At 56.7% G+C, this 57671-nt stretch carries 47 protein-coding genes and 1 tRNA gene; 36 read left to right on the top strand and 12 right to left on the bottom strand.

Annotation, left to right across the window (positions count from 1 at the left end):
• Window positions 1-49: 49 nt before the first annotated feature.
• The 4 genes from LAO21_14315 to LAO21_14300 form a co-directional block, all read right to left on the bottom strand.
• Window positions 50-2146: a hypothetical protein gene (locus LAO21_14315; GenBank protein MBZ5553893.1), complete on the bottom strand. Its 2097-nt coding sequence runs from the start codon at window positions 2144-2146 to the stop codon at window positions 50-52.
• A gap of 17 nt (window positions 2147-2163) precedes the next feature.
• Entirely contained in the window at window positions 2164-3276 is a 1113-nt protein-coding gene (locus LAO21_14310) for a prepilin-type N-terminal cleavage/methylation domain-containing protein (protein ID MBZ5553892.1), read from the bottom strand.
• A gap of 67 nt (window positions 3277-3343) precedes the next feature.
• Window positions 3344-3991 (bottom strand): hypothetical protein, encoded by a 648-nt coding sequence (locus tag LAO21_14305; protein MBZ5553891.1) that lies wholly within the window; start codon window positions 3989-3991, stop codon window positions 3344-3346.
• 14 nt (window positions 3992-4005) lie between these two features.
• A complete protein-coding gene (locus LAO21_14300) occupies window positions 4006-4593 on the bottom strand; it encodes a type II secretion system GspH family protein (GenBank protein ID MBZ5553890.1) in 588 nt (195 codons plus the stop codon).
• A 642-nt stretch (window positions 4594-5235) separates the two neighbouring features.
• On the opposite strand from LAO21_14300, the gene LAO21_14295 reads away from it, so the two are divergent.
• Window positions 5236-7248: a glycogen debranching enzyme N-terminal domain-containing protein gene (locus LAO21_14295; GenBank protein ID MBZ5553889.1), complete on the top strand. Its 2013-nt coding sequence runs from the start codon at window positions 5236-5238 to the stop codon at window positions 7246-7248.
• A 70-nt stretch (window positions 7249-7318) separates the two neighbouring features.
• On the opposite strand, the gene LAO21_14290 is transcribed toward LAO21_14295, so the two are convergent.
• Window positions 7319-7489, bottom strand: coding sequence for a hypothetical protein (locus LAO21_14290; protein MBZ5553888.1), 171 nt, complete (start codon window positions 7487-7489; stop codon window positions 7319-7321).
• A gap of 240 nt (window positions 7490-7729) precedes the next feature.
• On the opposite strand from LAO21_14290, the gene LAO21_14285 reads away from it, so the two are divergent.
• Window positions 7730-8458 carry a hemerythrin domain-containing protein gene (locus LAO21_14285; GenBank protein ID MBZ5553887.1) on the top strand — a complete coding sequence of 243 codons (729 nt, stop codon included), beginning with the start codon at window positions 7730-7732 and terminating at the stop codon, window positions 8456-8458.
• Between the two features lie 118 nt (window positions 8459-8576).
• Here LAO21_14285 and LAO21_14280 read toward each other — a convergent pair whose 3' ends face one another.
• The 5 genes from LAO21_14280 to add all read right to left on the bottom strand — a co-directional run bounded on the left by LAO21_14280 (window position 8577) and on the right by add (window position 11736).
• Window positions 8577-9251, bottom strand: a complete 675-nt coding sequence (locus LAO21_14280) for a CPBP family intramembrane metalloprotease (protein MBZ5553886.1) — start codon at window positions 9249-9251, stop codon at window positions 8577-8579.
• A gap of 185 nt (window positions 9252-9436) precedes the next feature.
• Window positions 9437-9530 (bottom strand) — tRNA-Ser (locus LAO21_14275).
• Between the two features lie 260 nt (window positions 9531-9790).
• Entirely contained in the window at window positions 9791-10126 is a 336-nt protein-coding gene (locus tag LAO21_14270; protein ID MBZ5553885.1) for a DUF190 domain-containing protein, read from the bottom strand.
• Between the two features lie 15 nt (window positions 10127-10141).
• The gene (gene crcB / locus LAO21_14265) at window positions 10142-10516 is read right to left on the bottom strand and encodes a fluoride efflux transporter CrcB (GenBank protein MBZ5553884.1); all 375 of its coding nucleotides are present in this window, start codon (window positions 10514-10516) and stop codon (window positions 10142-10144) included.
• Between the two features lie 188 nt (window positions 10517-10704).
• A complete protein-coding gene (add, locus tag LAO21_14260; protein ID MBZ5553883.1) occupies window positions 10705-11736 on the bottom strand; it encodes an adenosine deaminase in 1032 nt (343 codons plus the stop codon).
• Between the two features lie 86 nt (window positions 11737-11822).
• On the opposite strand from add, the gene LAO21_14255 reads away from it, so the two are divergent.
• The 33 genes from LAO21_14255 to LAO21_14095 all read left to right on the top strand — a co-directional run bounded on the left by LAO21_14255 (window position 11823) and on the right by LAO21_14095 (window position 49990).
• Entirely contained in the window at window positions 11823-12482 is a 660-nt protein-coding gene (locus tag LAO21_14255; protein ID MBZ5553882.1) for a redox-sensing transcriptional repressor Rex, read from the top strand.
• A 109-nt stretch (window positions 12483-12591) separates the two neighbouring features.
• On the top strand, window positions 12592-14025 hold the full coding sequence (locus tag LAO21_14250) for an NAD-dependent malic enzyme (GenBank protein MBZ5553881.1): 1434 nt from the start codon (window positions 12592-12594) through the stop codon (window positions 14023-14025).
• Between the two features lie 135 nt (window positions 14026-14160).
• Window positions 14161-14964, top strand: a complete 804-nt coding sequence (locus tag LAO21_14245; GenBank protein ID MBZ5553880.1) for a class II aldolase/adducin family protein — start codon at window positions 14161-14163, stop codon at window positions 14962-14964.
• Between the two features lie 62 nt (window positions 14965-15026).
• A complete protein-coding gene (eutM, locus tag LAO21_14240) occupies window positions 15027-15311 on the top strand; it encodes an ethanolamine utilization microcompartment protein EutM (GenBank protein ID MBZ5553879.1) in 285 nt (94 codons plus the stop codon).
• A gap of 143 nt (window positions 15312-15454) precedes the next feature.
• Window positions 15455-15724: a EutN/CcmL family microcompartment protein gene (locus LAO21_14235; GenBank protein MBZ5553878.1), complete on the top strand. Its 270-nt coding sequence runs from the start codon at window positions 15455-15457 to the stop codon at window positions 15722-15724.
• Window positions 15725-15875: 151 nt separating this feature from the next.
• Window positions 15876-16160, top strand: a complete 285-nt coding sequence (locus LAO21_14230; protein ID MBZ5553877.1) for a EutN/CcmL family microcompartment protein — start codon at window positions 15876-15878, stop codon at window positions 16158-16160.
• Between the two features lie 52 nt (window positions 16161-16212).
• Window positions 16213-16485 carry a EutN/CcmL family microcompartment protein gene (locus LAO21_14225; protein MBZ5553876.1) on the top strand — a complete coding sequence of 91 codons (273 nt, stop codon included), beginning with the start codon at window positions 16213-16215 and terminating at the stop codon, window positions 16483-16485.
• Between the two features lie 145 nt (window positions 16486-16630).
• Window positions 16631-17236, top strand: coding sequence for a Holliday junction branch migration protein RuvA (gene ruvA / locus LAO21_14220; GenBank protein MBZ5553875.1), 606 nt, complete (start codon window positions 16631-16633; stop codon window positions 17234-17236).
• Window positions 17237-17452: 216 nt separating this feature from the next.
• On the top strand, window positions 17453-19099 hold the full coding sequence (locus LAO21_14215; protein MBZ5553874.1) for a hypothetical protein: 1647 nt from the start codon (window positions 17453-17455) through the stop codon (window positions 19097-19099).
• Between the two features lie 117 nt (window positions 19100-19216).
• Window positions 19217-20848 (top strand): hypothetical protein, encoded by a 1632-nt coding sequence (locus LAO21_14210; protein MBZ5553873.1) that lies wholly within the window; start codon window positions 19217-19219, stop codon window positions 20846-20848.
• A 124-nt stretch (window positions 20849-20972) separates the two neighbouring features.
• Window positions 20973-22601, top strand: a complete 1629-nt coding sequence (locus tag LAO21_14205; GenBank protein MBZ5553872.1) for a hypothetical protein — start codon at window positions 20973-20975, stop codon at window positions 22599-22601.
• Window positions 22602-22723: 122 nt separating this feature from the next.
• On the top strand, window positions 22724-24388 hold the full coding sequence (locus LAO21_14200; GenBank protein ID MBZ5553871.1) for a hypothetical protein: 1665 nt from the start codon (window positions 22724-22726) through the stop codon (window positions 24386-24388).
• The gene (locus LAO21_14195; GenBank protein MBZ5553870.1) at window positions 24366-24644 is read left to right on the top strand and encodes a hypothetical protein; all 279 of its coding nucleotides are present in this window, start codon (window positions 24366-24368) and stop codon (window positions 24642-24644) included. Before LAO21_14200 ends, LAO21_14195 begins: the two co-directional genes overlap by 23 nt.
• Before the next feature lie 35 nt (window positions 24645-24679).
• On the top strand, window positions 24680-24865 hold the full coding sequence (locus LAO21_14190; GenBank protein MBZ5553869.1) for a hypothetical protein: 186 nt from the start codon (window positions 24680-24682) through the stop codon (window positions 24863-24865).
• A gap of 221 nt (window positions 24866-25086) precedes the next feature.
• A complete protein-coding gene (locus LAO21_14185; GenBank protein MBZ5553868.1) occupies window positions 25087-25350 on the top strand; it encodes a hypothetical protein in 264 nt (87 codons plus the stop codon).
• 196 nt (window positions 25351-25546) lie between these two features.
• Window positions 25547-26074 carry a hypothetical protein gene (locus LAO21_14180; protein ID MBZ5553867.1) on the top strand — a complete coding sequence of 176 codons (528 nt, stop codon included), beginning with the start codon at window positions 25547-25549 and terminating at the stop codon, window positions 26072-26074.
• A 67-nt stretch (window positions 26075-26141) separates the two neighbouring features.
• Complete coding sequence (locus tag LAO21_14175) at window positions 26142-27086, top strand: Tad domain-containing protein (protein ID MBZ5553866.1); 945 nt, start codon at window positions 26142-26144, stop codon at window positions 27084-27086.
• Between the two features lie 336 nt (window positions 27087-27422).
• Complete coding sequence (locus LAO21_14170) at window positions 27423-28040, top strand: hypothetical protein (protein MBZ5553865.1); 618 nt, start codon at window positions 27423-27425, stop codon at window positions 28038-28040.
• Between the two features lie 113 nt (window positions 28041-28153).
• Complete coding sequence (gene cpaB / locus LAO21_14165; GenBank protein MBZ5553864.1) at window positions 28154-29032, top strand: Flp pilus assembly protein CpaB; 879 nt, start codon at window positions 28154-28156, stop codon at window positions 29030-29032.
• An 89-nt stretch (window positions 29033-29121) separates the two neighbouring features.
• Window positions 29122-30468, top strand: a complete 1347-nt coding sequence (locus LAO21_14160) for a pilus assembly protein N-terminal domain-containing protein (GenBank protein MBZ5553863.1) — start codon at window positions 29122-29124, stop codon at window positions 30466-30468.
• A gap of 675 nt (window positions 30469-31143) precedes the next feature.
• Window positions 31144-32733, top strand: coding sequence for a CpaF family protein (locus LAO21_14155; GenBank protein MBZ5553862.1), 1590 nt, complete (start codon window positions 31144-31146; stop codon window positions 32731-32733).
• A 39-nt stretch (window positions 32734-32772) separates the two neighbouring features.
• Window positions 32773-33642, top strand: coding sequence for a type II secretion system F family protein (locus LAO21_14150; GenBank protein ID MBZ5553861.1), 870 nt, complete (start codon window positions 32773-32775; stop codon window positions 33640-33642).
• Window positions 33643-33690: 48 nt separating this feature from the next.
• A complete protein-coding gene (locus tag LAO21_14145) occupies window positions 33691-33888 on the top strand; it encodes a hypothetical protein (protein ID MBZ5553860.1) in 198 nt (65 codons plus the stop codon).
• 46 nt (window positions 33889-33934) lie between these two features.
• Window positions 33935-34837: a type II secretion system F family protein gene (locus LAO21_14140; protein MBZ5553859.1), complete on the top strand. Its 903-nt coding sequence runs from the start codon at window positions 33935-33937 to the stop codon at window positions 34835-34837.
• Window positions 34824-35201: a DUF192 domain-containing protein gene (locus LAO21_14135; GenBank protein ID MBZ5553858.1), complete on the top strand. Its 378-nt coding sequence runs from the start codon at window positions 34824-34826 to the stop codon at window positions 35199-35201. Before LAO21_14140 ends, LAO21_14135 begins: the two co-directional genes overlap by 14 nt.
• Window positions 35180-37309: an FHA domain-containing protein gene (locus LAO21_14130; protein ID MBZ5553857.1), complete on the top strand. Its 2130-nt coding sequence runs from the start codon at window positions 35180-35182 to the stop codon at window positions 37307-37309. The genes LAO21_14135 and LAO21_14130 overlap by 22 nt, the downstream gene beginning before the upstream one ends.
• A gap of 59 nt (window positions 37310-37368) precedes the next feature.
• Window positions 37369-38463 carry an FHA domain-containing protein gene (locus tag LAO21_14125; GenBank protein ID MBZ5553856.1) on the top strand — a complete coding sequence of 365 codons (1095 nt, stop codon included), beginning with the start codon at window positions 37369-37371 and terminating at the stop codon, window positions 38461-38463.
• A gap of 253 nt (window positions 38464-38716) precedes the next feature.
• Window positions 38717-40561, top strand: coding sequence for an FHA domain-containing protein (locus LAO21_14120; GenBank protein ID MBZ5553855.1), 1845 nt, complete (start codon window positions 38717-38719; stop codon window positions 40559-40561).
• Between the two features lie 60 nt (window positions 40562-40621).
• The gene (tadA, locus tag LAO21_14115; GenBank protein MBZ5553854.1) at window positions 40622-42433 is read left to right on the top strand and encodes a Flp pilus assembly complex ATPase component TadA; all 1812 of its coding nucleotides are present in this window, start codon (window positions 40622-40624) and stop codon (window positions 42431-42433) included.
• The gene (locus tag LAO21_14110; protein ID MBZ5553853.1) at window positions 42430-44109 is read left to right on the top strand and encodes a tetratricopeptide repeat protein; all 1680 of its coding nucleotides are present in this window, start codon (window positions 42430-42432) and stop codon (window positions 44107-44109) included. Before tadA ends, LAO21_14110 begins: the two co-directional genes overlap by 4 nt.
• Window positions 44110-44210: 101 nt before the next feature.
• Window positions 44211-46316 (top strand): protein kinase, encoded by a 2106-nt coding sequence (locus tag LAO21_14105; GenBank protein MBZ5553852.1) that lies wholly within the window; start codon window positions 44211-44213, stop codon window positions 46314-46316.
• 129 nt (window positions 46317-46445) lie between these two features.
• Window positions 46446-47678 carry a hypothetical protein gene (locus LAO21_14100; protein ID MBZ5553851.1) on the top strand — a complete coding sequence of 411 codons (1233 nt, stop codon included), beginning with the start codon at window positions 46446-46448 and terminating at the stop codon, window positions 47676-47678.
• Between the two features lie 5 nt (window positions 47679-47683).
• On the top strand, window positions 47684-49990 hold the full coding sequence (locus tag LAO21_14095; protein MBZ5553850.1) for a PEGA domain-containing protein: 2307 nt from the start codon (window positions 47684-47686) through the stop codon (window positions 49988-49990).
• Between the two features lie 20 nt (window positions 49991-50010).
• Here LAO21_14095 and LAO21_14090 read toward each other — a convergent pair whose 3' ends face one another.
• Both LAO21_14090 and LAO21_14085 read right to left on the bottom strand, forming a co-directional pair.
• Window positions 50011-51282, bottom strand: a complete 1272-nt coding sequence (locus LAO21_14090; GenBank protein MBZ5553849.1) for an ABC transporter permease — start codon at window positions 51280-51282, stop codon at window positions 50011-50013.
• A gap of 219 nt (window positions 51283-51501) precedes the next feature.
• Window positions 51502-52470, bottom strand: a complete 969-nt coding sequence (locus tag LAO21_14085; protein ID MBZ5553848.1) for an ATP-binding cassette domain-containing protein — start codon at window positions 52468-52470, stop codon at window positions 51502-51504.
• Between the two features lie 948 nt (window positions 52471-53418).
• On the opposite strand from LAO21_14085, the gene LAO21_14080 reads away from it, so the two are divergent.
• Window positions 53419-57171, top strand: a complete 3753-nt coding sequence (locus LAO21_14080; GenBank protein MBZ5553847.1) for a carboxypeptidase-like regulatory domain-containing protein — start codon at window positions 53419-53421, stop codon at window positions 57169-57171.
• Window positions 57172-57671 lie beyond the last annotated feature (500 nt).

The raw sequence follows: 57671 nt of genomic DNA, 5'->3' as shown, positions 1-57671 counted from the left end.
TTTAAAAAGCATTCCCGGTGCCCCAAACTCTACTGCGGGCGAATTCCCCTCAATGGCCGGTTGGGCTAGCATTCGCGGCGGTAACTAGTCGCGAGGGAACGATGTAGCTCGTTGCTATGGCCTTAAAAGGATTGGGACTTACAGTAAACGCATAGGAATGGTTCGTTCCGTTTACTACGGCCCCACTGGTACTCGGGAAGAAGGGTGGGGCATAGGCGCTGCCCGCGTACCGTCGGTCAAACAAAACGTTGCGGACCGTGCCCGAATTTCCTAACGTCATGATGTTGTTCTGGATGCGTCCCCCTATGATATTGATGTTGTTGGCGTACGGACCATTATTCGGAACGGTGATTCCCCCGTTGCCGCCGTTACTCAGAGTCGCCATAGAAGCATCTACTTCGATATTGTGCGAGGGAATGCCACTGACGTCCAGAATGATGTTGCCGGTGGAAGTGTAAATTCCGAGGGCCTGGCCGTTGTCATTGCCAGGAATGAGGGTTCCGGGAGGGCTGTTGGGCGGCACGCCGTTTGCCACTTGGCCCTGCGTCGTTGTTACTGGCCGCGTGCTGTAAATCAGATCCCCCGTAATGGTGACATTCCCCGTGGCGGTGATGGTCATAGCGGCGTGGTCCGCCACTGCGGCCAGTCCGGGGCCTGGGCCGTGCAGACTGCTGATTACCCCGTTGACGTACAAGGATACCGATGCTGCAGGCTGGATCGCTGCAGGCCGACTCGGATTGACAGGATAGATATTGGTCGGCAACCCTCGAGACGTGATTGACCGGGTGCCGCTCGCAATCGTGCTGGAGAGGGGGGGATATCCGTTGATGGTGTTCGAAGTCAGGTTATAGGTCACCGTCGTGAGGGTCCCATTCTGATTAATCGTGTAAGACTGCAACCCGGGGGTCGTCGCATTCAAACTCATGTCGGTGACGTTTCCATTCACATAAATGCCGGCGCCCGTTGAATTGTAGGTAATGTGACCACGGCCATCGTCACTCGCCACTTGGACTGGAACATACACCCCATTTCCTCCACTATAGGCCGTACCGTTCGCATTCCTCAGGCTGCCACCGAGTTCTGCAGTCGTTGGAGCGGGAGGCGCCTGCAAAGGATTGTTGATGTCGATGCCGGCGCCATCAATCACCGCGCGTGACTGACTGTTGGAGTTTGCAGGTAATGGAACCGGCGCGACCCCGCGGGTGAAGCCGGACATAAACACCGGCGCAATCGTCTGTCCCCCGGAGGTCGCGGAATTCGCGTTGCGCTCCGCGCAGGAGCTGAAGTAATAGCATGCGTTCCTGCTGACACTGCTGACCTGATCGGTAAAAACGTAGTTCGGGTTCCCAGTTGAAAATCCCCATTCCTGATTCGTGTGGACGCGCCCGGTAATCGTGCCGTGCAGAAGTGTGGAACCACCGCTCGGATCGTATCTGTCAATAAACATCCCGTATCCCGCAAAGGAAAACAGAAGGTTGAAATACTCGGTGGCAGTGTCGATGACAACAACATTCAACTTGTAAACGATCGTTCCGGTTTCAATGACCGTGGTTGAAGCGGGTCCCCCTGCCGTTCCATTGGATGTGATCTGATAAGCAAGTGTGTAAGTGTCCTCAAAACTCGTAGGGGTAGCGGGAGGCGGTGGTGGCGGCATGTTTGTTTGCACACCGACACAATTGAGTGAGGTACGGGGTCGCACTCCATCGCTTCCTGTGTCAATTGCAAAGGCGGCTGTCGAATCACCATAACTTGAATACGCACCCAAAGGACTTGACGAGCCCCCTCCTGCACTTCCAAGCGCGGTATTCTTAATGCCTGACCAGAAATCAGCATTGCCGCAGTCGAAGGGGTGAGTCGAACCATCTGGCACGCTTGCCGGCGTCGCGTTCTTCAAGGCGTTTACCAAGGCCGTCCGCATCACGCTGACCCCCGCATCCGCGGCGTAGAAAGCGTTCTTGGAATTGCGCATGGTGCCACTGATGAACACGTCGCTGGAAGTGGTCAGCATGATGGAAAGTCCCAGAAGCATCGTCACACCCAGGAAGATGAGCGCCGTAATCAAGGCAACACCCCTTTTGTCCCTGCCCTTGGAATGCACACGACGCCTCAGGTTTCGAAGTCGGCGGGAGATCGTTTCCTGCTTCATAATGACACCTCAATTCGTCAGTTGACCTTGTTGCGGAGCGCAACCAAAGTGGTTAAGGAATTCAGCCGATACGTCTTGGTCGGATCAATGTCGCTTTGATACCGGTCGATCCGATCGCTTGCCGTTCTTCCAGCGATAGTCACTTCCAACGCCTCAATCAATGAAAAATCTCTATGGACAGGAACGGGATTGGGGGTCCCCGGTATAGTATAAGTATCCGGATTACTCTGCATCAGCGTCCCCACCTTGGCCCTCTGCGAGAAACTAAGAATATTCGATACTAATTGGAGGGTCGAGTCCCCCGCCGAGGTCCTTGTAGTCCTTTGCAGCACAGGACGGAGCGGATCCGTCGTATCCACCGAATAAATCACCGGAGGCGCCAGCTTCACAACCATGGCGCCGCATCGAAACTGGGTGCCCAAATGAGAAAACACGGTCAATCCGGAATCTATGGTCCGCTGATCGTTAGTCCCGACCTTGGTAAATTGGACCCTCGCCCCAGCTCCCGCCGTGACAGCATTATCAGTCAGGGTGACCGGTGCGATCTGCCCATAGTTGACCAGGTCGTTGGTATCGGTGTTCACGATGACAACATAAGTGCCGGATGGAAGCAGAGCGGCGGTCTCAGCCGCGGTCTTCCCCGGCGCTGGATTGAGGTACAAGGTGCCGATGTTGTCGATGCGGAATGGCGCGCCCGGATCGCTTCCATCCGAGGTAGTCAGAGTGAGGGGGGGAAGATAATTATTGACGTCGGTCTCCTTGTAACCTTGATAAATGGTGATGGAATCGAAATTGCCATTATCGTTCTTCTTGACAATCACGGGAGTCGGGAACCTTTGGGAGCCTCCCAGGGAGAGATTGGCGCCGGCGTTCATCAGATCGGCAGTAACCATCTCCAGCCCGGAGCGCAGCCCCAGGTTCAACTCGGTGACCTCCTGCTGCAACTTGTAAACGACCGCGTGTTTGTTGAAGAGCGAGAACACCATTCCGCCCAGGACCACCATGAGGATGATCCCGATCAACATTTCTAAAAGGGTAAAGCCGGCGCCACCGCGCCTTCGCTTCTTGCATGGGAAGGGCACCTGGTGGTTGGATTGAACGCTTGAGGCCATCAAATCATTAAGCATCATGACTCACTCACTTTTCATGAAAGACATGAACCGGGCGATGCATCCGCCACAAACCAGCGCTGTCGTTCTAATGGATGCTTGTCATCTGGATCACTTGACGAAAATTGTTCAGCGTCCCTGGAGGATCAGCCTCCGACAATTTGTTGGTCTTGACGGCAACCTCGACGGTGATCTTCGTCGCCCCGACGATGGGGTGATCGGTCTCAATCAGCCATCGTCGCCGATAGCTCACCTGATCAGGCTCGTTCCCTTGGACGGGCCCGGTCGTTGTCCCGTCGAGCGAAGTAGTCACCGAGGAATAGGTGCCCGCATCTTCGGGTCCAGCCGTCCGGGTAATGGATCCATCCCGCTGGTCGACATAAACAGCGTCAAAATATGCAACCTGGTGGGTACCGGTTCCATCGTCGACATTGGCGGTCGTGTCTTCAGTCAGCGATCCCCCTGACTGCGCGTGCACATCATTGACGTCATACGCGCGAAGCTCTTCCAGCTTTTCAGATGCCAGCTGCGTGAGCGTGGTCAGCCGATTGGAGGACCGGTTCACCACGATGCTGGTGGCTATGAGATTGATCATCGCGATGAAACCAAAAAGCAGCACGAACAGCGCAATCATCAACTCAAGAATAGAGAAGCCGCGCTCTGCTCGGCCCCGGACAGACCCCCGGTTATCCGCGCGGGCATCGGGAGAAGCACCATTTGACAAATATGAGTTCATAGGGATGTCCCAATCTATTGGTTCTGCACGATACGCACGCGCCCCAGCAGGGAGACGAAAACCGTGTAGTTTTTCCCCGTCTTGGCGTTCGACATCGTCAGGGAAGGCTCACCTTGTGGGCTGAGATCAAACCCCGTGCTGTTCACAGTGCCACTGAAGTCGCACAGCAGTTCCCCTGCCTTATCAAGCGTCACGCCTCTCGACAAAACGACAGGACCGCCGCGATTTTGAAAAACGGCCGCGTGAGTGGGATTTTGAGGATCGACCGCTTCATCCCTCTGAATCTGCATCTGAGGGATCGGATCCGCTGTGGGGACATTGTTCTTGAATATGATTTTATACTGCCGGCCATGCGCAATGGCGTTGTACCGGGCCGTCTGAATGGTGGTTTGGACAACCCGAATGTCACCCTGTAGGTTGAAATTCTCACGCATTTGAATCAATCGCGGAAATGCAACGGAAACCACCGTGAGTATTAAGGAAGCGACGATGACCATTTCCAGCATCGTAAATCCGTGATTCGCGTGCCTTCGGCGGAGACCCCGCCGTGCCCCGGAACGCCCGCCAGCCCTGGCATTGATCCCCCCGACCGAATGTTTCATGGGAAAACCGCCTCCGTTCTTCATTTCTTTGCCCGCCTCTCCTTGCAGACAGAATCCGACTAAACCGGCAAGATATAGTTTCGAATACGAATGTCACAAAAACGTGTCACACCGAATCAAACCTGTGCTGCTGTCTGTGCGTTTTTTGTTCATTCCAGATCTGCGAAGAAGACAAAGGGGCCATAATCGTTCACCGTGGCACTTATAACAGTAGCGCAGTCCACGGCGAAGACTGTGACGTCGATCACAAATCTGTTTGAAACCGGACCGCCGGAAATTACGAACCCCCCGCGGTGTTGTTGCGAAGTGAAGACGCCCCTCCCACTCTCGAAGGTCTCAGGCTCGAATCCTTGAACTGCGGGGACGGAAGCAGGTCAACCGAGGGATTCAACCGTTACTGAACCGAGTGAATCCTGAATTCATGGACGGGTTCGCGGGTTTAAAGTAGAATGAGCTCTTTCCAGGACAGCGTCCTTTCGCCTCCATGACCAGGACGAGAAAAGCTTCGCCAGTCTACCATAAAGGATGAACAATTCATCCTGAAATCTCCCGAAACCGGAGGTGGCGGACCTGCGCCTGCCGCGTGCTTCACCACCGGCATTTTCACGGACTCATAAACGCTCTTTTACTTGGATGGAAATCATGATCGAATTCGACCAAAACTCATGCTCCAATCTGGCCCGGTCGCAACGCCGCGAATGGCTGGAGACCAATGGCTTGGGCGGATTTGCCTGCTCCACCCTGTGCGGCATGAATACCCGGCGCTATCATGGGCTGCTCGTGACCCCCCTGGAACCGCCCGTCAAACGGTTTGTCCTGCTCTCTAAGTTCGAAGAGACGTTGGTGCTCGACGGCGCCCGGATCGATTTGAGTTCCAACCAGTTTCCGGGAGCCGTCCATCCCCAGGGCTATCAATTCCTGGTCCGTTTTGAAAAGCAGTTCTTCCCCGTTTCCACCTTCCGCGTGGGCGACTGGCAGATCCAGAAGACTGTTTTCATGGTTCACGGACACAATGCCACCTGTCTCGAATACGTCTTCAAGGGGCCTCCGGAAGCAGAGGCCCACATTGACATTCGCCCGCTTCTCGCTTATCGGGACTATCATTCTCTGACCCGCGAAAACAGTGACCTCCGTCGGGACACGGATATCGGCGAGCATCATGCGAAATTCTCGCCCTACCCCGGGCTTCCTCCTCTGGTGATACGCCATACCGCGGATTTCTTTTTTCGGGACGGCTACTGGTACAAGAACTTCGAGTACCTCCGGGAACAGGAGCGCGGCCTCGACTTTTCCGAGGATCTATTCAGCCCCGGATACTTCCGGGCCATCGCGAAGAATGGGACGTATCTCTGGGTTTTCGCCAGCGCGGAAGAATGGACTGACCTGACCCGGGACGCCGAACTTCAACGCTTCGCGGTGATTAAACAGCGTGAATTGGAAAGGCGTCAGGCGCTGGTGAAGGGAATCAAGTCGACGGAGCCGACGTCTTTTTACTTGCGTCTGGCTGCGGATCAATTTCTGGTACGGCGGGGAAAGGACTCCCAAACCGTCATCGCCGGCTATCCCTGGTTTACGGATTGGGGACGAGACACCATGATTTCAATCCCGGGCCTTCTCTTTGTGGCGAACAATTATCCTGCGGCCCGGGAGATTCTAGACACCTTCGTTCGTTCCATGCGAGACGGATTGATCCCCAACCGGTTTGTGGATCATCCCAAGGCGGGGGAAGAAACCGAATACAACACGGCAGATGCGACGCTCTGGCTCTTCCATCTGGTGTATGAACTGGCCCGGCGGACCGATGATGTGAAAATCGTCAAACAGAATTTCTATGAGCCGCTGATCGAGAGCTTCGAGTGTCATCGTCGGGGAACGCGCTTCGGCATCCACATGTCGGACGACGCCCTGCTTTCGGCGGGAAGGGAATCCGTTCAACTCACCTGGATGGACGCCCGGATTGGAGATCAAGCCGTTACTCCGCGGCACGGGAAGGCCGTGGAAATCTGCGCGCTGTGGTGTAACGCCCTGAAGGTGCTTGAATTTTTCGCGAAGAAATTGGGCGATCGTGCACGGGCCAAGGAATTCACCTCCCTCGCCCGCCAAGCCCAGGAAAGCTTCAACAGGGTCTTTTGGAATCGTCCCGCGGGATATCTGAATGACGTCGTCAATGATGGCGGCGTCGATACTTCCCTCCGGCCCAATCAGTTATTCGCCCTGACACTTCCCTTCTCCCCCCTGGAGAGGAAGTATCGCAAACCCGTCGTGGCGGTTGTCACAGAGCATCTGTTAACTCCGTTCGGCCTTCGCACCCTGGCAAAAAGTGACCCGCACTATCGCGGGCTGTACCAGGGGAATGCTTACGATCGCGATGGTTCCTACCACCAGGGCACAGTCTGGCCTTGGCTGCTGGGGCCTTACGCCACAGCCTATTTAAACGCTCATACGCGCACGGCCCGGAATAAGAAGCACGTGCGAAGCCTTCTTGAATCTCTGATTCAATATATGCTGAATGACGGGGTCGGTCAGCTTCCAGAACTTTTTGACGGCGATGTCCCCAAGAATGAAGAGGGCTCCCCGCAGCCCCCGGGGAAGGGGTGCTTTGCCCAAGCCTGGAGCGTGGCCGAGGTCCATCGCGTCTTGATGGAAGAAGTGTAGCGTGGGGCAGACGTCCTCGTCTGCCCTGAAGTTCCCCTCAACAAAGAGAGTTGGGGACAGACATCTTCTCCTAAGAAATTTCGCAGGACGGATCCAAAACAGGTGTCTGTCCCCTCGTGTCCAACTCGGCCTTGGGACGCAGGATGCGGCCTTTGAGTGGCTGGATCGCGCCGGTGGCGCAGTCAGCTTCGGCGTTCACTGGCTGAAAATCGATCCTATCCGGGATTCTCTGAGACCACATGTCCGCTTCTCCCATCTCTTAAAAAAAATCAACCTCCAGGATTGACCCCGAACCACGAGGCATCATCTAATGATGGTGATGAATCGAGCGATCACCGCAAAACCTCTGTGGGAAGTCAACGACGAAACCCTTCTCCCACGAAAATTCGTATGGATGGCGCGAAGGCAGGCGTCTGTCCCTCTTGTCCGGGCGTGTGCTGGCTTTAGCGGATGCTCACGTCCTTGAAAAGGAGAAAACGCAATGAAACGACCTCATGAACGGCGGGAATTCTTGTTGGATGCCGGGCTGCTCGTCGCCGGAACAGCGATCTTGCCGGCTTATGTGTCAACTGCACAACAGGTGCCGGCGGAAAAGGATCCCAAGAAACCTCCTGAGGACCCGGCCGAGGACGTGTCCCCGCCCGAGGATTTGATGAGGGAGCACGGCGTCCTAAATCGAGTTCTCTTAATCTACGGGGAGATTCTCCAGCGCTTGAACAACGGAAGAGACTTCCCGGTGGAAGTTCTCACAGGCGCCGCGGGGATCATCCGGAATTTTATCGAAGATTATCACGAGAAGCTGGAGGAGGATCATCTCTTCCCCCGGTTTGAAAAGGCCGGAAAGCTGGTGGACCTGGTCCATGTGCTACGCCGGCAGCATCAGGCGGGGCGGCGCCTGACCTCCTCAATTCAAGCTCGTGCCAGCGCTTCAACCCTCAGCAACGCTGCGGAACGAAAGGCGTTGGCGGCGGATCTGAATCTTTTCGTCCGCATGTACCGGCCTCACGAAGCACGGGAAGACACCATCCTGTTCCCGGCCATTCGATCCATCGTCTCCGCACAGGAATTCGACGTGATGGGAGACCAGTTCGAGGACAAGGAACATGCGCTCTTTGGGAAGGCTGGATTCGAGGGCGTCGTCGAACGTGTGGCCGGGCTTGAAAAGACCCTGGGTATTTACGAGCTGGCTCAATTCACTCCCAAGGTGTGAAGAGGGACTGCGATCAACGTAATGCGGGTGATTGAAAGATACTGGAAACTATTCCGCTGAGGGTGCATACCCTCCTGAATGGATGTCCCCGATTGTCCGACGGGAGGATCCGCCCGCCCTATGCATTGAAGAAGTTGTTCAAGAAGTGCGTCCAGGTACTGCCGGCGACCGACTTGCTTTTGTGGGCTACAAACCCAAATACCCAGCCCAGAAAAAGGATTCCGAGTCCTCCACCGACGGGGCGAGTGAGCATGTGAAGCAATCGGCCCTGAAAATACCAGCCGGGAAGGTGTGAGCCGAGAAACAGGAAAGCCGTGACGGAATTCGCGATCGCAAAACGGTGTCGTCGCATCAAATTTCCCAGGATCGCCCCGCGAAAGGTGATTTCTTCAATAATCGGCGCCACGCACACCCCGCTGAGGAACGGCCAGTTCAAGACAGGATGGAACAATGGCTGGTGAGTGACCGATCTTTGTATCCATACGACCGCTCCCAGGCAAAGTCCAACCCCCGTGCCCCACAGGAGAGCTGATTGGAGTCGCCGAAGTCCCACGACCTCGCCTAACGGGCGGCCTGACAGCCGAATCAGGATGAGGGCGGGAAATATCCACAGCAGCAACTTCATTACAAACCAGTAGCCGAATTGCCCCCCGCTGGTGGTTATCCAGCCGGAACGACGCTCCAGGGCCCGTTCCAGCAGCCATGCCAAAACCCAGGCCACATACAAGAAGACGACATACAAGTACGTCCACGCAATAACGGCAGGTGAGTGACGGAGTCGGTCCGGTTGCATTGATCTGTCCTGATTGCCGCGGGATCGGGATGGACTTTGTCCCACCGGGCTTAGTTACATTCCGGGCACAGGTCCCATCCGCCACCACTCCCAGGCTTTGGCTGGCACCGAATATCGAATAGAGGTGTTCTTTTCAGAATGGAAGAACGCGTGGCAACGGGTCCAAATGCAACGTGGCATGCAAATGGCGGAGAGGGAGGGATTCGAACCCTCGTAGGAGGTTTTAGCCCCCTAAACTGCTTAGCAGGCAGCCCCAATCGGCCTCTCTGGCACCTCTCCGGCGCAAGCAAATAGGTGACGTCGCCGCAGGCCCTGCACGACGCCACAGGGGATAGAATTATAATACGGATTCTACGCCGCGGGAAGAAAATCGAGAGAAAGGCCAAGCTCTGCCCTTGGAGCACACGCTTCAACAGCACCCCGATGAATCGGGGTGCTGCTAAGATTGCGATGGCCCACGATTGGGCTGAAGAAAGCAGAGAGCCACAACGGGATCGGTCATTCAATGCAAAGGTCCCGGCCAATGACCACAAGCCTCTTTAAACATTGTGCCGGTAAGCGATGACACGAACCTTTTCCAGCGTGACCAATCCCTCACCAATCATCGGGTCCAGAGCAGCCAACAGGTCAGTTATCTTCGCGGACTCATCCACGATTTCGATGACCACGGGAAGATCCTCGGACAGCCGCAGTATTTTGGCTGTGTGGAGGCGACTATTGGCTCCAAAACCCAGAACCCCTCGCAGGACGGTGGCACCGGCCATTTTTCTCTTTTTCGCCTCTTCGACGATGACCTCGTAGAGCGGCCGACCCCCAAACTTGTCGCTCTCACCAATGAAGACTCTGAGTAACTCTGCTTCTGCCGGCAATTTCATGCCCAGCCACCCCCTCTAAAAGATTCTTCCCAAGAACAACCCCAGGAAGAACAAAACCAATCCCAAGACGTTTTGCCCCACCAGATTGAGAATGGCCATTTGCCACTGGGTATCCCTGAAAAGTTCAGCGGTTTCGAAAACGAAACTCGAGAAGGTGGTGAACGCGCCAAGAAATCCGATCAGCAGAACGGCCCGCCACTCCGGTCTCATTAAGAACCGCTCCTCGGCAATTGCCCAAATCAGCCCAAACGCAAAACAACCCACCGAATTTACGACCAGAGTTCCCCAGGGGAACTCACCTCCGAAGACGCGTTGAGCCCAACCTTGAAGGATGTATCGAGCCAGGGTTCCGCAAGCACCCGCACACGCCAGGAAAGCAATCTTGTGCATCGGCGTAAACACCTTTCTACAATGTTCAGGAGTCATCAGCCGGAGAGGCGGTTATGGGGGAACTCCATCCCCTTTCAAATGCTCCAAACATCCTATTTCCAAGGATGGGAGATGTCAATTTCTTCCTTCCTGCTGATTCCAGCTGATTCCAGGTCGGCCCGGGATGCGGGAGGTTGGCCTTCTCTGCCCTATGGAGCATCCTCCAGTCCGCGAAGTTGTTCCTCGAACAGGCGTTGGACCTCTGCCTTCTCGGACGGATTCGCAAAGCATCCCTCGAGGGCGTTGCGGTTCAACTGGATGAAGTCCCGGCGAGCCAGCTGGAAATGAGCGGCCGCTTGGCGGTATTCGCGCAGGAGATCGGTGTGAAACAGCGCAGGGTCATCCGTGTTCAAAGTGACCCGCAGACCGCGGTCATAGAACATCCGCAGGGGGTGATCCGCGATCCTTTGGATCGCGCCCGTGCACAGATTCGAGGTGGGGGCACACTCCAGGGGAATGGATTGTTCCTTCAATTGATTCATCAGGCGCTCATCCAGCCGGGCGGCGATGCCATGGCCGATTCTCTCCGCGCCCAACACCTCGATCGCCTCCCAAATCGATTGCGGGCCGCCCACTTCACCCGCATGAATGGTGACATGTAAACCTTGACGCCGCGCTTCATCAAAAACATGCTTGAATTCCTGGGCCGGAACAGAATTCTCGTCTCCTCCCATGCCGACCCCGACAATACTCTCAAGCCCTCTCTTCCGGCTACGGGCCGCCGCTTCGACCACGCGCTCGGCGAACTCAACGCCGAACTGTCGTGTGACATCGAGGATCCAGTTCACATGCATGCCCGACTGCTCCCCCTCTTCTCTTGAAGCGGCAGTGATGGCGTTGACCACCGCATCCAGATCCTTCTTCTGCTTAAGCACGACCCCCGCCGAAAGGAAGATCTCGGCATAGATCACCTGCATGCGGTACAGCCGTTCGACGAGTTGCGAGGCGATCCACCCATAATCCGCCGGCGTGGTCAAATGTTCGGTTATGAATTTAAATGACCCCAGGAAGCCCGCAAAATCTCCATAGCGATACTTCTCCTCAAAGGCATTGAGGGGCCACGATTCATCCGGCAGATGGTTTCTCCGCGCCAATGTCTGCATATCGGAGGGTTCCACCGAGCCTTCCAGATGCAGATGAATTTCCAATTTGGGCAGCTGGTCGAGCCCTGAAATTCCCATGAAAAGACCTGTCCGCACTTTTTATTGACACCAAATTCCCCTATGCTAAACTACTTGGGAAAATAATTACAACCGAACCGTCATCCATGAAATCCGAAAAGATCTCCGAACTCACCACCAAACGCCTTTCCGTCTACCTGCGGTGTTTGCAGTCTCTCGACCGGAGCGGGGTCCAGACCATCTCCTCGCGGGCGCTGGCGGAACAATTCCACCTGAACTCGGCTCAAATTCGAAAGGACCTCGCCTATTTCGGTGAATTCGGGGTCCGGGGTGTGGGATACCAGGTGGGTCACCTGGCGCAACACCTGACCAAAATACTCGGCTTGAACCAGGAGCATCGCGTCATCATCTGCGGAGCGGGAAATCTGGGCCGCGCCCTGTGTGACTATGCCGGATTCAACACCGAGGGCTTCAGGATCGTGGCACTGTTTGACCAGGACCCCAAGAAGATCGGGACGACCTCGAGGTCCGGCGTGCCGGTTTATGACATCAAGAGACTCAAGCAGATTGTCCGGCGGGAGGGGGTCGACATCGTCGTGGTCACGGTGCCCGCCGATGCCGCTCAAAAAGTGGTCGACCTCGTGTGCGATACGGGTGTGAAGGCGATCTTGAATTTCGCCCCCGTCCGGCTGCGCGTCAGCACCAGCGTGAAGTTGAAGACGGTGGACCTGAAGGTGTCCCTTGAAAGCTTGTCGTATTACTTGAGCAATCCCTCGCTTCCTGCCGCCGTGAATCCTACCGAATGATTCTTAAATTGCGCCAGCGCGGGTCGTGAGATGATTTCACAACGCCCGGGAGATTGGTTGTCCGATCATTTTTTCCAAAGTGAAAGAATCCATCGGTGAAAGGGTTCTCATGCACACCGTACCGACTGCCAGCAACAGCATCACCCTCCGCGTGAACATCAACAACCGCCCGGGCATGTTGGGTCGCGTGACTTCGGTCATCGGCCGCACGGGAGGCGACATCGGGGCCATCGATTTAGTGGAAGTGACCTCGGAATTCACCGTCCGCGACATAACGGTGAACGTGCGTGATGAAAAGCATGGCGAACAGATCGTGAAGGGACTGGCGCATCTCAAGGATGTGGAGCTTGTCAATGTCAGCGATTTGACCTTCCTGATGCACCTCGGGGGCAAGATCGAGGTGACTTCAAAATTCGCATTGAAGACCCGCGCCGACCTGTCTCGGGCCTATACGCCCGGAGTTGCCCGGGTGTGCCTGGCGATCGCCGAAGACAAGTCCAAGGTTCATTCCCTGACCATCAAGAAGAACACGGTGGCGGTGGTGACCGATGGATCAGCCATCCTCGGCCTCGGAAATCTCGGACCGGAGGCTTCCCTGCCGGTGATGGAGGGGAAGGCGATGCTCTTCAAGGAATTTGGCGGCGTGGATGCCTTTCCCATCGCCCTGGCAACGCAGGATACGGAACAGATCATCGCGGCCTGCAAGGCCATCGCCCCGGTGTTTGGCGGCATCAACCTGGAGGACATCTCCGCGCCGCGTTGTTTCGAGGTGGAGGAGCGCCTCAAGAAGGAACTCGATATCCCGGTCATGCACGACGATCAACATGGGACTGCGGTGGTCGTGCTGGCCGCCCTCATCAATTCCTTGCGGATCGTCAAAAAGAAGCCTGAAAAATTGAAGGTGGTCGTTTCGGGGGTCGGCGCCGCGGGCGTCGCCTGTACAAAGATTCTGATGGCTTACGGCGTGAAGCACTTCATCGGGTGCGACCGGGAAGGAGCCATCTACAAGGGTCGCACTGAAAATATGAATGTCGCCAAACACTGGTATGCCGAACACACCAACCACGAGGGTTTCAAGGGAAGCCTGGAGGACGCGCTCAAAGACTGCGATGTTTTCCTCGGCCTCTCCGGTCCGGGGACGGTGAAACCCAAATGGTTGAAGCGGATGGCGAAGAATGCCATTGTGTTCGCGATGGCCAACCCGACGCCGGAAATCATGCCGGAAGAAGCGGCGCCCTATGTTCGCATCATGGCCACGGGCCGCAGCGATTATCCCAACCAGATCAACAATGTGTTGGCCTTCCCGGGGATCTTCCGGGGCGCCCTCGATTGCCGTTCCCGGGAAATCAATGAGGCCATGAAGCTCGCAGCGGCCGAGGCCATTGCCTCCATCATCAGCCCCTCGGAACTCCACGAGGACTATGTGATCCCTTCGGTGTTCGACGCCCGCGTATCCAAGGCCGTTGCCCAGGGGGTGATCAAGGCCGCCCAGAAGACCGGCGTCGCCCGCAAGCGCGGCCGCGATTTGAAGGACGCGGGCTAGTTTTCGACCCTCAGTCTTTTCATCGAGGCTTTAAGTAACCGGCGCAGTATTTCAAAAACATGATCCGGAGGTTCCCCAAGCAGGGCGACCGGGCTGGCTGCCCCTGAGGCAACGAGGGACTGACCCAGGTTTTCCATGACGCAATTCGAGTTCAAGACTGAAACAGAAGCGGCTCGGGCGATCCTCGAGATCGGGCGCCGGGTGTGGGAGAAGGGGTATGTGGCCGCCAGCGATGGGAACATTTCCGTGCGGTTTAACGCCGAGGAGATAATCGCCACGCCTTCGGGGCGCTCCAAGGGCTTCATGGAAATCGACGAGATCGTCAGGACCGACCTGCGGGGCCACAAGATCTCGGGCAAGGGCAAGCCGTCCACCGAACTCCCCATGCATCTGCTGATTTACCGCCTGCGGCCGGACATTCATGCCGTTGTGCACTGTCATCCGCCGGTCGCCACCGGGTTCGCTGCCGCAGGGATGGCACTCGACCGGGCATTATGCTCCGAGATCATCCTGTCGCTCGGCTGTGTCCCCCTGGCGGCCTATGGGACTCCCGCCACCGAGGATATTACGAAACCCCTGGAGCCGCTGATCCCCAGTTACGATGCCATCCTCATGGCGAACCACGGGGTGGTCTGTTATGGCGCCTCGCTCAATGAGGCCTATTTCAGGACGGAAACGGTGGAACATTTTGCCCGCATCAACCTGGTCGTGAAAATATTGGGGCGTGAAAACTTGCTTTCACGCGAGGAAGTAGATAAACTTTTCGCGCGACGAGGTTCTGTCTACGGTATCCAATCACCAACGCAGTTCGTTCCCGGATGCCCGGTGGTCGCTGAGACAGCCAGCCCTTCCGAGGCCGGGAGCGAAAGAGAAATCATCTCCGTTACCAAATCGGAACTCATCGACCTGATCCAGCAGGTTCTCGCACAACGCAAGTAAGGATTCAGGCGCACCACTATTCCAAACAGAGACATTCGTCGGGAAAATTTTAGGAGGAGTTCATGGGTGAAGCATTGGGAATGATTGAAACACGGGGGCTCGTTGCCATGATCGAAGCCAGTGACGCCATGGTCAAGGCCGCAAAAGTCACGCTGGTGGGATGGGAAAAAATTGGCTCGGGCTACGTCACCGCTATTGTGCGGGGCGATGTGGCTGCGGTGAAGGCCGCCACCGACGCGGGCGCTGCTGCCGCACGGCGCGTGGGGGAACTGATCAGCGTGCACGTCATTCCGCGCCCACACTCGAACCTGGAAGACGTTCTGCCCATCGGCAAGGCGGCCAAGTAGATCGTCTTTCCGACTCGGGAGGCGGCTGGACGGGGTGGCGGCCTTGCGTCGAACACGCACTGCCTGGACCTCAGGCCTTTTCCCCGCGGCACCCCCCGGGGTTTCGTCAACTCGCCGGCATACGGGCGAGACGAGAGGAATTCATGCTCCTGGGACGTGTAGTCGGTACCATCGTCGCCACCCGCAAGGACCCGCGACTGGAAGGCAAGAAGCTGCTGATTGTTAAACCCATCGATGCCGCGACCGGCAAGGATGAGGGCAACTTTGTGGTTTCGGTCGACACCGTGCAGGCAGGATTCAAAGAAAAGGTGCTGATCGTGGCGGGAAGTTCTGCGCGCAATGCTTCCGGGTGCAAGGACTGCCCTGTTGATTCTGCGATCATCGGAATCGTTGACCAGGTGGAAATACATTGAGCAGGGTCATCGCGGCAACCCTGATCCTGCAGGCTCCCTTTCCAACCCAAGGTACTCCACGGATTGATCCGAGCGCGTGAGTCAGCGCGCACGGTGGCCTCGATGGAGCCCTTCTGCCGGGTTGAATGATTCAGTCGGGATTGAAGCCAGGATGCAGCTCGCACGAGTCATTGGAAATGTGGTTTGTACCGTCAAGAATCCCTCCATGGAGGGCTTGAAGCTCCTCGTGCTGCAACCGATCACCCGGGAAGGGAAGGACCGCGGCCGTCCCCTGGTGGCGGTGGATTCCATCGGGGCGGGGTTTGGCGAGGTGGTCTATTGGTGCCGGGGTAAGGAAGCCTCGCTGGCCTTCCCCCGCGATGTGCCGACCGAATGCACCGTGATTGCGATTGTGGATCGCATCGAAACACCTGAGAAGAGTATCCAGTATCTGTAAAGCGATCTGTCGAGGCGGATCGCGCCACACGACGAATTCGCGGGAGTTGCTCATGATCGTCGGCCGGGTAATCGGGGACGTCATCGCTACCCAGAAGTCGCACAGCCATGAGGGGCGAAAGGTCCTCATGGTGCAGCCCCTCAACCTGGACGGCACGGACCGGGGGGAAGTGGTCCTGGCGCTGGATGCGGTGGATGCGGGAATTGGGGAACGGGTTCTTGTGGTGCAGGAAGGATGGAGTGCGATGACCGCTGCCGGCCGGCCGGGTTCTCCCATCGATATGACCGTCGTCGGGATCATCGATCAGATTGACCTCTCTGAATAGCCCGGCCGATGGGCAGGCACGATCCTCCCTGTCCTTGTTCGAGCCCTGAAAACGCCTTCCCTCCGCCCTCTTCGACACGCAACCGCCCGTCCACTGCTCGGGGGGACAAGAACGGGGTCAATGCTCGCGGTCAAACGATCATCTCATGATTGCCCACCTCACCGGGAAGATCCTCAGTAAACAGCCCAATCAACTGACCCTCGATGTCGGGGGAGTCGGGTACGACGTAACGATCCCTCTCTCCACTTTCTACGAGCTGCCTGACGACAGCGCCCCGATCTCCCTGCATATTCATACTCATGTTCGCGAGGAGACGATCGCCCTGTTTGGATTCCTGACCCGGACTGAGAAACAGGTCTTCGAAAAACTCATCAGCGTGTCCGGGATTGGTCCGAAACTGGGGATTGCGATCCTTTCCGGGATGAGCGTCAACGAACTGGTGCCGTCGATTCAGCATGGCAATATTGTCCGGCTCACTCATATCCCCGGGGTGGGAAAGAAAACCGCGGAGCGACTGGTGCTCGAGCTTCGAGACAAGCTGAGCACGCTGGCGCCTCCCAGTCAGGCGCCGCCTGAAGAATGGCCGGCCCACGTCCACCCCGTCAAGGACGACGCCATCTCCGCCCTGGTGAACCTGGGATATCCGGCGGCCCTGGCGGACAAGGCCGTTCGCGAGGTGCTGCACAACGAGGGCAACGAGCAGACCTTTGAGAACCTTCTGAAAAAATCGCTTCAGTTCCTGACCCGTTGAATAAGAGATACCCCGATCCGGAAGGAGAGCTGAGAGCCACCGGATGCTGCCCGTCGAACACTGAGCCCAGAGCGGCAAACCGTTCGTGAGTTGCGCTTCCTGTTCTTGAAACCAAGAACTGCGACGTAGGTCGTACGATGAAGGCGGACCCATGAGAATGCGATCGCATGAACCGAACCACCGACTGGCCTAGAATGAGCTGATGGGGGACGGTCGATGTCCATGAAGGTTTCCATCTTAGCCGATCCGCCTAAGACCGGCAGAGCAAAAACTCTTTCCCGCTGGCTCCAGTGGACCTTCCCCACCAGTTCTGAGGTGTTATTCTGGACGCTGATCTTTCTGATGCTCTTCGGCCACCTGAGTCAATTTTTGTTTCGAGACGGCGATCCCGGGTGGAATATTCGAACGGGTCAGTACATCATTAAGACCTTGAGCATCCCTCATCACGATATCTTTTCCTTCTCGATGCCCCACGCCTGGTGGGTCGCCTATGAGTGGGGCACTCAAGTCATCTTTGCCGCCCTCGATCGATACCTCGGCTTCAACGGCATCGCCCTCTTTGTGGTCTTTGTCTTGGCTACAACTTATACCCTCCTCTACAAGTCTTTAAGAAGTGAAGGATTCTCATTCTGCCTCTCATTTCCTCTTCTTTTGTTTGTGATCCTCGGAAGCGAATTTCAATGGGCGGCACGACCGTTCATGTTGTCCTACTTGTTCGTCACCCTCTTCTATTCCCGCCTCGACCGGTACATGCGGGCAACCATTCCGGTCAAGCGGCTCTGGGCCCTGCCGCTCCTGATGATCCTGTGGGTAAACCTGCATCCTGGTTTCCTGGCAGGGGTCTTATTGATCTTGACATTTCTAGTTGGCAACGTGCTCGGGCTTGCCTTCTCCCTCGCTGAAGCGCGTTCAGCTATCAACCTCAGAATTCGTCAAATCGGGGGAATTGCCATTGCAACCATTGCAGCTTCTCTTTTGAACCCATACGGCTACCGGCTCTACGTTTACCTGTTTGAGTATTCTAAGACCGTTCACAACATAGCCCTCAGCCATAATGAGCTTTCTTCCCCCATGTTTCAGATAGCGGTTTATCAGCCCTTCCTCGCGGCTGTGATCGCGCTCATCTTCCTGTTGCGGTACTCCCGGTACCAGCTTCGGGTGGATGAGGGGCTCACCTTGGTCATCTGGGTTGCCTTGGGTTTGGTTTCCCTAAGGAACATCCCGGTGATGCTTTTGGTCTGCGCCCCCCTCTATGCCCGCCTCATCCAAGGGCTGAAGGATCCCTTTACTGAATGGCTTTCCCAATTGCCGAAAATACGGCCCACTTTGCATCGATTGTTTCACCGCCTCGAACTCGTTATATCGATGGAGCAGCATTTCCGCCGCCATTTGCTTTCGTTGGGGCTTGCCTTCATGATGCTCTGGGTTGTAGCCCACCAGGGATACTGGGGTGGAAAGCGAGTCATGGATTTCCATTTCCTCGAGGAATGGGGTTATCCGGCGGCCGCCCTGCAGTACCTTCAAGCGCACCCTCCCTCGGGAAACGTCTTTAACGAGTGGACGATGGGGGGGTATCTCATTTATAACTTCTATCCGAACATGAAAGTCTTTTCCGACGGACGCCTGGATTTCTACGGAGAGGCATTCACACGCCAGTACGTCAAGCTCATCAATACCCCTGAGGGTGAAACCGCGAAAGACGACTGGAAGGAAGTATTCGATCGCTACCAGATCCAATGGGTAATGATTCCGCCGACCTTTGCCTTACGTCTTGCATTGGACGCCGATCCCGCTTGGGAACGCCGCTTCCTAGATGACCACTGCGTGATTTTTGTCAGAAAGAAACCGGAGGACATGTCATGACGGTTGAAGACAAATCGCCGGAACCGTATTCCGTGCGAGACCAGTTCCACAGGCTCCGGAACGATTGTGCCGACACTCCGCGGCTCATCCGAAGACCTCCTTTCGAGTTCGATGGATATGAATGACCTACAAGTTTCCACGGCTCCTCTTCCTGCCTTTTCAAAGAAGCCTGCCGGTTGGCTGCAGTGGCTTCTCCCCTCGACGGCTGAGATCTGTTTTCTCACACTGGTTCTGATTCTCCTGTTCGGGCGCACGGATCCATACTTTCTTTATGACGGCGATCGCGGCTGGCACATCCGCGCCGGCCAGTACATCCTGGACACCCACCGCATCCCCCATCAGGACATCTTTTCATTTAGTATGCCCCATGCCTGGTGGGTCGCGTACGAGTGGGGAACAGAGGTGATCTTCGCCGCTCTGGACCGTCATTTTGGTCTGAACGGCATTATTGTTCTTGTTGTATTCATCCTGGCAGCAAGCTATGCCCTGCTCTATCGGCTGCTCCGGCGCGAGGGGTTTTCCTTTACTCTTTCATTTCTCACCCTCCTCTGCGTCATCCTGGGGAGCCGTTTTCATTGGGCGGCGCGGCCGCAGGTGGTGTCCTATCTGTTTGTGGTGCTGTTCATCTTCATTCTCGATCGGTTCTCTCAAGGTTCGACTCCGGCCCGACGACTGTGGTTCCTCCCGATACTGATGATCTTCTGGGTGAACCTGCACCCCGGTTTCATCGCCGGGGAAATCCTCCTCTTCACTTTTCTCATTAGCGCCGCGCTGCGTTACACCTTTTCCAGAGCGGAGCAGCGTGCGTCCCAGCGAGCACGACTCCGCCAAATCAGTGTGATCGCTGCCGCCACCTGGCTGGCCTCGCTGGTCAATCCCTATGGATTCGGAATCTATATTTATCTGGTTCGATTTTTTAGCACGGTTCACACCCTTCTCCCGGTCAGCGAACTCCTTTCCCCCATCTTCCAGATGTCCGTCTTCCAGCCCTACCTGGCGTCCATTCTCCTTTTGATTTTCCTCGTGAGGTACACTCGCTACCGGCTCCGGTTGGAGGAGACCTTTACCCTGAGTGTCTGGATTGCGCTTGGCTTGATTTCGCTTCGGAATATCCCCGTAACGATGTTCATCTGTGCTCCCATTTATGCGCGCCTGCTGAGGGGGTTGAATTCACCTTTTCAGGAATGGATTTCGCGAGCGCCACGGCTTCAGGCGCGCATCCAGACTTTCTGCCGCCGCCTTGAGCGGGCGATTTCGATGGAGCAATTCTTCAACCGCCACGTTCTCCTTGTGGGCGTCCTCCTGGTCCTGGTCTGGAGTGTGGCGCACCAGGGGCACTGGGGAGACCGGGAGATCCTTCATTTTCGCTACACCGACGAATCCGATTATCCGGCCGCCGGGATGAACTATCTCCGGACTCACCGGCCCTCGGGACATGTGTTTAATGAATGGGCCATGGGAGGGTATCTCCTCTATGACTTTTATCCGGACATCCGGGTGTTTGCCGATGGACGGCTGGATTTTTACGGGGCGGATTTTGCGCGACTCTATCTAAATGTGATTAATACTCCACAGATTGAAAACAGAACCGGGAATTGGCGCGAGGTATTCAACCGATACCAAATTCAATGGGTCTTCATCCGCCCGAATCTCCCCTTGCGGCTGGTCCTGGATGCCGATCAGGAATGGGAGCGTTTGCTGCTGGACGAGCACTGCGCGATTTTCAGGCGAAAGGAAATGCTAAAATGAACGCGATGACCCAGGGCGAATCAACCGGAGGAGTAGACCCGGCAATCCGATATTGACGTCCCGCCGTCGAATGGGGCAAATCCGTCCCCGCAATCGGGGAGTTGAAGACTCCGGCCTGATCCCTATGAATGAGGCTCACATATCTCTGGCTGATACCTCTCCCCCTGCCAAGGCGCCCGCCGGATGGTTGCGTTGGATCCTCCCCTCGACGGCCGAGGTCTGTTTCATTACTCTGCTCCTGATCATGCTGTTTTCGCGGGTCAGCCAGTACTACTTTCTGGACGGCGATCCCGGCTGGCACATCCGCGCCGGACAGCACATCCTGGAAACTCACAGGATCCCCCATTCCGATGTCTTTTCGTTTTCCATGCCTCATGCCTGGTGGGTGGCCTACGAGTGGGGAACGGAGACGATCTTTGCCGCGCTCCATGGGCGTTATGGGTTGAACGGCGTGGTCCTCTTTATTGTTCTGGTTCTGGCCTCGTCCTACACCCTCCTCTATAAACTGCTCCGGGATGAAGGATTTTCATTTCTCCTTTCCTTTCCCCTCCTTCTATTTGTCATTCTCGGCAGCAGTTTTCATTGGGCTGCCCGGCCGCACGTGGTCTCCTATCTCTTCGTCATCCCGTTCTTTTATTTCCTGGACCGCTTCGCCCAGGGAAAAATCGCTCCACGGCGGATGTGGATTCTGCCCGTAATGATGGTTTTGTGGGTGAACCTGCATCCCGGCTTCATTGCTGGAGTAACGCTGGTTGTAACATTTTTCCTGGGCTCGGTGATCGAATATATCTTCGCGCAGAGCATGCAGCGGCCCGCGTTGCGTTTCAAGATAGTCAGCACCGGTCGAGTGGCCGCCCTGACCGTTGCCGCCACCCTCTTCAATCCCAATGGATATAAACTCTACATTTATCTGTACGAGTATTTCAAAACCGTTCACCACCTCCATATGATGAACGAATTGACTTCCCCCATTTTTCAACTGGCGATTTTTCAACCCTTTCTTCTCGCAGTCATAGCACTCATCTTCCTGACCCGCTATTCCCGCTACCAGCTCCGAGTGGATGAGGTGCTCAATCTGACCATCTGGATCGCTCTGGGACTGGTTTCCCTGAGAAATATCCCGGTGATGTTCTTGATCTGCGCCCCCATTTATGCCCGCATGCTGCTGGGTCTCAAGCAGCCCCTGGCAGAAGGCCTGTCAAGGGTGCCGAAGATCAGAGCTGGAGGCGACCGGTTTATCCGCCGGTTCGAGTTGGCGGTCTCGTTGGAACGCCAGTTCAATCGACACCTTTCCTCGTCCGCCTGTGTTCTCATCCTGATCTGGATTGTCGTTCATCACGGGTACTGGGGGGGCCAACGGCTCATGGACTTCCGTTTTCTCGAGGAGCGGGGATATCCGGCGGCCGCTGTTGAGTTTCTGAAGACCCACCGGCCGCCAGGACATGTCTTTAACGAGTGGACGATGGGGGGATATTTGATCTACAACTTCTACCCGAACATCAAGGTGTTTGTGGACGGCCGGACAGACCTGTATGGCGAGGCCTTCACCCAGCAATATGTTGACCTCATCAACACCCCCAACGCGGTGAACGGGAAAGAGAACTGGAAGGAGGTGTTTGACCGCTACCATATCCAGTGGGTGATGATTCGGCCAGAGTTCGCATTGCGCTGTGTGCTGGATTCAGACCCGGACTGGAAGCGCGTCTTCCTCGATGAGAATTGCGTGATCTTCATTCGTCAGGAGATGGGATAGCGTCGGCGAATCTCAGGACTCCGGTCACGCGCGGTTCGAATGAAAGCCCCTGTTCATCAACCTCGAATGGGAATTCATTATCTCTTCCGACCACTTTGGATGGGACGATCCTATCTTCCATTATGAAAGATCCTCAGCCTCCTCCTTCCGGCGATCACGACGCTGCAAAAGATCGATGGCGGTTCCTGCGTTGGCTGCTCCCTTCGACGGCACAGGTGTGCTTCATGACCCTGGTGTGCATCATGCTTTTCGGGCGGCCAAGCTTATACCTCTTCCGGGATGGAGATCCGGGGTGGCATATCCGCACGGGACAGTTTATTCTGAACACCCATCAGATTCCGCATCAAGACCCTTTTTCCTTTTCCATGCCCGACACAAGATGGGTCGCCTGGCAGTGGGGCACGGAGATCATCTTTGGCGCCCTGGACCGCCGCTTCGGCTTGAATGGCGTCGCGTTCTTTGTGGTCCTGATGCTCGCCGGAAGCTACACCCTCTTGTACAAACATCTCCGGCGGGAAGGTTTCTCTTTCACCCTCTCGTTCGCCCTGCTTTTATTCGTCCTCCTGGGAAGCAAATTTCACTGGACGGCCCGGCCCCTCGTCATGTCGTACTTGTTCTCCGTTCTGTTTGTCTTTTTTCTGGATCCGTTTCTGCAGGGGAAAATCCCGGCCCAGAGGCTGTGGCCCCTGCCGTTGCTGATGGTCCTCTGGGTGAACATGCACCCTGGGTTTGTCGCAGGGCTGATCCTGGTATTGATCTTCTGGTGCAGCGCATTGCTGGAATACATTTTCTCATCAGCAGGGCGGCGGCCGGCGGTGACTTCAAAGCTGAAACACACGGGAGTCTTGGCAGCCGCCACATTTGCGGCTTCCCTGGTCAACCCTTACGGGTACACCATCTACCCCTACCTATTTAGGTATCTGAGGATGGTCCACGACCTCGTCTTCTCTCAAAACGAACTGTCTTCCCCACATTTTCAAATAGCGGTCTTCCAGCCTTTTCTGCTGGCGGTGGTTTCACTCTTATTCCTGATAAGGTATTCACATTATCGTCTTCGGTCGGAGGAGTGCTTTTTGCTGAGCGCGTGGGTTGCCCTTGGCCTTGTATCCTTACGGAATATCCCCATCATGCTTTTGATCTGTGCTCCCATTTATGCCCGCTTGCTCGAGGGACTGAAGCCACCGTTGGGGGAGTGGCTGGCTCAGGTCCCTCGGCTTCGAGACCGGTTGGAGCGGATGTTCAATCGCCTTGAAAGGGTGGTCGCGATAGAGCGACACGTCAAGATTCCCATTCTTTCTTCAACCCTCCTACTCGTTTTCATCTGGATCGTAGCTCACCATGGAATCCTGGGAGGCCGGCCGATGATGAATTTTCAATTCTCCGGCGAGGACTATCCGACGGCGGCCCTGCAGTATCTCAAGAGCGATCGACCCGCAGGAAACGTCTTCAACGAATTAACCCTGGGGGGATACCTCATTTACAATTTCTATCCGGATATCAGGGTATTTGTGGATGGACGGATTGATTTTTATGGGGAGACATTCACGCGAAATTACGTTGAATTGTTCAGCACCCCCCAGGGCAGTCGCGGCCATGGCAATTGGAAGGAAGTCTTCGCTCGCTATCAGATTCAATGGGTCATGATCCCTCCCCACTTCGCTTTGCGCTATGTGCTGGATGCAGATTCCGACTGGCAGCGACGATTCCTCGACTCCACCTGCGTGATATTTGTCAAAAGGGCCGGACAGGTCAGCAGACCGGTGCTTGACACGACAATTCATTTTTGACATACTCCGAGATGTTAAGAAATCGTATATTGATCATCCTTCCTACTACTTTGTCGCTTACTGCCAGAAGATGAGCAAGAGACTCCGTTTCTCGCTACTTCAAAAACGACACACTTCAAAAGGCCAGGCTTTACTTGAGTACGTCCTGTTGCTGATATTTTTTGTGTTTGTCCTTTATGTTTTCATGAAGTTTGGGAAGGTGCTGGCCGGCGCATTCGGCACCGTCGCAAAATCCCTTGCACGGACGGTACCTTAAGATTCTTTAGAGGCTTTGTTCTCGATAAAGCTCCAATGAAACGAAGGCTTAAGCTTCGAGAGACCCGTGGGCAGACCTTATTTGAGTATCTCTCCCTCCTTATCCTGGTGGGCGGAATTACGATCGCTCTTTTTGTATTTGTGGTTCCCCGTTGGATCCAGGTCGTTGGGCTGATTATCAAGGCGGTTATCTCCGTTTATACGACTTCAGCCAGCCTTTGACGGGGGACTGTTCGAAACACGTGGTTGTTCACGGAGTGGTAGCGGCACGATTCTTCGGAGGCATGCGAGATGTTCCCTGCGAGCAGGGCGCATCAAGTTCCCGCCACTTCACACCGGGAATTTGCCTTATTCCATGGCTCTTTTTTGAGGAACCGGTCAACCCTTAACACCGTTCGCCTTGTCTTCAGGGTAGGCGAACCCAATCAGTCAAGGAGGACAGAATGTTCGTCAAGCTGTTGCATTTGAGTGAAGCAGCGGTGAAGTGGTCCTGGAAGGGATTGTTTGGAGCATCGGCACTCCGCCGAAAACTCCGGGAAGAGCGCGGGCAGACCACCTTGGAATATCTGGTGATCGTGGTCATCATGGTAAGCCTGTTGATTGCCATCGCCATGTTCCTTTCTCCGACGTTCAAGAACCTGGTGAGCAACCTCATTAAGAACATTCAGGCCGCCATCACGAACGTTTCCACGGTCCAAGGAAACTGACGGCCCGTTGTCGAATGTTTGCCCCTCATCGAAGGCCTGGATGCCATCAAGAGTGTAGGTGTACGTTGGACTTGATAGGCAGCGCGCCTCTGTTTCAGAAGCTCGTCAAGCCTGGCCGCCGATGCAGGGATTTCCCCTCAGGGCGTACGACAGCGCTATGGGGTAGCGCATAATCAATGCCGTGGTTCTGTAAAAAATGACCAATCTCCCAAAAGAAGGCGTCCGGACAGGCGCGTCCCGAAGAAGAAGAAACGAAAAGGGCCAGGTACTCCTGGAATTCATCCTCAACTTTGTGATCTTTTTCTTCCTGCTTTATGCCCTGGTGATCATCTCCATGGTGGCCAGTACGAAGCTGCTGACCAATTACGCCGCCTTTGCGGCCGCCCGTGCCTGGTCCGTGAACGTGGACAACGGCGATGACATGGACAAGGCCAAAGACGCTGCCAAGGATGTATTGCGGGCGATGAAGTGGAATACCGATATTCTGGGCGACATTGATGGGGTTGATGTCAACAAAGGATCCTGTCACGGCATCAGCGGAAGTGGCGGCGGGGGAGACAACAAAGATGCTTGTATCGAGGTGACCTACAAGACGAGCTTGCGCGTCCCGAGGCTCCTGTCGGGGGCCTCTTCTTCTGGAATCAAGATCATCGCCCGCATGCCCATGAGACAGGAATCCATTAAGGAAAACGACGAAAAGGGAGACAACAAGCCCAACTACTAAGGCTGACCGCGCCGATTGAAATCGATTCGAGAACCAGTTTTTGAACCGTGTGGGGAGGATTTTCACGATGCAACCCGCGAAGAAACGCCTTCAGAATGAGCGGGGACAAACCACGATATTCTTTATTGCTGCCTTCTGGACGCTCTTTTTGTTCCTGGCATTCGTGGTCAATTTGGGGGAAGCGATTAACCGCCGGGTCAAGCTCCAGATGGTCGCCGACGCCGGCGCCTGGACGGGCGCTTCCAAACAGGCCTCCGAGCTCAATGGCCTTTCCGATTTAAATGACTACGAGCACAACTTTGTATTCATCCCCGCCGCACTCTTGTCCTCGTACTGGACCCTGACTTTAGAGCCCCTGGCCGACATCTCCGATATCCTGTGGGAGGTCGGGAACCCGATCTACAAGGGATTGTTCGAGATCAAGGACCAGTTGGGGAATGAGAACGCGGCGTCGGCGGCGATCGAGGTAACCAACTACAACGTCAAAGAACTCTTCCCGAAAGAGTCGGTGGACTATGTCAGCAACCCCGTGCTTTACGCGGCCGCCGAGCTGATCGAGAAGGACAAAGTGTCTAAAATGGAGGGCGAAAACACCTATTATATTGGCTACACGCCCCCCTGGACATTTACGACGCACGGCGCCATCGACCTCAGCACCGTTTGGTACAAGGCCAAGAAAGGCCATGAAACGGTTAATTTCTTCTGGTGGGCGCATGTCAGCGAAACGGGCGCGCCCGTTCTGCCCAGCGTTTTCAGGCTTCCCGCGATGACTGCGGTGGCCCTGGCAAAACCCACCAACGGCGAATTAGATCCGGAAGGCGACGCTCACAGCAACGGGTATTCGACGCGGATGTTGCCCATGAAGGACCACTTCACAAACTACATGGGTTATCTCGCGACGACCATCACCTACGGGCAATTAGCCATCACGGATTTTGGCGCTGCCACGACCTGTGTGGTAGGGGGTGAATTTAGCACGAACATCCCGTTCTGGCACCCGCTGGTTCATTGACACAGCGACGAACCCGGCCCGGCTCTACCCGGGGCCTTGGATGTCCCCCCGGAGGACGCCGGAAAAGAGCAGGCAACGAACTTGTGTTCGAGTTTGCAGCGGTCGACCGATCCAAGGCAGGCGAGCTCTCGAGGAAAGCTATTGGCGGACCGATTCGTGACGGAAGGATTGGAATTCAGCAGATAGAGTAGGGGAATGCACGCTTGCCCGTCAGGGCATTCGAGATGTGTGGAGGAATGGATGTTCAGTCTCACCAACAGAGCAGCCATAACCCGCAGGGCTAAGCGAGGTACTTCTCGACCGCGTTCCTGGGCGTCGAAGGCGGGCCAGTCGACCATGGAAACCCTCTTTGTCATGTTCCTGATGTTCATGATCATTGCCGCCATCTACCAGTTGTTCATCGTCCACAACACCTTTTTTCAGATGACCGCCAACGCGTACTACGACGCGTTTAAGGAGTCACGGGATCAGAACAAGAAGGATAATTCGTTTACCCTGAGTTCCTCCGATCTCGAGAAGCCCCTGACCTTGACCAATGGGATGAGCGGCGGGGACAATAAGACGATTCCGCTCATCCCCTTCTTTAAGGGCAGCCTCTCCGGCGTTTCCATGCGGGTGAGCCGGAACTTTCATTTGAGCCGGGGGACCGGGGGCGGCGCGTTGCCGGATTTTGGGACCACTTTCCGTGATGCCAGTAACAACGCACAAGGCCAAGGAACTCCTTGCACGGGATCGTGTGATTGCGTCATAGGACATGACGGCGACGGGAACCCAGTCACCACAATGCAGATGCAGATGCGAGCAATTATGCACGATCCCTTTTCCGAACCAAAGTTCCCCCATATCAGTTGCGTCGGCGCCCAGGCGGGACCGCAGCCCGGCGGAGGATATTGTCCAACGACGATCCTGGGCGGGGTAGCCCCGTGGGGATTGACTGCGACATGCAGTCCGTGAAAGAGAGAAGCATCGTGGGCGGAGTTTCTTTGCTTCGAGAATGGGTGGTTCTTGGTGAATGTCCGATGATCTCAGTGAATAATTTGATAATGAAACTCTAAGAGAGGCCTTTGATGAAAATCAAACCACGGGTTTTGATGTCGTTGCTTCTGGCGGTGGTCGCCGTGATTCTCGTTGCCGTGTACCTCAACACCAGGGAGGCCGCCTTGCTCGAACTCGCCACTCCCCGGGATGCAGTGGTTGCCACGGACGATATCCTGGCAAACACGCCGATCGATGAGAGCCAGGTCAAGCTGGCGAAAATCCCACAAAAGTATCTCCAGCCCGGACCCCTCTCGGATCTGAGACTGGTGATCGGACAGGTCTCAACGGTCCCTGTCTTGAAAGGCTCGCAGATTTCCGGCACGCAGTTGAGTTCTTATGGAAGGGGTACCGGCCTGGCCTTCAAGGTCCCGCGCGGGAAACGGGCGGTGACCGTTGCAGTCAACGATATCAACGGTGTGGCTACGCTGGTCCAGCCGGGAAACTACGTCGACATCGTGGCCCTGGTTAAATTCGGCTCGTTTCCTGCAAACGCCATGGCCAACCCCATGTCCATTGCTGCCAACCAGCAGTCCCAGGCGATGACACTTTTCCAGAATGTCCTCGTCCTGGCGACGGGGCGAGACACCGGAGAGGCATTCAATCTTTCGGGTCAGGAACGGACCCAGGCGAAACAGCGGCTCGAGCAATACGGCCAGACGGGGAACCCGGGCAAGGCGGATACGACCGGCGTGGCCTATACTTCAGTGACTTTCGCCATGACCCCGGAAAACGCGCAGGACCTGATACTGGCGCAGAATATTGGCGACCTCACGCTCGTCTTGCGCTCCTATCTGGAGAAGGACACGGTGGTCGAGTTGAAGAATTCCACGGCCATTACTGTGCTGAAGGTGGATATGCCTGTCGTTCCGAGGCATGCTGCCGCCTGGCGCGAGATTCGTGGACAGTGATCTCAGAAGTCGAGGAACCCGGGAATGAGCGGCACGCGAAATCAGTGAATGAGGCGCATTGCCCGCTCAAAAGAAAGGTGGGTAGTAAGGTGAAAAAGACAACTTGGAAGGAAGAAAATCGTCATTATTTCGGGCCAGCCCTGGGATTGCTGGGCGTACTGCTCCTGCTGGCCGGAATTCAGACCACGTGGGCTGAAGACCAAACCCTGTTTGTGGGAGACCAGAAGACCCTCACGATGAATTATAAGATCGGCAACATATCCATAGGCGATTCCAAGGTGTGCCAGATCGAGATCATCAAGGAACGCACCCAGGTCTTGATGATTGGCCGAGCCGTGGGCATCACCAAGCTCATCCTGTGGGACCAACAAGGGGCCATGCGGGATGAAATCCAGATCTATATAAACCCGACCAATGTGAAACAAACCATGCAGGAATTACAGCAGATCATTGGAACCATTGAAGGCATTAAGTTTCGCGCGGTCGGGTCCCAGGTGGTCATCGATGGGGAGGTCTTGACCCAGGACGACATGGATCGGATCAACAAAGTCGTCGCGGGTCGCAAGGACGTTCTGAACCTGGTGAAAATGTCCAAGGAAACGCAACGACTGATGGACGAGCAACAGGCCTCTTCAATCCGCACCGTGCAGCTGGATGTAAAGATCATGGAAGTCGACCGGGCCTATCTGCGGAATCTGGGGGTGCAATGGTCGGGCACTCCGGTCTCGCTGAACCCCTTGAGTTTCAAGTCGAAAGGAGGAGCGGCCCTCAGCCCGATTACGGGCACCATCAGCCTCCCGCAGTTGCAGGCGATCACGTCGACAAGCAAGGGACGTATTCTCTCGAATCCCACCATCATCACCCGCAGCGGAGAAAAAGGACACCTGTTCGTGGGAGGGGAGATTCCGATCCGTGTGGCCCAGGGGCTGGGTCAGTTCTCCGTCCAGTATAAGGAATTCGGGTTGAAGCTGGACTTTCTCCCCCAAGTCGACCAGCTGAACAACATTTCCATGGCGATCTCCATCGAGGCCAGCCGTCTGAGCGGACAGGGGACGGCGGACAGTCCCCCGGGCATTGTGAAGAACCAGGTGGACACGAAACTGTTCGTTCATGAAGGAGAAACCATTGTTCTGGGCGGGCTCGTTCAGAACGAGGACAGCCTCCAGGTGGACAAGATCCCGGCATTGGGGAACCTTCCGGCCCTGGGAAATTTGTTTAAGTCTTCAGCGTTTCGGAAGGATGAGACTGACCTGGTAATGTTTGCGACGCCTCGCCTCGTCAGGAGCGCGGCCGAGGCAGGTCAAAACGCAGCCGGGCAGACCCAGAAGAATTTCGATCAATACCAGGATCTGACGGCGACGGACAAGGAAATGGGCACTCCCGACGTCAACACCAAGAAAGACGACAAGACCAAGAAAACGAAGAAAAAGAAGTAGTGAATCCGGAACTCTGACCCCCGGCCGGAGGTCGTGGAGATCGGAGTTGTTGCGCACTCCAGCGGGCCATTGAGCGGAGGAGAGGGGACATTGAGCGCGGAATCCGCGGGACATATTATCACCGTCCATTCGGGCAAGGGCGCTTGCGGCAAAACGCTGTTCGCCGTCAACCTGGCCATCAGCCTCATGCGCGAGAGCAAGGGAAAAGTCTTGTTGCTCGACATGGGCCTACCGCTGCCCGGCGATGTGGCCCAATTGCTCGGCGTCGACAAACCCAAGGCCATCGCCGACCTCATCCCCTTGCTGGGCCGGTTGCAGCCTGCCCTGGTGAAGGGCTATTTCACTCACCACTCCTCGGGCATCGATGTCTTAGTGGCGATTAACGAATCCTTCCAAAGCAAGCTTATCAACGAAGGCCATATCAATCGCATTATGAACCTGGTCCGAGGGGGGTATAACTACGTGGTGGTGGACACCTCCACGGATCTGGATTCCACCAACCTGGAAATCTTCGACAACTCGGACGTCATTGCCCTGCTGGTGACTCCCGACATGCTTTCAGTGACGCGCGCGAAACGCAAGCTGGAATACCTCCAGTCGCTGCATTTTGCCCGCGAAATCTTCCGGGTCGTCGCAAATCGAGTGACGGCGAAGGCCCTGGTGAGTCCGGAGGTCATGGAACGCAGTTTGAACTTTCCCCTCAGCGTGCAGATTCCTGAGGACGGAGATGCGATTTCGTTGTCCATGTCGATGGCCACGCCGCTCGTGCTCATGGACGCGCGGCATGCGATTACGCGCGCCATCGACGCCACCAGCCAGATGCTTCACCAGCAATTGCGGACCGACTTCCGCCGACTGGGGGCCATGGCGCGGCAACAGCGGGGTGCGCCCGCGCCCGAGTTTCGCGCTTCCGCGGGACCGGTGCCTGCCGCCGCCGGCGGGGTGGTGGTCCCGATCAGTGGCGAGCGTACCACGGAAGAGAAGTTCCTCGACCTGAAACTGCGCATTCACAAACGGCTGGTGGACGAGCTGAAAATTGTGAAGTCGGACCTCGTGAGCCAGGATCCCACCAAGGTCCAGGAGGTCCGGCAGCGCGCTGAAATGAAGATAGTCGCCCTGCTGGATGAAGAGCTAAAAGGATTGACGGCGACCCGCGAACAGCGCAAGGAGCTGGTAAAGGAGATCTTTGACGAAGCCCTCGGGCTGGGCGCTCTCGAAGGGATGCTGGCCGACCCGGACATCACGGAAATCATGGTCAATCGCATCGACCAGATCTATGTGGAGCGCAGGGGCAAGATCGAGCTGAGCAAGTCACGGTTTCTGACCAACGAACAATTGCGCGGGGTGATCGAGCGCATTGTGGCCCCGCTGGGCCGACGCATTGATGAAAAATCGCCCATGGTGGATGCCCGCCTTTCCGACGGGTCCCGCGTCAATGCCATCATTCCACCCCTGGCGCTGGGCGGGCCATGTCTGACGATCCGCAAATTCCCCAAAAAGCGCTTGAAGGTCGAAGACCTCGTCCAGTACAACACGCTGACGAATCAGATGTCTCAGTTGCTGGCCGCGGCGGTCCGGGCGCGCCAAAACGTGGTCATCTCGGGCGGCACGGGCTCTGGAAAAACGACGTTGCTCAATATTCTTTCCTCCTTTATTCCCGCGGATGAGCGCATTGTGACCGTGGAAGACTCGGCGGAACTGCAGTTGCCCCAGGACCACGTGGTCCGTCTGGAATCCCGACCGGCGAACATCGAGGGAGAGGGAGCGATCACGATCCGCGATCTGGTGCGAAACTGTTTGCGTATGCGGCCGGACCGCATTGTGGTGGGCGAATGCCGCGGAGGCGAGGCCCTGGACATGCTCCAGGCGATGAACACGGGCCATGACGGATCGCTCACGACCGTCCACGCCAATACGCCGCGCGACGCCCTCTCGCGGCTGGAGACCATGAGCCTGATGGCGGGACTGGACCTGCCGTCCAAAGCCATCCGCGATCAAATCGCTTCGGCCATCCAGATTGTCGTGCAGCAGTCGCGCCTCGCGGACGGCAGCCGTAAAATCACCCACATTTCCGAGGTGACCGGACAGGAAGGCAGTGTCTTTACGATGTCCGATATTTTCATCTTCAAGCAAACCGGAATGTCCCCCGAGGGAAAAGTGCTGGGGCAGTTCGTGCCCACGGGAATCGTGCCCAGGTTTGTCGAGAAGTTGCAGCAGCGGGGCATCACCATTCCCAGGGAGATATTCCTGATCCAGACGGCCTGATCTGACCTCACGCCTGGGAGGAGAAGGAGAGAAAACGCTGTGAACCTATTTTTCCTGATATTCAGATGGCTGGTGGTGCTGATCTTCGGGATTCTGGTCGGCTTCATTGGTTATCAACTTTACCCTCCACTGGCGGAGCGCTTCAATGCGAACGTGGATAAGTACAGTCAGTGGATGTCCAATGAATTTTCGGAGCAGCGCAAGACCGTCTCCCCGAGGCGGTGCCGACAGATTTTAATCGGCTCCATGCTCGGGTTAGCGGCGCTGGGTGTGATGATTGATTACACCTCCATCATGCTTCCCCTGGTGGGCCTCGTGGCCGGCTATTTGATTCCGCGCACGGTGGTGAAGTATCTTCGCAAACGCCGGTTCGATCGGATTGACGCCCAATTGGTCGACACCCTGACCTTGATGGCCAGCGCGCTGCGCTCCGGCCTGAGTCTGCCCCAGGCCGTGGACCTGGTCGTGAAGGAAATCAAACCTCCGATTGCGGAGGAATTTTCCATCGTCGTGAAGGAGACCCGGCTCGGGGTGCTGCTCGATGATGCCCTGTTGAATATGGCCAATCGTCTGCCGATTGAAGACTTGAAGATGGTCATCACTTCCCTGGTGACCATCCGGGAGACCGGAGGAAATTTGACGGAGATTTTCGACGTCATCTCCCATACCATTCAGGAACGCAAGAAGGTGGAAAACAAGATCAAGGCGCTGACGGCCCAGGGGATGTTTCAGGGGCGGGCGATTGCCCTCATGCCCCTGGCGGTCGTGTTCATGTTCTATATGATGGATCCCGAGTTTGTGAAACCACTGTACACGACGGCGCTCGGCTGGATTGTAATCCTCCTCGTGGCTGGTTTGGTGAGCATGGGTTACTGGATGATGATGCAGATTGTAAAGATTGAGGTGTGAGCGATGGCCCTGCCCGGCTGCATGGAATTTCGTTATTGCCTGTCGTGGATGCAGACACGTCTCAGCAGACTCTGGAGGACCCGGCGACGCAGCGCGGGCGGACAAGCGATCTTTGAGTACGTGTTACTTTTGTTGATGCTCGGGCTGTTGGCGGCAGTTATTTATCGGATGGTCGCGCCGAAGATTGAAGACCTGCTCACCCAGATGGCCCAGTCCTGGATCGCACAGAGCATCGCAGGAGAATGAAACCTTAAATTCCGGCTTCGTCAATGAGGCCGGCCCGGGGATCACCATGGACGCACAGTTAGTGTGGAACCTGTGGAAGCTTGTGATACTGGCGATGAGCGTGATTGCCGCCTACTTGCTGGTTTCCGAGTTATACCCTGACGTGGAGGCTCGCCTCGTTCGCGACCGCCTCGTGGAGACCATCGACCGCAAAAAGATTAAGTCGCCCGTGCTGAGACTGCTTTTCCCCATTTGGAATATTTATGCGGGATCCATGCGGCGCTACAAGTTGGTAGAGTACCGCCAGGGTGTCCAGAAAAAGCTGGTTCAGGCAGGGGTCACCGACCAGATGACGGTGGACCACTTTCTCGCTGCCAAGGTGTTTTTCACTGTGGCCATCCCGTTGTTATTGGCGCTTGCCGTCGATACCTTTAAGAGGCCTCTGGGCGTGGTCCTGGCGGCGGTGATGGGATTCTATTTCGCGGACCTGTGGCTCGGATCCATGATCAAGGACCGGCAGACGAAGATTCTCAGGGCCATGCCCCTGTCGGTGGATCTGTTGACTCTGACGGTCGAGGCCGGCCTGGATTTTACAGGCGGCATCCAGCGGGTCGTGGATAAGGGGCCGTCCGGGCCTTTGCAGGAGGAGCTTCGGACGCTCCTGCAGGACATCCGTCTGGGGACGACGCGCGCCAACGGACTCCGCGCTTTGGAACAGCGATGTGCCATGGTGGAGGTAACCTCGTTTACCTCCGTCCTGATCCAGGCGGATCAGCTCGGCGCTTCTATTGGACCGGTGCTCCGGGCACAGGCTGAACGTATGCGCGCCGAAAGGTTCTCGCGTGCGGAGAAAATGGGGGCCGAAGCTGCCAGCAAGATCATATTCCCCATGATTATCTTCATCATGCCTGCGGTGTTTCTCATTCTCATCGGCCCGCTGATCCTCAAGATGATTTATGGACCGAAGTGAGGCGGAGACTCTCCGGATCGTCAACACGCGGACGGGTCATCAGCTCGCCGACCGGGCGTGGCTGGCCCAATCCCATGCATCGCGAATGAAAGGATTGCTCAACATCAAGGAACTCGAGGCCGGGCGTGGCTTGTTCATTCCCCGATGTGGCGCCATCCATACTTTTTTTATGAAGATGAAGATCGATGTGGTCTTTGTCGATGGAACTTTGCACGTGATGAGCCTTTTTCCTGCGGCTGCGCCGTTCCGGATGTTCTGGGGGGGATGGAAGGCCAGGGGGGTGATTGAATTGCCTCCCGGCACCATTCAGAGAACCGGAACACAACGGGGAGACTTGCTGGCATGCCACCCAGAATCGTCATAATCGAAGCGACCCGAGAACAGACCATCGAACTCCTGTCTCCGAGCACGGTTCTCGGGCGTGAAACAGGTTGCGATATCCAGCTCCTGGACCTCAAGCTCTCTCGGCGACATGCGAGACTCGACGTTTCTGCGCAGGGCGTCAGACTGTGTGACCTGGGAAGCCGCAACGGAACATTTCTGAATGGCCGTCAGATCACCGAGGCATGGTTGAGCCATGGCGATACGTTTCAGATCGGCCATGTGAGGATTACCTTTCTCCAGGCGAAGGGCGAAGACGAATCGACGGAGGAGGTTCCTCCCCCGACGGCTCCGTCGGGCCGATCCCGCGACACGCGGACCGTGACCTCTTCGACGCCACAGCCGGAAGGGTCGCAACCCGCTCCATCCTTCGACTCCGCTCAGCCCCCCGCGCCTGAAGTGGAACCGATGCCTCCCCCACCTGTTCCACCTTCCTCTTCAGTTCCCGTGCCTGAGACTTCCCCCGCAGCCGCTGAGCCTTCGGAGCCAAAAACGGTTTTTTTGGACGCGCAGAAAATGCAGGAAATCAGCCAGAGACCCGTTCCTCCGGCCGCTGAAGTATCTCCGAATGCTGAATCGACTTCTCGATTGCCCTCTATTGCTCCCGGCGAATCCAAAACGGTCTTCCTGGACGCAAAAAAAATGCAAGAGGTCAGCAGGGCGGCGCCTCCGCCCCCTTCGGCGCCCTTGAGGACTGATTCCACCGCGCGGCTGCCTGCGCTCTCCCAGCCTGTCGACCGCGGCACCCAGATTCTGAGTGTTCCCCCGACAGGCGAGCGAGACCGAACCGTTTATCTCCAGGCGGGATATTCGGGAACGACCGTTCTGACGCCTCAAGCCCCTCCTGCATCCGAAGAGGCGCTCCTCGCTCCGATGATGGAGCAAGTCCAGAAGAAGCTGGTCTCCCGGATCCGGTTTCCCCGGATGGCCTGGCGAGCGAAATTCACGCTGCTCCTGACCCTGATGCTCGTGTTTCTTTTGCTGGTCATCCTGTTGCCCCTCCTGAGGATTCAGGAAAAAGCGGTCGTTCGGACTTCGCTGGAACGGGGCCTGGCCCTGACAAACTCGCTGGCCGCGAGGAATTATTTTCCCGTCGCCAACAATCAGCGGCTTCAATTGGATACTGACTTCATCTCGCGAGAGGAGGGGGTCAGGCAGTCCGCCATCCTTGATCCGGGCGGGCTGGTGCTGAGCCCCGCCGCGAGGGCAGGCGAGGTCGTTACCCGGATCGAGGGAATCGACAAGAATACTGCGCAAATCAGGTTGATGGAGGAGGGCGTCACGGCATCGGGAGACTATAACCTTGTCCTTCCCATCAAGAATGAGAACGCACAAATCATCGGATATGCCTGGACCACCTACACGCCCGCCGGCCTTTCGCAGAGCGGGGGCAACATTACGGTGGTGATTATGCTGGTGGTTTTTCTGGCGGCTATCGGCGGGGCCGCCCTGGTGTGGAGCGCCACGAATATGACCGTCCAGCCGCTCCAGAGACTGCGCGATGAGACGGAATCTGCCATTCGAGGTGATGTCGATCGTGTCGATAGCCTGGTGGGTTTTGCCGAAATTAACGCGCTGGCACAGAGCATCAATCGATTGATCGAGCGAACAAGTCTGCCGCCTGAAATGGCTGCTCCGCGCCCGGAACAACCAGTTCAGACCCCTTACACTGCTCCTCCGCCAAGTCCCGGCGCATTCCCTCCGTCTCCCGGGATTCCGGCGACGCCCCTCTCGACGGCACCTGCTCCGGCCGTCTCCGTCGCCCCGGTGGCGCCCGCTCTCCCGGGCCCTTCGGAAGTCGGGGAATTGGTTGTGGATGGCAACTTTACCATCATGCAGGTCAAAGGATATGCGTCGAAATGGCTGGGGATGCGTGTCAACGAGCTCGTGGGAAAACATGTCATCGAAGCCGTGCGCGAGCAGCCGCTCCTTGAAGCCATCTTGGACCTTATCAATGCCCTCGCCGCCCAGCCGCAAGTCACACAGGAATTTGACTTCTCTTCGGTCCCTTCGCTGGGTGCCCCGTTTGTGCTTGAGGCCACCAAGGCCGGGGGAAGCGATCAGATTTCCATCAAGCTCAGCAGGAGGTGAGTGCGGATGAACCGCTGCTGAGCATCAACGGAATTGAATCCTAAGGGAGGTTTGATCAGATGCCCCTGGATTATGGTGAAACGCAGGCAGTTTCATCCCTGAGTGGAAACGCCATTCTCATCTGGATGAAGGAAGACGGCTCCGAAATGAGATTTCCCATCTTTGCCGCTGTCACCACGATCGGCCGGGATGCCACAAATATGATCCCGATCAATGATGGCACAGTCTCTCGATTCCATGCCAAACTCCACTTTCAAAATGGCCAGTACGTCCTGGTTGATTTGGGGAGTGCCAATAAGACTTTTGTGAACGGGCAGGAGGTTCGTGAGGTGCAGTTGCAATCCGGGAGCGAAATCCGGTTTGCACAACAGCGATTCATGTTTCAAGTGGTTCAGGCAGCCGCGGCTCCCCCGCAGTGGGCTCCGGCGCCATCCCCCATGGCACAAGCACCTCCTATGCCAATGCAGGCCCCGCCGATGGCGGGGCCGCCCCTGGGTGGACCGCCGATGGGCACTCCCTACCGCCCCCCCGCGGCGGTGGTGGTATCGCAGCCGACCCAAAAAAAGCCCAAGCCCATCATCATCCTGGGAGGAGTGTTTGTGGTTCTCCTGGTCCTGGTGGTCGTGGTCGCCAAGATGACTCAGGGTCCGAGCCAACCGCCTGGAGCCAAGCAGGAGACAGCCCCTAAGGCCACAGCGCCGGTGACGGCTGCCCCGCCGCCCTCTGCTTCCCCCTCCATTCCGGCTGAACCCCCGCCGGCCTCAAGCTCTCTCCCCACAACGGGAAGCGCCACTCCGTCCGATGTGACCACTCCCGGGGCCACAGGACCGCAAGCGGTGGGCCGGATGATGGATGACGCAGCGGCTCTGGAGTCCGCCGGAAAATTGAGGGACGCCAGACAACGCTATGAACAGGTCCTGGCGATGGACCCGATCAATTCGCGGGCACGAGCACATTTGGAAGACTTGAAACAACGGATTAATGATGCCATCAACCTTCATTTCAAAAATGCCAAGCAGGCTTATGATTATCTGCGTTTCGACGAAGCGGTCGATGAATGGAATCTGGTCCTGGCACTGGCCGATCCCACTGATTCTCGATACGTGGAGAGCCAGCGAGGCATCCAGCAGGCACAGGCCCGCCTGAAGCGCTAATCCTGAATTCCGAAGTAGAGAACCCCGCGGCATTCTATATCCTGGATCACGGGTCGAGGTTTGACGGCTGAAGCGGGGGTTCAACTTCGGAATCCGGCTAAGGGCCGTTGTGATAGAATAATATGCCCTGTGTGCATCCCCGGATGCCCAAGTGGTCGGGTCTGCGAGCGGGATCCACCGTTACCTCTCTCGCAGGATTCCGGAACCCTACCGGATCGCCTGACCTTCCTTTGAGCAAAGAGGAGTTTCTTTAATGCCATTTCTGACGATCAACCGCGGCGGTGTCCTCGAACAGCGTGTCACGCTGGACAAAGACGTGATCCGGATTGGCCGCCTGGACGACAACGACGTCGCTTTGAAAGATGGCTCCATCTCCCGTCACCATGCCCGGATTGAACGCCAGGGGGACCGTTTCGTGATTAAGGATCTGGGAAGCCAGAATGGAATCTGGTCGGCGGGAACACGGGTTTCTGAGCTGGAGTTGGTTCCGGGGACCGCGTTTGTGATGGGTATTTTCTCCGGCCTGGTCGAAGCCCCCTCTGTCGAAATCGCTCCTCCCTCCGCCTACACCTGGGCGAAGCTTTTCGTACTCGACGGCCCGGTGGCCCAGCCGGAGTTCTCTTTAAATCGACCCGAATTGCGATTTGGCCGCTCCGCCGGGCTGGAGGTTCCCATTAACGACGATCTGGTCTCCAAGAATCACGCCAAGATCGTCTACCAGAACAACCAGCACACGATCGTGGACACGGCAAGCCGAAACGGCGTCTTCGTCAACGGCCTCCGGGTCGAATCCCAGGTCCTTAAACATCGTGATGAAATTCAAATTGGCCCGGCGCGATTTGCCTACAGCGAAACCGGCGAGTACATTCCCCCACAACCGGTCATGGTGTCGGCGGCCCCGCAGGCGGGGATGGGCCCACCACCCTCGTCTGGTTACCCCCAGGCTCCAGCCATGGGCGCCGCAACCAGACAAAAAAGCCTGTTCAGCCGGGTTCCCAGGATCGTCTGGTTTGGAGGCCTACTGGCTGTTGTCATCGTGATTATCCTGATGGCAGTTCTCTCGGGACCGCCAAAAACAGAGGGGCCGAGTTCTAAGGAAATCAGCACTGAGAACCAACAGACCATCCAGAAGCTTCTGCTCGAGGGAAAGCAGTTTTTCGCCGGCGGGGATTATCAGAGCGCCCTCGATAAGGCCAATGCTGTGCTGACGCCGGACCTGGACCCCAGGAATCGAGAGGCCCTGGAATTGCAGTCCAAAGCCCAGGACAAGTTGCGGGAGCTGGCCGCGGCGCGTGAGAAGGCCCAACAGGAAGCCGCTGAGCGCGCCAGCAAGATCCAGACGCTGCTCACCGATTCCGCCGCCGCGTCCAAGCGGGGGGATTTTGCAGCCGCCAAGTCCCTTCTCGAAGACGCCCGAACCCTCGATCCGGAAAACCCGAACGTCAAGAAGGCGCTGGTCGATACCCTGGTCGCCTCCGCGCAAGCAGATTCGAAGAAACGCGATTATAAGAGCGCGTTCGAGGCCTATGATGCGGCCCTGCAGTTGGATCCGATGAACGCCGATGCCAAAAAAGGACGGGAGAGCCTTGCCAACTTTGAGCAGGCCGCGAAATCCCGTGAAACGCGCACCCGGGCTCTCTTCGAACAAGCGAAGAGCGCGGCCGCGAGCGGTGCGCTGGCAAAAGCCTACCAGGACATCAATTCTGTTCTCTCCTTGAATCCGAGCTACCCTCAGGCCGCCAACCTTCGGGGCCAGATCCAGTCGCAGCTCGAGGCAAAAGTGAAGCCTCTCTACGACGAGGGAGTCCGCCTGTTCAATGCCGGGCAATTGGTGGAGGCCGCCAGCAAGCTCAGTCAAGCCCTCGCCATTTATCCGGACCATCAACCCACCCAGCAGTTCTTATTGCAGGCGCGAAGCAAGTTGCGTGCCGAGGCTCAAGAAGCATTCCGGCGCGGATACATCAACGAAGGACTGGGCCGTTACAAGGAGGCCATGGATCTATACCAGCGGACTTTGAATCTGCTGCCTGACCCGAATGAGGAGTACCATAAAAAGGCGGCCGACAAGATTTCCCAGCTCAAAGACAAAGTGAAGTAACCACGCCGCCCGGGACGGCCCGCCCTCCGGTCTCAACCCCGGTCTTGCAGGACATCGACTGTGACAAACGAAGAATTGGAAAATAAGCTTGCCGAGCTGCTGGTCAGCTATGGGCGGATCTCCGAGCCGGTGGCCCTTCGGGCGCGGGAATTCCAGAAGACGCGCCCCATCACCTTCGGACGCGCCCTCGTCGAAATGAAGCTTCTTGCTGCCGACCTCCTTAAACCGTTGCTTGAGGAAATCACCGGGACCACCTGTGTCGATCCCTCCCTGATGACCGTCTATCCGGACTACGTGGAAATGGTCAGCCAGCTCCTCCCACCGGACGTGGTCACCCGGCTGCTCGTCTTCCCCATCCAATCGGAAATGAATGTGATCCATGTCTGCATGCTCAATCCCACGGACACGGAAGTGATCCAATGGCTGGAAGGGCTTTCGGGATGCCTGATCAAGCCGCTTGTGTGCCACGAAATGGGCATCGTGGCCGCTCTTGAACAGCATTACAAGAAGTACCTGACGGGCCCGCCCACTTACCTGAACAATCCGGAACAGGCCAAGGCCGCCGCCCAGGCCGCCTTTGACCGGGACTTTCAGGCGCCCTTTGAGAAATTCCTGGAACCCGCCATTGCTTATGCCAACCGGAACCGCGACAAGATGAGGAAGGATCCCGCCGGACTCCAGGCCGCGATCCGCGATCCCTCCATCGTCAAGCTGGTCAACCAGATCTTGAATCGCCTGGTGCTCGCCAATGCCAGCGATCTCCATTTTGAACCCACCGAGGACAAGTTCCGGATCCGCACGCGGATCGATGGAGTCATTAAGACCAAGTGGGTGATGCCCGAGAATCTGAAGCTTCCGGTCGTGGCGCGCCTCAAGGCCATGGCAGGAATCCCGATTGAATCCGCCTCCATCCCGGTCGATGCCCGGATCGGATATGACATGATCTGGGGAAAGCAGGTGGACTTCCGGTTCTCGGACTTGCCCTCGTTGTTGGGAGAAAAGATCGTGCTACGCGTTCTGGACCGTTCCAAAGGGCGCAAGCTGCTTTCGGACCTGGGGTTTGATCCGAGCACCCTCAGCGTTGTGACCCGTGTCTCGGAAATGCCTAACGGCCTGATCCTGGTCACGGGCCCGACCGGCAGCGGGAAAAGCTCCACGCTGTATGCGCTGCTCGACAAGCTGAACGATGATGCCGACTGCATCCTGACCGCTGAAGATCCCGTGGAGTCCCGGATCCCCGGCGTGGTGCAGGTCCAATGTGAAGAAGAGAAGGGACTGACCTTCGCCGCCAGCCTGCGAAGTTTTCTGCGCCAGGACCCGGACATTATCATGGTGGGCGAAATTCGCGACGCCGAAACGGCCGACATTGCCATGAAGGCGGCCCTGACCGGGCATCTCGTTCTTTCGACCCTCCATACCAACGACGCGCCGTCCACCGTCCTGCGCCTCCTGAACATGGGCCTCGAGCCTTTTTTAATCGCTTCCTCGCTTCGGCTTGTGCTGGCCCAGCGCCTGTTGAGAAGACTGTGCTCCAAGTGCAAGAAAGTTGCCGACCCGAAAGGGGTGAACCTGAAGGAAATCTCGGCTCAGTATCCGGGCGTATTGGATGGAGCCCAGGTTTTTGATCCCGCAGGATGTGCGGAATGCGACCAGACCGGCTATCGCGGCCGCACCGGCATCTTCGAGGCACTCGAAATCATCGAACCGATCGAAGAACTCATTATCGCCCAGAAGCCGGCGCACGAGATCCGGGCGACGGCCCGCAAGTTCGGGATGAAAACCCTCCGCGAAAACGGGCTGCAAAAGGTGGCCTCCGGCGTGACCAGCCTCGAAGAAGTCCTTCAGAATACCGTCGCCGATTTTCAACGATGAGCCGCAAACAGGCTGTTCCCTATTCTCTTGGCCTCCTGGTGCTGTCCTTCACTGTCCTATTGGCGTGGGCAGGCACCGGCCTGCTGCTGCTCGGGAGCGGACCGGAACCCCAGAAAAAGGGGAGGACACCTCCACACGTGGCCGCCCCGGTCTATTTGCCATTCACGGGGACGGAGTTCCATTTCCGCTTTTGGTATCCCGCGCAGGGATGGGAGGTCTCCGCCGCGTCGGCAAATGTCCTGGCCCAGATCACCAATCGGGCGGGCAGCAGCTTTGTGGTCCTCCATACCGCGCTCGACTTCCCCCTCACCCTCGATGAAATGGGACACGATTTCATCGACGTGGAGAACGATGTCCTGAAGAAGGACTTCCCTTCCGCACAGGTCCACTCGGCAGACTTCATCACTTTTCACAAATCCAAGGCGGTCGAGATCCGGTATGACTACACCTCGGAAGTCGGACCACAAGCCGCCCGGGAAGTCATCATCATCCATGGGAAAGATCTATTTCGTTTGCGCACCACGGCGTTGAAGTCATCTTCCGCTGCTGTTGAGCCGCTGCTTTCGTGGATGATGGAGAATTTTTATTTCTACGACACCCTCGCTTCAGCCCCCGCCGCGCCCACTCCCATGCCTGCGGCTGCGGCGGCCGCCCCTCCGGTAGCGGCCGGGGCAGTACACCCACGACCCACTCCTTCGACTCCACGTCCCACCGCTCCTGTGGTTCCACCCCCTCCGACAACCTCTGTTCCACCCCCGGGGGAAAGTACGGGATCGCTCTATCAACAGGCACGGGCGGAATATTTGAAATTCTCATTTGCGAGCGCGGGAAGGGCGGTGCAACTCTTCCAGAGGGCCCTCAGTGCCGACCGTACCTTTGCCCCGTTTTTCGCGGGTCAAGCCGAAGCACTGGGCTGGCGCGTCGTGCTGGCGCGAGCCCACTCTTTTCTGACAGAGACCGGGGAGGCACAGGCGGCAATGGACCTGGCTGAACAGGCAGCCAAACTGAGCCGTGACCTCGTCCCTGTTCAGCGCGCGCTGGCCCTGGCATATTACCTCAACGGCAGGACGAAGGATTCGGACAGGGCCTTGAAGAGAGCGGACCAGATCAATCCGGCCGACGCCGAGACCCATTTGATCATCGCCATCACGCATCTCGACGAGCCGGAACAGCTTTTGACCGACTCCCAGGCGGCTCTGGGGTTGAATCCGACCCTCATCGGAGCCCTGTATTTGCAAGGGCTGGCGCTGGTGAAACTCCAAAGACAGGCGGAAGCCCTGGAAAGTTTCGGCAAGGTTGTCAGTCTGAGCCCGGAGTTCACCGAAGCTTATTTTGAGCGGGGAGAAATCCTCGCTCAGATCGGCCAGGAGAACGAGGCCATCGCGAGCTTTCAGAAAGCGATCGCCCTGAATCCCAAAATGGTTTCAGCACGATTTAAACTTGCAATTCTGCAACAACAAACCAAACACATCGACGAAGCCATCCAGCAATACCAGGCCATCATTCAGGCCAGTCCTGCCTTGCCCCAACCCTACTACAATCTCGGCGCCCTTTACGCGGATGAGAAGAAAGACAATGCCCAGGCGACGGCCTATTTCCGTAAATTTCTCGAACTGACCAAAGACGAAGCCAAGGCCGAGCAAGTGCAGATGTGGCTGCAGCTTCACCCCCGGTAAGTCCCCATACGAACGGACACCGGAATGTGGTACGATAAGGCACGCTCGGGTAGAGGCTTAATCCCCGCACGTGAAATTTTGAACGCGCACGCTCATTGGCCATGACCTCCAACACGACTCTCCCAGATGATCCGCGCCTCGGGAAGCTCAAGCACGCCCTGGGGAGCAAATACGACATCACACAGAAGATCGGGACCGGGGGAATGGCGGATGTGTACCTGGGCGTGCATCGTGTCTTGCGCAGCCGCGTGGCGGTCAAGGTGTTACTGGAATCGTTCGCGCGCGACCATGAAATGGTGGCCCGTTTCAAGCGGGAGGCCGAGGCCTCCGCAAAGCTGTCACATCCGAATATCATTCCGGTGTATGACTTCGGCGAGGCCGAAGATCTGACTTATTTTGTGATGCGGTACGTTTCCGGCGAGGACCTGCGCTCCCGCCTCTCCCGGGAGAAACCTCTCAGCCTGGCGGACTCGGTTGAAATTGTGTTTCAGATTGGCCGCGCCCTCGATTATTCGCATCGCCTGGGCATCATCCACCGCGACATCAAGCCCTCCAACATCATGATCGATGAATTCGGGACGGTCATCGTCATGGATTTCGGCATCGCCCGGATGCTTGAAAATACCACCAAACTGACCGTAGCCGGAGTCACGATGGGGACGCCGGCCTACATGAGCCCCGAACAGGTGCGCGGGGAAAATGCAGATGCCCGCAGCGATCTTTACTCGCTCGGGATTATCCTGTACGAACTCCTCACCGGAGAGTTGCCGTTTACCGGAGAAAACGCATACACCATCGGATTCAAGCATGTCTATGAACAACACCGCGCGGTGACCGATTTGCGCCCCGACGTTCCTGCTCCCCTGTCTCAGACCGTCGACCGCCTTTTGAGAAAGAACCCCACGGAGCGATTTCAAACAGCCGCAGAATTGCTGCAGACTTTAAATCAGTTGCGCGCCGGCCTCTTCGGAGGAGCAACCACCTCCGTACACCGGGCGGCCGTGGGAACTCCCGTGACCGTGCCCCGGACGTCGGGCCCCCGGGTGAAGGATGAATGGCAGACGATTTCATCGCACCTGGCTCCCCTGGATGCCGTTCTGCGGGTGCAGATCGTTCCCGAGGAAAGACTGGCGAACCTGGAGCCCCGGGAGTCGAAACTCCTTCCTCTTATCGATGGACGCACTTCGATTCTTCGTGTCATTGAGAACTCCGGACTGGACCGTTGTGAGACCGGTCGGCTCATTCTTGGGCTCATCGAAAAAGGAATCCTTTATCGCGAAAATCCCACGCCGCCTGAGACGGTGATCGCCTCCATGGCCGCTGCCGAGACACGCGTCGAGTCGGTCCCGGAGCTCTCCAGGGCGCAGGAGTTGGGCTTGACCATCGCTTCTCCTGTTTCTGAAGAGGCCTCCGTGGTCGAAGCCCCTCTGAAACGGATCCCCGCGGAAGTAGAGGAAGCACACCGCCTTCCAACCCATAAAGGGAAGGCGCGATCAAAAGCAGGGTGGCTGATCGTGCTGGTTCCCCTCGGAATCCTGGTCGCGGTGGGTTACTCGATGCTTCCCCGCTTTTTTAGAACAACGCCACCCTCCGTGGAAGCCCCGCCTCCGGACAAGGCAGCCACGCGGCCGGAGGGGCTGCGAAAACCTGGCGCACCGGAACCTCCGGAAGCACCGAAGGGGTCGGGCGAACAGGTTTCCTCGACGCCCTCCGGACCTGCCCCGTCCGCAGCGACGTTGACCTTCAAATTCGCGGGTGGGGCGTACGAGTTTGATTTGTACGACGGGCGCACTCGCCTCACCCACATCACACCGGCCCAGCATGGCTTCAGGCTAGCCGAAGGGACACACTCGCTCCGCCTGGTCAATCGCACCCTCTTCTTGAACCAGGCGCTGGAAAAGAGTAACTTCAGTGCGAATCAGAACCTTGAGATCGCCGTGCCTGAACTCGCGAGTGCAACGGTCGAGGTGTCGAACAACGCTTACCAGAATTGCTCCATTGCCATCGATGATGTCGTCTTGTCACCCCCGTACCCCGCCCAGATTCCAAAGATCGCGGCGGGAAATCATCGGATTGTGTTCAGCTGGTCGAGCGGGACGTATGAAGGGGTCAAGATCACCAAGTCGATTGCTGTGAAGGCTCGCTCCATCTTGTTGATTCGAGGAAACCCACAGGCCGAAGAAGTTCAGGTGCAATCCCTGAATTGACCTCGGGTTCTTCATCCATCGAGGCAAACCCTGATTCCTGACAACCCAATCGAAGAGATCCTTCCAACTCACGTAATCGCTGAACGGCAGCGACGGCGGTGTAGTGGTTCGAAACCCGGCAAATCAGGCTTGCGGAGGGCTTGGGGGTCATCGCTTCTTCTTGCGCTTTTGCTCGAAGGAGGGGTCCTGGTTCCTTATCATGAATTCGCGGAGGCGCCCCGGGGCGATGCGGCAAAGATATTCGAGGAAGCTCGCGCCGCGGAAGAAGCGCGGCACTTCAATCGGGCAATGGACGGTTATCGAGAGCTCGTCAAGCGATGGCCCAACAATCCAAAGGCGCCGGAGGCCCAGCTCCACCTCGCTCACCTCATCGCCTGTACGGGAAGACCGGAGCAGGCCCTCTTGGAGTATCAGCAGGTCCGAACCCTTTTCGGCTCGAGTCCTGAAGCCGCCGTGGCGCTTCAGCAGATGAGCACTTATTACCGGTGGGAACGCACTCGAATCGGCGCACTCCCCTCCGCAGCGCCGGATCCTGCCCCCTTTCTTGCAAAATCTCTGGCGACCGGCTTGCCTGAGGTGTTTGAAGATCCCCGGTCCGCCCTTGTGAATTCTTCCGGGCAGTTGGTGGTTTTCGACAAACACCGCAAGCGGGTTTACCGTTTCAGCCTGAATGGGGACCTCATCGAGAGTATTCCGTTCAATGCTCCGCAGGCGATGGCGCGGGCGGGGATCGGAGTGACGGGGGAAACGTTCGTTGCCGATGGGGAACTGATCCGCGAACTGGGAAAACCTCAATCATTCAACCTTCCCAATCCCCAAAGGAAATCGGAAGGCAGCCTGAAGAACATCACGGCCCTCGGACTCTCGGCGTCCGGTGAGCTATGGGCCACGGCATCCGATCTCCCGGGCGTTCTCCGATACTCGCTCGAACGCAAGACGGGAGAGACCACGGCGACCTCCCTGGTTGCCAAGAATGTGCGTGCCATCGAATTTGATTTTTATGGAAACGTGTATCTTCTGGACTCGAAGCAGAGCCGGATCCTCGTCATCAGTCCCACCGGCGAGACGCGCGGCCTCGTCGCGCCGGACTCCGGCGGTCTCCGGGTGTCCACCATTACTGACTTCTACATCGATCCCTTCAACCAGCTGTTCCTGCTGGACGGGGAAGACCGGGCCATTACGGTTTTTGCAATTCGTGCGGGCGCGGACCAGAAGATTGAGCTGGTGCCCCTCACCCGGATTGCCTGGGGCGATCTGAACCCGGGCCCCGAATTCAGATCCGTTCGCACCTTTGCCGTCTCCGCAACGGGCGAGATGTTCCTCGTGGCGCACAAGAGCGCGCGGATTCTCAAAATCTTTTGAACCCTATGCACCGACCGATTCATTGGACATCGATATTCCTGGCGATGGCACTGCTCCTCCTTCCGGCGTCGATTGAGGCCCAGCAAGCCCCCGTCGCCGCGCTGACCCGACCGGATGTCGCTTCGCTCCAAAAAACTCTGGATCAGGCCAAGTCAGAGTTTGATTCCAACTTCAAAAGCGCCATGGATCAGGTGGCGGCCTTGATCAAGCAGCTGGATGAGGCGATCGCCGCCCAGCAATCCCTGTCGGCGGAAGAGCGGAAGGTGTACGAAGAGGCGCTGCTCCTGGAGGCACGTGGAAATTTGCGCGTTTTGAAAAACGAGGCTGCCGCCGATGATTTTCGAAAATTGCTGCAGCTCAACCCCAATTTTGCCGCGGAGACACTGACGCCGCTGGAGAACCAGACTCTGGAGGACATCCAGCAAAATGAAATGGGGGCCATTGAGGTACAAGGGCAACCGCAGGGAGCGCGAATTTCGATCAATCAACAGGAGGTGGGCGTCCTCCAACCGATCGCCCAGCGGTGGAGGATCTTCCCCGGACATTATAACGTTTTGATCGAGAAGCCGGATTTTGCGCCCGAACGCCGTGAGTTTGACCTCGCCGCCAAACAGACCCTCTCCTGGACCGACGTCCAGCTCCTGCGGCTGAGTCTCCCCCTGGTCCTGTTCTTTGACCAGCCCTCCGTAGAAATCTGGGGCGGCGACAAACGACTCGACACTTCGCGCCCCCTTCGCGAGGTTATGCGAGCCCTGGCGCCACCCCTCGCGCAATTTGCACAGCAACAGGTCACAACCTCCGCGTGGGACCCTGCCCGCACCTCGGCCGTCGTCCTTCCCAATTTCGATGTCAGCACATCACGCGAAATCGGCTTCAAGAAGGAATGTTTCCTCCCCGAGACCCGCCGATTCGAAATTCCGCTCGACTCGCTGCGAAAGCTGAACGAACAGACCCCGCTGTGGATCGACCGCACCCTTTCATTCATCAGTCTCCAAACCAATCAGGGAACCCTGACGGTGACGTCCATCCCCTCGCCGGCCTCGGTTCTCCTGGGGGGAACTAGCTTGGGACCGACCCCTTTGAAACAGATGGTGTGCGCCGGTAAACGCGTGCTCGTGGTCCGAACGGCGGATGAAGGCTATGAAGCTCCTGTTGAAATTGTCCGGGACGGGACGCTTTCCATTGAGGCGCGGCTGAAACCGACCCTCGCCGTTGTGGTCGTTGACCGCGCGCCGGCAGGCGATGTGGCGGCCACCCATCTCGCGGAAATAGGTGATCGCCTCAAGGCATCTCTGGATCGCTTCTTTGTAATCCCCGTGAAGTTGCCGGAGAGGGACCGGGAACTCCAGCGTCTCAATCTGACGGTGGAAACGCTGCAAGATGCCTTTCATGCGCTGGATCCTTTGGGTCAGGTCCAGCAGCCGATACCCGGAGCCCTGCAACAGATGGCGCGGAACTTTGGAGCCTCATTGCTGCTGCTTGGGTTCCCGGAGGCGGGGGATCAAACCACCTGGGTGTTACTCTCCATCGAATCGAACCGCCTGAATGTCGTGCGGTTGCGAAGTTCCTCAAGCGACGAGGTGGTGGCCGCACTCAAGCAGCTGAACGAGCCGCCCCATGCCGAAGATGCTGTGTTCCAGCCGGACATCGGGCTGAGAACCATCGATACCAACCTTCCGACCGCTCCCCTGGTGGTGGTCCGGGTGTGGCCGGCATCGCCTGCAGAGCAAGCGGGAATTCGGATAGGAGATATGATTCGGTCTGTGAATGGGTCGAAGATGGAAACGAAACAACTTCAGTTGGCGATTGCACAAGCTCCTCTGGGAACCCGATTCTCCATGGAAATTCGAACCGTGGATGGAAGTCAGAGGACCGCTGCCCTGGCCACGACGAAGGAGCCTGTGTTGTGGTCGATATCGCCGGCTGGGAATAATGTCTTTTCAGAGCAATTCATCGCGCGCCTCCGGGACGCCCTGGATGACAAGAAGCCCTCGGCGCTCGACAACCTGATCCGCCTCAATCTCGCCGCGGCGCTGATGAGGGGCGACCATTACGCCGAAGCCCTGAACGTTCTCTCCCGGATCGTCGCCGGGGGATTCCCCAGCCACTCCACTGGCCGCATCACCGAGGCGACCGTCCTGTATTTGACGGGCCAGTGCGAAGAGACGCTGGGATTGAAGGAAAAATCCAAGACCACCTATGAAAAGGCGGCACAGACCAACTGCGAACAGTGCATCGTGGATTCAACGGACGTAGAACCCGCCTCCGCAGCCGCCCGCCGGCGACTGAGCGTGTTGGGAAGCACCAAGTGATTGCGGAGTCCGGATTCGTTCTAACTATACCTCAACCATCGAACCAACTCCGGCAGTGTTGGCCGTTTGCCATACATCAAAATCCCCACGCGATAGATCTTGGCTGACAACCAGATGAAAAATACAATGCTGACCAGCATGATGGCAATGGAGGCGAGGATTTGCAGGACCGGGGGCATCTGCACGGTGATCCGCATGAACATGAGAATCGGCGTAAAGAAGGGAACAAGCGAGAGACTCACCGCCGCGGAGCTGTCCGGAGAGCGCATCACCAGGCCCATCATCAAAATGGGAATGACCACCAGCACGGTGATGGGCATCTGGACTTGTTGTGCTTCCTGGTCGTTGTTCACCATGGCGCCGATGGCGGCATAAAGCGCGGCAAAAAGGACGAATCCGAGAATAAAGTACATCACGAAAAATGCCAGCACGGAGAGGGGTATTTTGGGGATATAGCTGACCGCGTTGGGGGCCAGTGTCGAAATGAAGGCCAGGCCATAAACTGAAACGAGCGCCGCGGAGGCTGCCCAGATGAGGTACTGAGTCATCGCCACCAGGCTCACGCCAATGATCTTTCCGGCCATCAGCTCCGAGGGACTCACCGCGGAGAGCATGACTTCCACCACGCGGGAAGTCTTCTCTTCAATGACACTCCGCATCACCGTGATCCCGTATACCAGGATGGTGGTGTACAGAATCATGACCAGCACATAGGTGACCATGAACGACTGCCCACGGTCCTCGCGATCCCCGGCCTCACTCACCTTCAAGAGGGTGATCTTCGCACGGCGTGTGAGACTCTCAATTTTTTCGGGATCCACCCCCTGATCGCGCAGGCGGATTCCCGTGATCACATTGCTGAGAGTCGATGTGTAAACGGACCGCTCCCCCAGATCGCTGACGTTGCGCGCATGAAATTCCGCTTTTCCGTCTTCAAGAACATCGCGGCTGAACAGGAGGTAGCCATCCAGTTTCTTGGCAAGGACTTCCTTCGACAACCTGGCCTGGATGTCTGCAATGGGTTGATCGATGGGAACGTTCTCAAAGACGTAGGCCGGCCGTCCATCGGCCAGTTTGTCTTGAAACGATTTGGTGAAGAGCTGGGTGACACGTCCGGACTCGTCCACCAACGCCAGGGTCTTTTGATCCGAAGACCGCATGGTGGCAAACTTGAAGGAAGCGAAAATGATTCCAACGAAAATCAGCGGCGTGAGGATGGTCCCCACCAGAAACAACCGGGTGCGGACGCGGGTGATGTACTCTCGCTTGACGATGTAGAAGATTTTCTTCATGAGTTTCCTTTTGTGAGAAGGTGTCAGGTGTCGGGGAACGGAAGTCAGACGTCAGAAGCCAGAGACCAGAAGCCGGAAGTCAGACCCGGAAGAGGTGGAACTTAAAACTTTGACCCTTGAACTTGGAGCCTTGAATTGTCATCGGACTTTGAATCTCTGGCCTCCGGCTTCTTGCTTCTGGCTTCCTCTCTCTGACACCCGACACCCGGCACCTGAAACCTACCGGACCGTCGTCGCAAGCATCCCCCGACGTTTGCTCTGGTCCTCGGCATTCAATTCTTCGACGCTCTGGCCCACTACTTCCTTAAAGATCTCGTTCAACGAAGGTTCAGCCACCTCGAACCGCGTGATGGTGGTCTTCTCCACCATGGACCGCAGCAGCTCCTGGGGACTGGCGCCCGGCTTGAGTTTCAGCTCGGCATACTTTCCGTAGTTATTTGATCCCTGCACAAACCGCTCGTCGTGCATGAAGCTGTCGTCGCCATCGTACGCCACAATGACTGTGTTCTTGCCGTATCCGCGCTTGATTTCCCGGAGACTTCCGTCGAGCACCTTCTTTGACTTGTTTATGAGACAGATATCATCGCACAGCTTCTCGACTTGCTCCATCCGGTGGGTCGAGAAGATGATGGTGCGTCCGCGTTTCTTCAACTCCAGCATGACGTCTTTCAGCAAGTCGGCATTGACCGGATCAAGGCCGGCAAAGGGTTCATCCAGGATAATCAGTTCCGGATCGTTCATGATGGTGGCGATGAATTGGATCTTCTGCTGCATCCCTTTGGAGAGTTCGTTGACCTTCTTTTCCTTCCACGACAACAGGTCCATCCGCCCCAACCACAAATCCATCTGGGCGCGGGCGTTGGCGCTCGTCATTCCTTTGATTTCACCAAAAAACAGCAGGGTCTCCCCCACCTTCATTTTCGGGTAGAGGCCCCGCTCCTCGGGAAGATATCCGATATGTTCCTTGAGGCCTTCCGACATGGGCCGACCGAGAATCGTAACGCGCCCGCTGTCCGGGATGGTGATATTCATGATCATCCGCAGCGTGGTGGTCTTGCCGGCGCCATTAGGACCCAGCAAGCCGTACATGGTCCCTTCGGGAACATGCAGCGACAACGAATCCACGGCAGTAAAATTGTCAAACCGCTTTGAAACATTTTCCACGGCCAATGTGTGATTGGAACTCATCCGAAGGCTCCCCACCCACTCGATTCGTTATCCGGATTTGCGGTCCTTGACGAAGAACCGCGAGATTTTAGTATCTCTACGGCAGGTTGTCGAGGGAAGTTTCAAGAAACAGTTGCCAGTGGTCAGTTGTCAGAGGAAATGAACGGAAGCCAGAAGCCAGAGGCCGGAATTCTCCCGGAGGGGCGCACAGATGTGCGCCCCCGGATGAACTCGGAGGCCGGACGTCGGAAGTCCGAAGTTAGAGTTCAGAAGTCGGAAGTCAGACATCAGAAGTCGGACGAAAGGTGAGAACCCTATTTAATGTTCAATTTGGGGTTTTTGACTTTGAACCTTGAACTGTTTTTTAGACTTTGGACCTTGGACTTGGGACTTTGGACTCGGAACTCTTGACCCACCCGAACATTCAAGATTCTCGTTGCAGCAAGCATGCAACAGGCAGACTCCGTTCGCGGGATCATGGAGGACAATCTATGGAAAAACAGATGACCATACTATGAAAAACAGTAAAAGTGGATTTTTCTTCCGTAGAGAGACGTTGAATCAACCCCCAAGGGTCATCCCATTATGTTCTTTGTATTCAGTGTGATAACTACATATTCTGACAATGATATAGCCGAGTCCCGTCTTTGGACAGTTGATTGCACTTTGAATATACGCCTGAGGAGGCGTCCATCTTAACCGATGGTGGGTTCGCCGAGTTTTCAGTAACAATGCAACGGTAGTACGGGCAGGAGAGAGTCAGGCTACGGGATTCGGTTCTCCGTAGGCTCAATTTTCCCATCGAGAGTTTCCCGAAAGCTTAACAGTCCGCTGATTTATCATCGTGAATCCGACTCCCCAACGTGATATGAAAAACGATCGTTCACTTTCTTGTGTCCGGACGTCAATGTCGCGCGTCGAGAGTCTTTCTATACACCAAGTAACTTACTAATTCATTAGGAGGGATCAATGAGAAATGCAAGGGTTTTACTTGCAGTGTTCTTAATTCTGCTGTTTTTACCCGTTGTCATGAGTGGTCAGCAGAGTGCAGTGACCGGGTTGGTCACTGACAGTAGTGGCGCTATGATGCCAGGAGTTGAGGTCAAGCTCACCGACACCAAGACCGGCATTGTACAGACCACCAAGACGAACGAACGCGGTGAATATCTATTTGTGCAACAGAAGCCGGGATTGGGTTACACCATGACATTCACCCTGGAAGGGTTCCAGACTCTTGTCATGAATGACGTCTCCCTGGGCGTAGGCGTGACCGAAACCCGGAATGCGACGTTGCAGGTGGGATCAATTTCGAGCACCATCGAAGTTAAAGCAGAGGTTGGAGCAACCCTGAACACCACCGACGCCAGTCTGGGGAACGTCATTGACACTCGTCGAATGGTCGATCTTCCCATTCAAATCAGGAGCTCGCCCGCTGCTCTGATGAGTTTGCAGCCCGGCGTGGTCGGTAACAACGTAGGGACGGGTTCGAGCAACCGAGTAGGTTCCGTGACCGGTTCCCGCGCCGACCAGGGCAATATCACGGTCGACGGAATCGATGCCAATGACCAGGCGACCGGCCAGGCATTCGCCACGACGGGAAATGCACCCATCGACTCCATTCAGGAGTTTCGTACCACTTCGACAAACCCGGGCGCGAACCTGGGACGCAGCAGTGGTGGTCAGATCGAGTTGGTCACCAAGAGCGGCACCAACAATTTTCATGGTTCGCTTCGCGAATTCAATCGCACCTCGCTCACGGCCGCGAATAGCTTCTTTAACAATAAGTCCGGGGTTGCCCGACCTGCCCTGACCCGCAATCAGTTTGGTGGAAGCATCGGCGGCCCTATCATCAAAGATAAGCTGTTCTTCTTCTTCGATTACGAAGGACGCCGTGACGCCCAGGGCGTCGCCTACGCAAGAACCGTTCCGCTGGATTTTGTTCGCAGCGGCGGGATGGCTTACGTCAACAACACGGCAGGGTGTCTGAGTACCAGCCGCCTCGACCGGAACCCCGGTTGTATTACCATCCTCTCTCCGGCTCAGGTTGCGGCTCTCGACCCCAAGGCCGGCAGTCCTGGCGCCGACGCGGCATTGCTGAGTTTCGTGAATAGCCGCTATCCGCGCGCCAACGACCTGTCGGGAGGCGACGGGATCAACACCGGATTGTTCCGATTTAATGCCCCCAGCAAGCGGGGGGACAACACCTACACGACCCGCGTCGACTGGGTCCCCACTTCCAATCAAAAGGTCTTCGGTCGATTTACGGTTGCCCGGCGCATTCAAACCGACACAGTGAACAGTGTGGCGGCACAATTCCCAGGTGATCCGGAGACAGCCCAGATCCAGGTTCAAGACTACACCTACGCCATCGGTCATACCTGGACATTGAACCCGAGCATGGTCAATCAAGCCACCTTTGGGGTCAGTCGCTCGGGTCTGGTCTTTCCGACGTTATTCAAGCCTTCCTTCCCGAATCTGTTCACATTCGGCGGTGGGCTGACAGCTCCATTCGCGGATATCAGCGACCAGGATCGCTTTGTTCCCGTGCCTACGATCAAAGACGATTTTTCATGGCTCCATGGTACTCACAACCTGCAGTTCGGCGGATCCTTTAAACCCATCCGCTCGAGGTCAGGCCTGGTCAACGATTTCAATTTCCCCACGGTTGGCCTGGGTGGGTTGACGAACGCACTGGATGAAACCCTCCGACCTACCAACATTCTGAACGATGCCAATGGAGTTGCCCCGGGCAACTGGGACAGTATGTTTGCTTTCATCCTGGGACGGTACGCACAGATCCAAACGAACTTCAACTATTCCGTCTCCGGACAAGCTTTTGCCCCGGGCACCGGAAAGAAGCGCGACTTCCGGTACAACGAGTACGAGTTTTATTTCCAGGATACCTGGAAGATGCGCAGTGATCTGTCCCTGGTGTACGGTGTCCGCTGGGCCTATTACGGCGCGCCTTACGAGGCCAATGGATTCCAGGCCACCCAGGATGTGGATTATCGCAGCATCTTCAACATACGCCAGTTGAATGCGTTGACCGGAACGGACGGAGCGGCCGCAGAACCGTTCTTGCGGTACGATCTCGCCGGCAAGGCCAACAACACCCGGGGATACTATGAACCGGATCTGAATAACTTCGGGCCTCGCCTGAGCTTTGCTTACAATCCCTCTTTCAAGGATGGGTTGCTCGGGAAGCTCTTCGGGGACCGCAAGACGGTTCTCCGCGGGGGCGGCACCGTGGTTTATGATCGTGTCGCAGGCGCCCTCACGTTCATTCAGGACCAAGTGTCCTATCTGTTCGACAACACCGCCACCACCAATTTTGGAGGCGGCTCTCCCGCCAGCGCTCTGGCCAATGACCCGCGCTTCACGAGCATCAGCAGTCTGCCGATCGCGAATGTGGCACCGGTCATCACCCGGCCCTTTACACCCTTTGTCGATAGCTCAGGTTTCCCGTTTGGGAACCAGGTGGGTGCATTTAACTACGCCTTCGATCAGAATTTCCGGACCCCGTACTCCATCCAGTACAGCTTTGGGATGGAGCGCGAATTGCCCGGCAACTTCCTGGTCGATGTCTCTTATGTCGGCCGGCAATCCCGCAAGCTGTTCACTCAAGCCGATGCAGCCCAGGCTTTGGATTTCAAAGACCCTGGCTCCGGACAGTTTTTGAGTCAGGCGTTCAATGCGCTTCAGGCTCAGATTCAGGCCGGGGTGTCGTCCGCCAACACGACCGCACAGCCGTGGTTTGAGAATCAGATCAGCGCGGCGGTGGGCGGTTCCTGCGTCTCTCAGTTTGGGATCTCCTGCACACGCGTGATTCGAGCGCTTGGCCTTTCGACTCTCGTCCGGCGGGGCGACGTGTCCGATGTGCTGCAGGCTTTGTACGGCAGCGGATTCCTTAACCCCAACGTCGGCATGAGCAGTCAGTTCTCGGATAACATTTACCTCACCAACTTAGGCTCCTCGAGCTACAATGGCATGCTGGTCAGTCTTCGAAAGCGTTATTCGAACAACCTGCAGTTCGATTTGAATTACACCCTGTCTCACGCCATTGACAACAATTCCAGTGTGGCGAACACGATCACCGGCGGTCTGATCTGCGACCTTCGGAACCTCCGCGTTTGCCGTGCCAATTCCGACTTCGATATCAGACACCTCATCAATGCCAACTGGATCTATGACCTGCCAATTGGCAAAGGACAGCGTCTGGGTGGTGGAATGCCTGGATGGCTCAACGCCATCGTCGGCGGCTGGGAAGTCGGTGGAATTTACACCTGGCGAAGTGGTCTGCCCATGAGCACTACGACGGGCTCGTTCCCTGTAGGCTTCAGTTTCAACAGCCCGGCGGTCTCGAATATCAGTATTGCGACAGGTGCTCCCAACGTTCACAACGCGGGATCTACCATCCAGTTCTTCGCCGATCCCACGGCGACCCTGGCAGGCCTGGCGTTTCCGAACGCTCTTCAGATCGGGAACAGAAACACGCTCCGGAGTACCGGGTTCTGGAATGTGGATCTGTCCGTTTTGAAGAAATGGAAGATGCCGTGGTCAGAGAAACACACGCTCCAATTCCGTTGGGAGTCTTACAACCTGTTTAACCACAACGTCTTTGCTAATCCCAACCTTAACATCACGTCGAGCTCTTTCGGGGCGATCACGGCTTCCGCCAGCGCTCCGCGTGAAATGCAGTTCGCGTTGCGTTACGACTTCTAGTTCGCAGCTCGAAATCTGATTCTAATCGGGTCCTGATTCGCCACGGCGAGTCAGGACCCGCTTTTTTTGTGGGGGACAGAGCGCTGTGAACCTGAACCCAAACCTGCAGGTAGCCGCGCTAGCCCTGGGCGAGGCGATGGGTCAGATTAGGCCCGTAGGGCTTTGAATGTAGAAGCCCCGTCTGAGCCCCGAGCTTTTTCTTTTTGCGGGGCGAGGGCGGGGTCAGAATGAGAACATGAATCGAATTAGGTCCGGAGGACCGCCAGAATGTAGCCCCACCTGAAGCCCCGCGCTCTTTTTTTTGCGGGGCGAGGGCGGGGTCAGAATGAGAACATGAATCGAATTAGGTCCGGAGGACCGCCAGAGTGTAGATAGGATGAGAAGGCCAATCTCCGCGGAGTACCGGTACAATGGTCTCCAAGGAAAAAAATCAACCCGGGCTTAAAAGCCCAGAGAGAGGAGATTGGCCATGACGGATTATAACAAAGCGGGACGGGTGA

It is taken from the genome of Terriglobia bacterium (assembly GCA_020073085.1).
GTDB lineage: Bacteria > Acidobacteriota > Terriglobia > JAIQFV01 > JAIQFV01 > JAIQFV01.
The sequence above is the reverse complement of the archived record's forward strand: the minus strand, read 5'-3'. Positions and strand labels throughout refer to the sequence as shown.

Excerpts from the sequence above, each read along its gene's own strand:
- LAO21_14290 (MBZ5553888.1), bottom strand. The coding sequence starts at position 7,489 with ATGTGGTCTCAGAGAATCCCGGATAGGATCGATTTTCAGCCAGTGAAC.
- LAO21_14305 (MBZ5553891.1), bottom strand. The coding sequence starts at position 3,991 with ATGAACTCATATTTGTCAAATGGTGCTTCTCCCGATGCCCGCGCGGAT.
- LAO21_14225 (MBZ5553876.1), top strand. The coding sequence starts at position 16,213 with ATGATCGTCGGCCGGGTAATCGGGGACGTCATCGCTACCCAGAAGTCG.
- LAO21_14315 (MBZ5553893.1), bottom strand. The coding sequence starts at position 2,146 with ATGAAGCAGGAAACGATCTCCCGCCGACTTCGAAACCTGAGGCGTCGT.
- LAO21_14250 (MBZ5553881.1), top strand. The coding sequence starts at position 12,592 with ATGCACACCGTACCGACTGCCAGCAACAGCATCACCCTCCGCGTGAAC.
- LAO21_14310 (MBZ5553892.1), bottom strand. The coding sequence starts at position 3,276 with ATGATGCTTAATGATTTGATGGCCTCAAGCGTTCAATCCAACCACCAG.
- LAO21_14090 (MBZ5553849.1), bottom strand. The coding sequence starts at position 51,282 with ATGAAGAAAATCTTCTACATCGTCAAGCGAGAGTACATCACCCGCGTC.
- LAO21_14205 (MBZ5553872.1), top strand. The coding sequence starts at position 20,973 with ATGAATGAGGCTCACATATCTCTGGCTGATACCTCTCCCCCTGCCAAG.
- LAO21_14280 (MBZ5553886.1), bottom strand. The coding sequence starts at position 9,251 with ATGCAACCGGACCGACTCCGTCACTCACCTGCCGTTATTGCGTGGACG.
- LAO21_14215 (MBZ5553874.1), top strand. The coding sequence starts at position 17,453 with ATGTCCATGAAGGTTTCCATCTTAGCCGATCCGCCTAAGACCGGCAGA.
- LAO21_14120 (MBZ5553855.1), top strand. The coding sequence starts at position 38,717 with ATGCCATTTCTGACGATCAACCGCGGCGGTGTCCTCGAACAGCGTGTC.
- LAO21_14110 (MBZ5553853.1), top strand. The coding sequence starts at position 42,430 with ATGAGCCGCAAACAGGCTGTTCCCTATTCTCTTGGCCTCCTGGTGCTG.
- LAO21_14175 (MBZ5553866.1), top strand. The coding sequence starts at position 26,142 with ATGCAACCCGCGAAGAAACGCCTTCAGAATGAGCGGGGACAAACCACG.
- LAO21_14170 (MBZ5553865.1), top strand. The coding sequence starts at position 27,423 with ATGGAAACCCTCTTTGTCATGTTCCTGATGTTCATGATCATTGCCGCC.
- LAO21_14085 (MBZ5553848.1), bottom strand. The coding sequence starts at position 52,470 with ATGAGTTCCAATCACACATTGGCCGTGGAAAATGTTTCAAAGCGGTTT.
- LAO21_14295 (MBZ5553889.1), top strand. The coding sequence starts at position 5,236 with ATGATCGAATTCGACCAAAACTCATGCTCCAATCTGGCCCGGTCGCAA.
- LAO21_14135 (MBZ5553858.1), top strand. The coding sequence starts at position 34,824 with ATGGACCGAAGTGAGGCGGAGACTCTCCGGATCGTCAACACGCGGACG.
- LAO21_14130 (MBZ5553857.1), top strand. The coding sequence starts at position 35,180 with ATGCCACCCAGAATCGTCATAATCGAAGCGACCCGAGAACAGACCATC.
- eutM (MBZ5553879.1), top strand. The coding sequence starts at position 15,027 with ATGGGTGAAGCATTGGGAATGATTGAAACACGGGGGCTCGTTGCCATG.
- LAO21_14105 (MBZ5553852.1), top strand. The coding sequence starts at position 44,211 with ATGACCTCCAACACGACTCTCCCAGATGATCCGCGCCTCGGGAAGCTC.
- add (MBZ5553883.1), bottom strand. The coding sequence starts at position 11,736 with ATGGGAATTTCAGGGCTCGACCAGCTGCCCAAATTGGAAATTCATCTG.
- cpaB (MBZ5553864.1), top strand. The coding sequence starts at position 28,154 with ATGAAAATCAAACCACGGGTTTTGATGTCGTTGCTTCTGGCGGTGGTC.
- LAO21_14285 (MBZ5553887.1), top strand. The coding sequence starts at position 7,730 with ATGAAACGACCTCATGAACGGCGGGAATTCTTGTTGGATGCCGGGCTG.
- LAO21_14300 (MBZ5553890.1), bottom strand. The coding sequence starts at position 4,593 with ATGAAACATTCGGTCGGGGGGATCAATGCCAGGGCTGGCGGGCGTTCC.
- LAO21_14255 (MBZ5553882.1), top strand. The coding sequence starts at position 11,823 with ATGAAATCCGAAAAGATCTCCGAACTCACCACCAAACGCCTTTCCGTC.
- LAO21_14270 (MBZ5553885.1), bottom strand. The coding sequence starts at position 10,126 with ATGAAATTGCCGGCAGAAGCAGAGTTACTCAGAGTCTTCATTGGTGAG.
- LAO21_14155 (MBZ5553862.1), top strand. The coding sequence starts at position 31,144 with ATGGAACGCAGTTTGAACTTTCCCCTCAGCGTGCAGATTCCTGAGGAC.
- LAO21_14200 (MBZ5553871.1), top strand. The coding sequence starts at position 22,724 with ATGAAAGATCCTCAGCCTCCTCCTTCCGGCGATCACGACGCTGCAAAA.
- ruvA (MBZ5553875.1), top strand. The coding sequence starts at position 16,631 with ATGATTGCCCACCTCACCGGGAAGATCCTCAGTAAACAGCCCAATCAA.
- LAO21_14190 (MBZ5553869.1), top strand. The coding sequence starts at position 24,680 with ATGAAACGAAGGCTTAAGCTTCGAGAGACCCGTGGGCAGACCTTATTT.
- LAO21_14140 (MBZ5553859.1), top strand. The coding sequence starts at position 33,935 with ATGGACGCACAGTTAGTGTGGAACCTGTGGAAGCTTGTGATACTGGCG.
- LAO21_14185 (MBZ5553868.1), top strand. The coding sequence starts at position 25,087 with ATGTTCGTCAAGCTGTTGCATTTGAGTGAAGCAGCGGTGAAGTGGTCC.
- LAO21_14080 (MBZ5553847.1), top strand. The coding sequence starts at position 53,419 with ATGAGAAATGCAAGGGTTTTACTTGCAGTGTTCTTAATTCTGCTGTTT.
- crcB (MBZ5553884.1), bottom strand. The coding sequence starts at position 10,516 with ATGCACAAGATTGCTTTCCTGGCGTGTGCGGGTGCTTGCGGAACCCTG.
- LAO21_14095 (MBZ5553850.1), top strand. The coding sequence starts at position 47,684 with ATGCACCGACCGATTCATTGGACATCGATATTCCTGGCGATGGCACTG.
- LAO21_14245 (MBZ5553880.1), top strand. The coding sequence starts at position 14,161 with ATGACGCAATTCGAGTTCAAGACTGAAACAGAAGCGGCTCGGGCGATC.
- LAO21_14125 (MBZ5553856.1), top strand. The coding sequence starts at position 37,369 with ATGCCCCTGGATTATGGTGAAACGCAGGCAGTTTCATCCCTGAGTGGA.
- LAO21_14180 (MBZ5553867.1), top strand. The coding sequence starts at position 25,547 with ATGACCAATCTCCCAAAAGAAGGCGTCCGGACAGGCGCGTCCCGAAGA.
- LAO21_14230 (MBZ5553877.1), top strand. The coding sequence starts at position 15,876 with ATGCAGCTCGCACGAGTCATTGGAAATGTGGTTTGTACCGTCAAGAAT.
- LAO21_14145 (MBZ5553860.1), top strand. The coding sequence starts at position 33,691 with ATGCAGACACGTCTCAGCAGACTCTGGAGGACCCGGCGACGCAGCGCG.
- LAO21_14210 (MBZ5553873.1), top strand. The coding sequence starts at position 19,217 with ATGAATGACCTACAAGTTTCCACGGCTCCTCTTCCTGCCTTTTCAAAG.
- LAO21_14235 (MBZ5553878.1), top strand. The coding sequence starts at position 15,455 with ATGCTCCTGGGACGTGTAGTCGGTACCATCGTCGCCACCCGCAAGGAC.